This window comes from Vibrio sp. T11.5 (assembly GCF_027587155.1).
GTDB lineage: Bacteria > Pseudomonadota > Gammaproteobacteria > Enterobacterales > Vibrionaceae > Vibrio > Vibrio neptunius.
In genome coordinates, this window is sequence record NZ_JAPPTP010000022.1 from 1 (window position 1) to 57528 (window position 57528).

The following is a 57528-nucleotide window of genomic DNA, read 5'->3' on the forward strand; positions in this document are numbered from 1 at the left end:
TAAGAATTGTATCTATTACAATGTTGCAATTGCTCCTTTTAGTAAGATAGTTGTCCATTATTAAAATTTAACCAGTATGGGCGGTAATGAGTGAGTCCTGTCTCGTATTCCAGCAGATAGAAAAGAAGCGACTTCCTCCATACTCAATGTCAGTGAGTGAGCTATCAAAAAAAGGAGGCATGACCCTATATCATCACAGCAAGCTAGATTACGTGACGCTTTCAGAACGTCAAAATGGAAAAGATGAAGAGATCTTGAAGCGCGAGCAGAGGTATTGCTTGCCACAAAACTGTTAAACATAGAGTGCTGGCCTGGCGATAGCAGGAACTGCGAACCAGTTGGTGAAGTAAACTTAAATCTAGAAAGAGAAGCTGATGAATAAGTAAGCATATGACGGAATGCTTGGGTGAATGGCAGACACCGCGGACAATGTGCCGTGCAGATTGCCCGCTATTGAATAACCAAATTGTCATCACCTGAGAGAAAACAGCATCGAGTTAGACCATTACTGGGTTCCACAAACTTTGCGTTAAGCGATGAGTTTCACGCGTTAAATACTTGTATCAACAATAGTTATCTTGTAAGAATACTAAAGCATGCAAGTAGCAACATGTTTTAAAAATCATATATTTGCGAGGCCCATCAGTGAAGGCGAGATATAAAAATATTGTAGATAGATATGCGGATGCGATTAGATCTGGTCGGTTACATGCAGGTACAAAATTGCCAACGCATCGAAAACTCTCCGCAGAAGAGTCAATATCGTTAGCAACGGCTACAAGAGTCTATGCAGAGTTGGGGGCGATGGGGCTCGTCAGCGGAGAGACTGGAAGAGGCACATTTGTCAGAGACATTAGCTTACCGACAAGCCATGGCATGGACCAACAAATGATAGCCTCTGATGTAGTGGATTTGAACTTCAACTATCCAACCTTACCTGAGCAAGACGAACTGTTGAGGAATGCGCTACGCACTCTATCAGTGTCGGAAGGGGTCGATACTCATCTGCTTTACTCACCTCATGCGGGATCGAAGAGTGACCGCGAGACCTTCGCGCTCCATTTTTCAAAGCACGGAATGACCTTTAGTGCTGATGAGTTGCTCATTGTTAACGGTGCTCAGCACGGTTTAATGGTTGCAGTAATGGGGTTGCTACAGCCGGGAGATGTGGTTGCAGTAGATGCGCTTACTTACCCTGGCTTTAAAGCACTAGCTCAGCTCTATCATATTGAGTTGGTCCCTGTTTCGTTCGATTATGAGGGGCCTGACTTACGAGCACTTCGACATTTGTGCATTCAAAGAAAAATCAAAGCATTGTATACGATGCCAACCTTGCACAACCCGTTGGGCTGGGTCTTGAGCGATACACAACGCATGGAGATAGCAGAAATTGCTCGTCTCTATGATTTTCTAATTATTGAAGATACCGCTTACGGTTACTTGGTCGACAACCCTCCATTACCGATTTATCACCATGCACCTGAAAGAACGGTCTTCATTACTGGTTTTTCAAAAAATGTTGCGACAGGACTTCGTGTCGGTGTAGTCATAGCGCCCCAAACTCTAAGAGCAAATCTAGAAAGAGCAATCCGCGTGACAACATGGAATACACCATCGTTATTGACTACCATAGTTAGGAATTGGGTTGAAGATGGGGTGGTTAAACAGCTAGAGGAAAAGAAAAGAGCAGATGCTGGAATGCGCCAACGTTTGGTGAAGGAGATTTTAAGCCCGCTCGACTACATTAGTCATCCTGCATCTTATTTTATTTGGCTTCCTTTAAATGAGGGGGTTCGGTCAGACCATGTGACAACTTCGCTTATTAAACACAATATTTCGGTCTCTACAGCTGCTCCGTTTTGCGTTACTAAAGTCGTACCTCATGCACTCAGAATTGCGCTCGGTTCAGTTACACCCTCAACGTTGCGTACAGCATTACAGACTATCAAGGACTGTATTATTGATAACTATCGCTGAGATTTTCTGTGATGTCCTTGTCTAACCCTCATCCTTTACTCGACATATTCTTAACACCGCCTCTTAACATGAAATTTAATATCACAACCATCTTTCTGATATTGGTAACGATTGCTATTTTTTAGGTTTTCGTGCCGAAAGTCTTTGTTCATATATAGCCTTAAATACAGGGTTACATTGCGTATTTTGGTGTGTGTCCTGAATTTACTATGAATTTAAGTAAACTAAAATTACTTTACTCCAATGTGGTTATTTATGATAAATTATCTGTCAGTCAAGCAGATAGAAAAACGAGACTGCCTGTTATTAATATGATGTGTTTAGGATAAGATAGTGCCAGAAGAAGCAAGTAGTAAGAGTGCTCTACGAAAGAGAGCTGATGAAATAAAAGATTTTAGATGTAAAAATCTTATTGTTGTCTTAGAAAATCCTAAATCCCTAAAAAATATTGGCTCAGTTGTTCGCAATGTAAATGCACTTGGTGCAGAAAAAGTCTATATCGTAGACGAAAACCGAGATTTGCCAGAGGATTGGCAGGATATGCGCCACTGGAACCCCCTCGTAAAACCCTCTGTTTCTGCGGTTAAGTGGAGTTTCGTAAAAAGATTCGATTCGACACAGTCTTGTTTAGACCATTTAGCAGCGAATAAATTTTGTTCTGTTGCAACTTCTCCTCATATCAAAGGTAAAATCAACGTTGAGCTCAAAAACGGCGATTTTACACAAAAACGTTTGGCTATATGGTTTGGTAATGAATCCAAAGGCTTGAGTGAAAATGTAATAACATCCTCTGAGTTTTGTGTCAGCATTCCCATGTTTGGTATCATCGAGAGCCTAAATTTGGCCACTTCAAGTGGAATTGTGTTGTACGAAGTGACGAATCAACGTCGAGAATTTCAAAATCTAAAATATGGTCGTCGCTAATATCATACCTAGCAAGTTGCTCAAGATGTGCTAACAGCGTTTTACTGTTAATCAGTCTTAGTGTTTTGGTTTAGTATGATGGTTGGCGTCACTAGCCGCTTAGCAGGACGTTGGTATTCGATAGGAGAGAACATGTACATTTTGGTAGTCAGTTCGAGCTTGGACCCAAATAGTCGAAGTCGTCAAATCGCTAAGCTCTGTATTGATGAGCTACAGTCGTTGGGTAGACAGGTTAAATTTGTTGATTTGGCCGAATTTGATGTACCAAATTTTGACAACGACAAAATATATCAGACCGAACAATATAAAGCGTTACATAAACTGACGTCTGAGGCGAGTGGTATCGTGTTATGCAGCCCTATCTATAATTGGGGATGTTGTTCCGAATTAAAGAAGTACATTGAATATGTTGGGTCGACACCTCCTGACGGTAGCCTAACTGGTGCACTATTTGATAAAGTAGTGACGTTTGTCACCTCAGCGGGCCTACCTCATAGTTACATGGCCGATTCGGCGCTCTCGACGTCATTGAGTATTGACTTCAAGTGTATTATCAATCCGTACAACCTATATGTTCATAATCGTCATTGGGTCAATGATGTCCTTTCGGATGAGAGGAAGCCTAGGCTTGAAAAATCTATGAAAGTAATGGATGAACTCTGTAGTTTGCTGAGTGCTAGAACCTATAAATCTGGGTGGGAACTGTAATGCTAATAAGGTACTGGCGGATCTAACCTTCGAGTACGGTGTTTATAGTAAGTTTTAGCGAAATTCTTATATTACGCCATCACTTGGAATCGAGTTTAAGTTCACCAACACCTTTCTCATGCAGGCAGCGATCACGATTTTTTAGGTTTACGTGCGGCAAGCTCTTTTGGTGTGTGTCCTGAATTTATTGGAATTTACTGGATTTATGGTGTGATTTAGCTGTTAGATGAAAGGGAAAATTTCACCTTTTGGGAGTCTAAATGGTTTTTGTAGCGAAATTATTCATTGCCATAGTAGTGTTATTGACGCTAGCTGGGAGTTATATATTAAAGGAAAAGAAATGGCTGCTTTCCGCAATTATTTCGCCTTTGCCTGATGATGATAAAGCTAAAGTGTTGGACTTCTTTGATCAAAGCAAGAGTGAGCATTTTGATGAAAAGCTTTTGTCTACTCTTGGGGAAGTTGATGAGAGTAAATACTGGTTAATGTTCCGTATTGATTGGTGTGATACTGACGAGGTAGAGGCCCAAGCTAACGCAATGACGAAGACTTATAGCATAGAAGATAAATTTCATATTAATGTCTCAGTCGAAGGTGCGTCTGTATGGAGTTTATTAGTGGTTTATGATCGTTGGTTGCAAGAGAGAGGTTATCAAGTGGTGCTTTGGGATCAAGGCTCAGATGAATACTGTGGATTTATATGTAAGTCAGAAGTTCTTCGTCGATTTATAAGAGCAGGGAAATTATCTGGATTGAAGTTGATGAAGCTAGACCATGCAAATGAACAATAGGTTTGGTGAAGGTGTCCTCCAGCAAACCGCACAACAGAGATTCGTAACGCTTGGCACTTTTCATTCCATCGTTGGGTTTTATGGAGGAAGCGGTGATTTTAGGATTAAATCATATCACCATTGCAGTGAGTGATTTGGAGTCCTCTCTTAAGTTTTATAGAGAGACTTTAGGTTTCACTGCTCATGTAAAATGGGATAAGGGGGCTTACTTATCTGTAGGAGAGCTCTGGTTTTGTCTTTCTCTTGATGCGCCCTGCGCAAAAACTGACTATACCCATATCGCTTTCGATATTGCATCTGAACAATTTGAAACCTTTGCGAAGCGTGTCGTTTCATCGGGGGTGGAAGTATGGAAAGAGAATAAAAGTGAAGGACAGTCACTCTACATTTTGGACCCTGACGGTCACAAATTGGAGATACACTCAGGTTCGCTTGAAAGTAGGCTGAAATCCCTAACAACGAAACCATACACTGGGCTGGTTTGGCTTTAAATACAGGCGTTTCTACAAGCGGACTATTCACAGTTGGCATGATCTATTAAACCCAATCCATCAGGTATGTTTTTGGCGAAATTCATCCGTTTAGAATGGGTGATGTATATCTACTGGTTGTTTTATATGGAAATTATAAGAGGAGTCGTAATAATGCAGTGTCGTAAGTTGCGGGAGGCATTAGTGTGCTGAATATCATCCAATCAGCTCGTTATGTCATTGGACTGACGTGGATTTACCATGGATTGTTTCCAAAACTATTACAAATTGCACCATTAGAGCAAACAATGACGGGTAGCTTGGGTTTTTCCGATGAGCATACCTATATGTTGATTAAAGCCGCTGGGGTAGGCGAGGTCATCTTTGGGCTGGCTTTTATTCTGTTTTATCGGATTACATTCATTCAAGTACTCAATCTGGTTGGTTTGATCGGGCTGTTGGTTTTCGCGTCAGTTGTGGCCCCTTTCAGTCTAATGGCGGCCTTTAATCCGGTTACCACTAACGTTCCTCTGATTTTATTGGGGTGTGCTTTGTTGCAGCACACAGTAACCGTCAGTGAAAAAAAACGATAGTAAGCGCTATCAGTGGGCGCGTTGTCATTGTTTCTTCTTTAAAAAATAATAAATACAGTGAATTAAAAGATTTTAGGCCGTTTGGTAAACTCCTTTTATTCTAAGGTTAAATGTTTAAGTGGCAGAATAAGAAAGTAGGAGACTATGGAGAAATCATGGAAGTAGTGGCCATTGAAAAGCATGTATCAGAATACCCTAATCCGTTTTACTTGAAGCAAGGAGATAAAGTCTCTCTGGGTGCTATTGACGACGAGTTTCCTAATTGGATCTTTATCACGAGTGATAAAGGAGAGCAGGGCTGGGCGCCAGTTCAATATATCGAAAAGAGGCAAGGTAACTCTGAAGGCGTCTTGCTTCAAGATTATGATAACGTTGAGCTTAACACCGTCATTGGCGAAAGCTTGTCAGTGCTGTATGAACTCAATGAGTGGTATCGCGTTTCGAGGTCAACAGGAGAGATTGGTTGGGTACCCGTGCGTTCGGTACAACGCGCATAACAAATTTAAGAATGAATCGCACCGCGTGGTGTTTTTATAAATCGTAGCTCAACCTTAGCAGAGCGTTAAACGTCATTCAATATCGAGGTAACGATGCAAGATAAAAGCGCCAAAGATGTATATGGCTCTTATTTTCAATTTAATAATCAGCGAACTCTTTCCACAGATTTAGAAAGTGAGCTTTTTACGGCTGAGTCTCAAGGGTGTTCAGTTTTTGTAGACAAAACACGTAAGTATGACAACCAGATCATCATTCATGATGTTGTTTCTAAAGAAGGCTTAGAGAGTCATTTGAGTTTGTATCAGAATGGCTTTTCTCCAGAAATCTCTATCGAGCCACAGGCCAAAACCCATGAATTGCAGGCGTGGTTATCCAGCCACGAGTTCGTGCCAGCTTATGAGCATGAATTTCTCGAACTAAGAGCAGTAAACTACGTAGCGATTGCAGAAGCATCTGACGAGATAACCGTGGAACGATGGACACAAGATAATGCTGATGCGTTTCTAGCTTTACTCAAAACGTCAGGTCTAGAGTGCTCAGATGAAATTTGGCAGAAGAAACGTTCACTGTACTGCACAGATACCTTTCGTTGTTATGTTGCAAAAATAAATGGCGAGCCGTGTGCGTGGGCAACGAGCTTTATCGACAATGAATTTGCAATATTAGCCAATGCGTATACACAAGAGAACTCTCGTTCAAATGGTTGTCAAACAGCTTTGCTGAGAGCGAGAATCTCAGATGCCATCTCTCTGGGTGTAAAGGTGCTTTTAACGGATGTCATGCCAAACAGCACGAGTAGTAAGAATTGTAAAGCGGTTGGTTTTTCTCGTGTTGGTGTCCGAAGCGTGTGGTGTAAAGACTAGAGAACTACTATGAAATTTAGAGCAGCTTACAACGCTCGGCAGGGTACTCCTAACGTTAGCCAGTGTTTAAGCAGAGATGTTTACGTTTGTGGTATGCTGCTGGTCGACATCTTTAACGAAGGAATACGATGAAACAGAGCATTGTCCATGTCGCTTTAGTGGTGAAAGACTATGATGAGGCGATTGATTTTTACGTAAACAAGCTCAAATTTGAGCTTATTGAAGACACTTATCAGCCTGAACAAGACAAACGTTGGGTGGTTGTGGCACCACCAAACTCTCATGGTGTTACCTTGTTATTGGCTAAAGCCTCTAAACCAGAGCAACATGACTTCATTGGTAATCAAACCGGCGGTCGAGTCTTTCTGTTCCTCAATACTGATGATTTCTGGCGTGACTTTGAACGTATGAAAGCGATAGGTATTAAGTTCGTTCGAGAGCCAGCTGAACAGGACTATGGAACGGTCGCTGTATTCGAAGATTTGTATGGAAACCTATGGGATCTTCTTCAATTAAACCCCAATCACCCAATGGCGACAAGGTAGCATAACACAAGCAATCAATTCGCCTTTTCCAACATAATATGCAGCATATGGAGGATTGGTGTAAGGTTTCTACCGTGTTCACACTGTCACTTGGCGAAGAGAATCAACTTAACATCGCTATCTTCTTCGCTAAATTGTCGTTTGTTTTCGCGGTCGTTCACATTCTGCGACTAAAACAGACATCTACCACATGTTGCGACTAATACGAGGGTGGATGTCTAGGATTTGTTACTTAGTGACATTGAATAAAAGGTTTTCAAAAAGGAGTAAAGTTTGAATAAGGAAGTACGAGTAGGTGTCGCTGCGGTCATTCTGAGGGAAGGACGTGTTTTACTCGGGGAGCGTATTGGTTCTCACGGCGCTCATACATGGGCGACACCCGGCGGGCATCTTGAGCTGGGTGAAAGTATTGAAGAGTGCGCAAAGCGTGAAACACTCGAAGAAACAGGTTTATCTGTCGACTCGTTTACCAAATTAGGTTTCACCAATGATGTTTTCGAAAAAGAAGGTAAGCACTACGTAACATTGTTCGTGGTAGCTTCTTGTTCTAGTGGAGAGCCTGAGGTTATGGAACCGGATAAATGTAAGCAGTGGCAATGGTTTGAGCTGGACCAACTCCCTGAGCCGTTGTTTTTGCCTCTAACAAACTTAATGAAGGAATCGGTAAACTTCAGTCAATATGGCTAACAAATTCGTCAAGAGAAAAATGCAATGCATAGCATATTTCTTACCCATTCGTTTTAACGTTTAATATGGTGTGCGGCGGTATTGGTCTTGCGTTGCTCACCCTTCAATAGTGCGGTATGTTTATCGTCCAGTCAGCGAAACTAAGGAGAGTATATGTCAAAGGAACTGAAGTCTTCGTCAATGAAAGTACAAGAGTTTTTATCTCAAAACGGCCAAGATTTTGTCGTGCAGGAGATGCCTAATTCTACACGTACAGCATCGGATTCTGCTGAATCTATCGGGTGTACAGTTTCCCAAATAGCCAAGTCGTTGATCTTTAAGCATGGTGAAACAGGTGAGCCTGTGCTCGTTGTTGCCTCTGGCTCTAACATGGTTTGCGCTGACAAAGTCAAACATGCGACGGGGATAACTCTTACCAAAGCCGACGCTTCTTTTGTACGTGACAAAGTGGGTTACGCTATAGGCGGAGTACCGCCCGTCGCTCACAATTCATCAGTCCACACCATTTTAGACCAAGACCTAAATCAGTACTCCGAAATCTGGGCAGCAGCAGGAACACCCAATTCAGTATTTAAGCTGAATCCACAGAATTTAGGTCAACTTACTCAGGGACAGTGGATAGATTTAGCCAAATAAACAGCACACATATTTCAAGTCGGAATCGCAACCCGCGGCATTTTGATGATGCGTCAGCTTCGTATTGTGTTGGTCGCTCTTATTAGGAAATTGAGGGTACTTTGAAAATAAAAGGTGAAAAACACAATGCAATCAACTAATCAGTGTGTTCTCTTAGTGATACAAACGCGTATTTTTCACTGGTAAACCATATCGAAAAAAGGCGCGAGATCGCGCCTTAAATGTAGTTACATAGAATCAATTGGTTGAAAAGGTCCAAGCTTTACTGCTTTCATCATTGCAATTGATCACTACTGCGCGGTAAGAATTCCACTGGTTGGCTTGCATGGATTTGAGACACTTTCCGGTACTGCGATTTCGGATCTGGAACTTGTCGTTATTGTAAGGTCCCAAGAAATCCCAGGTGGCGTTGTCATTGGCTGTACTAACGGTAGCCATGGCAGCAAAGTCATACTCATTGGCTCCTTCGTCCGCTAAGTAAGTTCGATTACCAGTGTCCATAAGCAGATACCCATCGTTGTAGCTTTCCAACGACAAATGCTGTTTCGACAGGCGGCAGTTGCTCACGGCGTAGCCGTCGGGTGAACCAGCGACGTTGTATTTTTTCGCCAAACAACGACCATCGTCTTCAAGCGCGAGGTTTTGTCCTACTGGTGGGGTTTGGTATTCGAGAGCCCATACTTCAGCCGCTACATCATCGCCACACGCTTGGACGCTGGTACCCGACATCATGCATTGTCCTGTCGATTTATTACGCAGGGCAAAATAGCCATCCCCATTCGTATCAAGGATATACCACACGCTGTCTCCGTTGATGGAAATCGTGCCCCCAGCGCGTGGCGCATCATTATAATAGTAGGTTGTGCTGGAAAAGACTATCCCACTGCTTTGATGTTTGAGGTATGCGGCGTCCGTCCAGCGCTGGACCTCGTAGCCATCAGCCAGTTCGGTCAGCACAAATTCATACGCGTTGGCACTGCACGCTTCGCTGAGACAAGTCTGAGTTTGAACATTTTTGAATCGTACTAAGCGGTCATCGGTGGGTACATGGCTACCATCGATGTTCCAAACGTAGGTGTCCAAAGAACAATTGGTCGTCATTACCGCAGCACTATCATCAGCCTGCAAGCACAATTGGGTATGCTTGTTACGGATCTGATAAACACCAAGTGTATTTGGTCCATCTAAATACCACGTAGAATCGGTGCCGCGTACAGAGCGGATTACAAACCCCGTGTCTACTTCTCCTTTGTCTTTGAGGTAACGCGCGTCTTCGCCCCGCATAATAGAGTAACCATCGCTGTAAGGTTCAAAAATAAAGTGGTTGGCGTTGGTTTTGCAGTAAGCCGATAATTGTCCGGCGGCGTTCATACAGCGATTGTGCTCGGTGTGTCTTAGGCGTAATGCGTTATGAAAGTCAATGGATCCGGTTGAGTTAAGGTGTTCATTACGTGTTTTGATGAGATTGGTTAGATCCCACGCATCAATCACATGGGCCAAGTCGTAGAGTGTCGCTTTGACGTCTGTGATCTTGGAGTTTGGATCCACCAGGGATTCGTTGTACACCTGAGCCACGCGACTTTCTCTCCAAGTAGTACACAGCGAGCTCGGATAACTGGTGTAACCGCTGTACTCATCGGTGTAGGTTTCTCCGTTACACTGACCAATGAACGAGGCTCGGTAGTCCATCAGTTTAGAGTTGTTCAGATCGACGTTAATTGAGATCAGATTGGCATTTCGGCCATTGACGACTACCTTTAGGCCGATTTGCTGAAGAGTCTCGCTCCACAGTCCTTGTTTGACATTCATGAAATCAAAAAAGGTTCCGTAGCCAAGACTGCAGTTGTAATCGTAGGTCTTTGCTGAGATTGGACGAGTCAGAACCGATTCGATATCGATGTTGTAGTCATAAACATCGAATAGAGTTGCATACGACGGTAGCGCATCGTTGTCCAACCCACTCCAATAAGGTGGTTCTGAGAGGTTTTGACAATAGTGGTCGAACTCTGCACGATGCAAAAACGCCATTTGCATGGCCGCAACAAACCCAGGGATGGTAGTGTTGGCCAGCGTATCAAATACAGCGATAGAGCCTTGCCCGTTCTCCATATCGGCAAAGCGATCTTGGATCTTGTACGCCAATTCATTGGCTAAATCCGCGTAGCGCTCTGCGGCCTCAAACTGGTAGTAGTCCAACCCAGATGAGACATTGCGCTGTACGTCATGGATAATGGTTTCTAAAGCGTACATGTCGTCGGTCAATTGGTCGACTTCCAAACTCGATAAGCGTGATTCAAACTGGGCGAGACACGCGACCAACTCGGGGTCAGCGCCAGTTACATTTTTTTCGGCGATGCCGCTGGTAATGGTGAAATACAAGATGGGATACAAGGTGGCAAGAGCCGACAGATCAGATGAACTACCAAGTGCAAGGCCTACTAAGCTACGAACCAAAGTGGTCGAAGCGGCTTGGTAGTCAACGGACGTGGAAGTACTGCTAGTTTTGGAGGCGTAGTCATAGCATGCGCCATGAAGGCCAGAAGCTTGCACCGAGGACGTTGTGATGGCGGCGCCTAGCCCAAGCGAAACGGCTAACGCCAGAGTAGGTTTTTTCATAGTCTCTCTCTTATTATTAATTTGTGAGATAAATAGGGAGTACCAAATGTCATTGGTCTAGCCCGCAAGGGGAGTTCCGTCTCTGTATATCCAATAAATGAATACAAGTAAGAAAATTATTACAAAATAAAAATTACCATTTACAAAGTTGTAACATTTGGAGGGCGCGATTATAGGGGGGCAATGGTGGATAATGCAACCGTTCCCACGATAGTGGGAGGGTTTGGGAGTTTAATCTAATATACTGATAAATATATACTTTATATCTTAATAATAAGGCTCATCCGACCACGAGGTTTAAGCTCTTGCCTTACGCAAAGTTAGATCCTGATCTCTTTATCAACACACCTACTCCCTATCTCAATTGGACTCTCACGAAGCCCAAGGGCGCAATATTACCTGTTTGTGTATTGAGCCCGACTTAAGGAACAATATGTCATACGAATAGTGGGAATTTATTGTCTGCAAGGAAAGTCGGTTTCTCAGCATATTGTGAAAAAGTGTGGTGGGCTGCTAACCAATGTTAGTCCAAGTTATTGTATTCAAGATGGGGTAGAGCAAGATCTCATTATTTATCATCTACCTACCTAATTGGCTTTGCGACAGATGTTATTCTAGCGTAATTGGAGGAACAGCAAAGTATCAGTTAGTTAAAAATATAAAATAGAGCACGTAATTTAAACAAGTTGATTGGCCTCAAGTTAGATCCGTTAGACCATGATGACTGCCACCCAAAGCAGTTTGGGAACGGGAACTCAAAGCAGAACAACCTACAAAGGTTCCGAACCTATACGCTTGTATGCATTACTATAAAGCGGTCAATCCATCACCGATAGTCAACGTCAAAGGAAAAAGAATATGATTCGTTTTAACAAAGGGTTTGTACAGTATTGCAGGCTTTTGATTGCCTTGCTGATGAGTGTATTGTGGGCTCCGGTAGTGACGGGCGCTCCCCAACTGGCAAGCGGTACCTTTGTAGCCAACCAATCTTGCCCAGCCTACCAAAGTAAAAACAAACAGACTAACCCTGGTCAGTGGATGACCCAAGCCCAGCGTCATTATCAGATCAACGAGGTGATTGATTCTCCAGTTCTGTCTTGGGTACGGATCACGGTTCCAGGTGCTGAGCCTGAACTACGTTGGGTCAATGCCTCCTGCGGTGAGGCGACCTATCAAGCACGTAAGCCTCAGGAACAAGGTGCTCTTAGCACCTTTTGTCGCACTCCAGGGAAAGCGACTTCGTATGTGTTTGCAGTGTCTTGGCAGCCGGGTTTTTGCCAGACCGTCTCCAATTACGATCCTAAGCAGAAACCGGAATGCGAAGTGCGCGATGAAAGCGTTAATTTTGCTAGCAATTTTGTTATTCATGGCCTGTGGCCTAATCACCCAAAATGTAATGGGCAGAATAAACGCCCTTGGTATGGCTATTGTGGCGACGTTCAAGGTAAACCCGAGAAGAACCCGAATACGCCGACATTCTGTGATTACCCGCCTGTTGAGTTGTCAAAAGACGTTCGTCGCCGACTGGGTCAAGCGATGCCAAGCGCAAAATACGGTTCGTGTCTACAACGACATGAGTGGCACAACCATGGTACTTGTCAGACGGTTTGGGATGCTGATGGCTACTATAACCAGTCTATGGTGTTGCTTGAACAGGTGAATATGTCGTCGTTTGCCCGCTTCGTGCGAACTCACATTGGTGAAGAGGTGGCGGTCAAAGATCTTAGAGTCGCATGGCAAACGGCGTTTGGCCAAAACACCGATCAGCAGTTAAGGCTTCAGTGCCGCTCTCACGCCAAGCGTTCTTATTTAACAGAATTGCAAATCGCTCTGCCTCTGGAGGTTGAAAAGCAGACCGAACTGGCTGCGTTGCTTCATATGGCCGAGCCGGGGAAATTTAGGCAAGGAAAGTGCGGTGAAAAGGTGTACATCGATCCCATCGGGCGTTGAACTATGTTCTAAATCATGAGCGTTATTGAACAATCAGTGAGGCTAATGTCCCCGTGCTTGGCCTGAGAGTACGGGGACAGACATCCACGGTTCGATGCTCATCGAAGTAAAGTCTTGCTACATAGATATACTGAGCCGAAGATGACCAAACGGGCGGTACAAGTTGCCCCGTACAACCACGCTCGCATCGCTGGTGGCGACGCGGCGACAATCAGGATAAAGCCTTTGAAATCTCTCCCCTTACAAGACTATTTGAACACTCATTATCTTCGCCGCAGTGAGCTGGCGGAGAGGCTCAGTGTCCGCGCAGAAATGCTCACCCAGCTTATCGCATCCGGTATGATCCCATCATGGTCATATAAAGTAGAAAAGGGCTCAGTGTATACGCAAGTGTTTGGCCAACATTCAGCACACGGCTGCGTCAGCGATGAGTATTTTTCCCCGTGTGTCATTGACTGGTATCACCGCCATAGGCGGCAGTTCCCAGATTATGAAAATATTCCCAACCTTTCCGACCAACTTCGTGGTCAGTTTTTGGTGACGTTTGCAGAGACGGCGAGCGCAAATGTCGGTTTTAGGACAGTCTTTGCAGAGGCGATGAACGGTTCGGACACCTTGCAGGCAATGGCAGCCTCCACTTGGCAGCATCACCTGCAAGGAACTTTTGGGGTTTGCGTGCGTCAACCATCTAGTGTGGTTAAACTGATTGAAAAACAAGTCGCCGTGGCGGCGCTGACTCGTATAACGAACAATGGTCAAAAAAACACATACACTGAACAAGAGCGATGCGATTGGCTTCAGTGGGTCTCGATATACGATCAAGTTGCCATGCCATTTTCGCCTGTTGACTATCCGCAATCGAGCCGAAAACGCTTGGTCGATGACGTGTTGCGATTCTTAAATCCTAACAAATGGCAATAGCCGCTCACATTAGCGTAAATCTAGGCTGAGCGGATGGGCCAAGCTGTGATGGTGGTGTGCTTTCTGTTACAAGACAGATGACGGCGTGCCGCGTTTGGCGCTATGGTCGAGATAATGCCTCCACACTAAAGCGAAAGCAATTGATAGGTGGTAACTGGTGTGACGAGGTAAAACGTCCTACAGGACCACTGACACTCATTGAGGTCGCACAACGTTTAGCAACGGGGCCAATACCAAGAGGAATGTATGGAAGATATCATTAATCAGGCGATTAAGTTGCGCCGAGACGAAAATTACTGTGAGTCCAGATCCTTGTTGGGTTCATTATTGACTAATGAAGATTATGCTGCCAAAGCGCATCTGCAGATCGCGTGGTCCTATGACAATGAGGGCAAAGAGCAAGAAGCTATTAAGCATTACTTAGCGTCGCTGGCGGGGCAGTTGTCCAGTAGTGAGCGTCTAGATGCATTATTTGGCTTGGCCAGTACTTATCGAAGTCTAGGGGAGTACGCCAGCGCTTTGAACTATTTTGAACAAACGCTGAGTGAGTACCCAGATGCCATTGAGGTGCGTCCTTTCTACGCGATGTGCCTGTACAATGTCGGCCGCTCTAAACAAGCCGTTGAGCTATTGCTAGAGCTACTTGTATCGACCACTAACAGCGATGCGATTAGCGCCTATCAGCGTGCGATTCTACTCTACAGTGAAGACTTGGATAGAACGTGGTAGGGCCGAATATGAGGGTGGTGGCTCAAAATTCGGTGGATGTTTGCCATGTGTATGTCGTCTAATATAGGGGATATTTGACCTAAATGATGAGAGGGTGCGTATAGAGTAAAAAAATACACCAAAGAAGGTCACAATGTTTTCATTTCTTAAAAGTAATCCGATGAAAAAGCTCAAGAAACGTCATTCCATGTTGCTTGAACAAGCGATGCAAGCCCAACGACGTGGAGATATTCGCACCTACTCGCGCCTAACCGCAGAAGCGGACGAGCTTTACGGTCAAATCAAGGCTTTGCGCTCTGAACACTAAGACACTAGTCGATACGAATCGCAGCAGGCTCGGATTCATGCTCACGCTAAGTGTGTCCTCAAACAAAATTACTTAACGCATGGATAAGCCGAGTTTATCTCCGTGCTATGTCTGACATTTTGAGCTGTTGCAGGTTTGCGTGTTCCGCTCTGACTCCTCAGTTTTGTATGTGGGTAACTAACTCTTGAGCACACTAGGCGGCTTGTTTGAGGTAGAGGCCCATTCGGATCAGCAGTTCAATCGTATTGTTTTCACAGATGTAGGCCATAAACATTTTTTTGTTGCTGACGTTGAGCAACTCGAAGGCGCGCTTGAGGTGGGTTTGCACCGAACTGTCTTTGATGTGCAACGTCGACGCTACTTCTTTGACTGACAAACTCAGAGTCGAGAGCGACAGGCACTCGACTTGACGGCGAGTTAAGAATGGAGAAAGCAATTGCGGGATGATCGAATACAATTCATCTGACACCTTGTTTGACTTTATCGATGCTGAGCTCGGTGCATAGCCATCGATTAGCTGATTTAGCAGGCCTTTTGTATCGACAACGGACGCGTAGTGACTGACTTTATTATTGACGAACGTCAATTGGGAGCGGCCCTGATAAACCAGTCCTTTGCCTGTCGCGGACACGCCTAGAAATTCACCTAAATGTGTGCCTTTGGCGCTCCATTCGATAACGATGTTGTTGTCGAAGGTGGTTACTCGGTCTTCCTTGTATTCGAGCGTCGGAAAGGCGCGTTGCCACACTTTCAATGTCTCACAAAAAGAGCTGGAACCGACCGACAGTTGAAGCGGGCTTTCAATCACAGTGTTAGAGGTCATAACGTCGGTAACGGCCTCTGTCACTTTGTCATTCCAAATGCGATCCATAAGCTGACGTGCGGTCTGAACGCACGGTTGACGATGAGTGAAAATACGCACCTTCCTTTGTTGTACGTGTCGGTCTACGCTTTTCTCAGACGTTGAGCGAGCGTGGTGAACTTGGTGGCAGGGAGACTGCCAATCAATAGCCCTAGAGCAATCAGGCTACAGCTTACCACTTTTTGGGTAGTAATTACCTCATCAAACCAAACACTTGAACCAAATAAGGCAAACAGGGGCACAAGAAGTGTAAATGGAGCAACATGTGATAGGTGATAAGACATCACCAATTTATTCCAAATCCAGTAGCCAAATAAGGTGGTGAAGTACGCCTGATACACAATGGAAAAGGCCCCAGACAATGTCATATGGTCAATTAATGTAGTTAGCCCTTGCGTGCCCACCTGAAGATAAGACAGGAAACACAGCGGTATAGGGGCAAAAAGCATCGACCACACACTGAAGGCGAACACCTGTTTCGTTTGGGAGCGCTTGAGTATAACCCCTGATAACGACCAACATAAGGCTGCGATCAAAATCAGCCCCACACCTGCTGAAGTGACAGAGCCGTCAGTCACCGTCAAACTGAGCGTAAGACCGCACAAGGCGATCACTGCTCCTATTGAACGTTGAGGACTGACTGACTCTTTGAGTAACCACCAGCCTAGCCCCAAACCGAACACTACGTTGGTTTGGATCAGTAAAGCGGCCATACCTGGAGATAAGCCCTCACCGATTGCCCAAGTAGATAGCCCCCAAACCCCAACTGAAAATGTCAGACCATAGGCCGCGAGGTATCCCCAGTGGACGTCAGGTTTCTTAACAAAAAAGACCGCTGGGATCGCTGCTAAAGTAAAGCGCAATGCGGTCAACAACATGGGGTCTAGAGCTTCCAACCCCAGTTTGACGACAGAAAAATTTAGCCCCCAAATTGCCATGATGAGCACACATAGGGTGTAATCTTTTAAGCTCATGCCTTACTCCGTTATTGGCATCGTACTTAGTGCTGCTTGCTGCCACAACGCGAACTGCTTGGCAAAGTAAGTGACAATGAGATCAGCGCCAGCTCGTTTAAAACCGGTTAGGGTTTCCAACACCGCTTCCTGCTCGTTGATGATGCCCATTTGTGCTGAGCATTTAATGGCCGCGTATTCTCCGCTGACCTGATAGGCAGCCAGAGGAAGCCGTGTTTGAGAGCGCAACTGAGCTAAGACGTCTAGGTATGGGGTGCCGGGTTTCACCATCAAGATGTCAGCACCTTCTTGCTCATCCAGAATGGCTTCACTGAGAGCTTGACGTCCGTTGGCATAGTCGAGTTGATAGGTACGTCGGTCACCCTGAAGTTCACACTCCACTGCTTGACGAAATGGGCCATAAAACGCCGACGCAAACTTCGCACTGTGCGCGAGGATCGCCACTTTATTAAACCCGGCGGCATCTAAACCTCGACGGATCGCCCCGACCTGACCATCCATCATTGACGATGGAGCGAGCATATCGGCTCCAGCCTCTGCGGCATTAACACATTGCTTGACTAGGTTCGCCACTGTTTGGTCATTGTCCACGTCCTGATCGGTGATGGCACCACAATGTCCGTGCGTCGTATACTCACAGAAACAAATATCGGGAATCACCATCATGTCTGGGCATGCTGACTTAATTGTACGAATCATACGGCTGAGCAGGCCGTCTCGCTGCCAAGTGTCGCTGCCGATGTCATCTTTGTGATGACTGACTCCAAATGGCATGACGCAGCGGATCCCCAACGCATCCAGTGTCCTGATCTCATCGGCCAGCTTGGATTCAGGGAGTCTTGTTAACCCTGGCAGGCCAGTGATGGGCACTGGAGAAGAGAGGTTTTCTTCAATAAAGAGTGGATAAACTAAATCGCACAGTTGTACATCATGTTCACGAACCATGGTGCGCATGATCGGGGTGGTGCGTAAACGGCGAAGACGTTGGGTGATCCCTAGTTGAGGGGTAGAGCTGGAGGACGATTCCACAGAGGTGACTCCTTAATGTGGGTATTGAGAAAGGCGACGAAAGGCTCCAAGGCCATGACGTCGCCCGAATAAGAGCAAAAATCAGATGCGCTCGATGATCATGGCCATGCCTTGGCCGACGCCGATACACAGACTACATAGTGCATATCTTCCCTTTTGCGAGGCCAACTGATTCATCGCCGTTCCAATCACCCGAGCCCCGCTCATGCCTAGAGGATGGCCGAGTGCGATCGCGCCACCATTGGGGTTGAGGCGTGGATCATCAGGACTAATGCCTAAATGTTTGACCACGGAGATCACTTGAGATGCAAAGGCTTCGTTGAGCTCAATCACATCCATTTGGTCAAGAGATAGTTGAGTCAGTTCCAACACCTTTTTTATCGCCGGTGCTGGACCAAAGCCCATTATGCTGGGTTCTACGCCCGCGCAGGCCGTGGCGACGATGCGTGCCTTGGGCGTCAATTGGTGTTCGCTCAGTGCTGACTCTGAGGCAATTAAGAGTGCTGCGGCTCCATCGTTAATGCCAGATGCGTTGCCCGCCGTAACAGTGCCATGTGCCTGCACGACGGGTTTAAGTTTGGCTAAAGTCTCGAGAGTAGATAGCCTAGGATGTTCATCAGTATCGACCACTAACGGATCTTGACGCCGACGCTGTACCTCGGTTGGCACGATTTCGTTGCAGAAGAAGCCGCGTTCTTGCGCCGCCGCGTATTTGGTCTGACTTGAGCGAGCAAATAGATCCTGCTCGTGTCGGCTGATGCCAAATTTAATGGCAAGGTTTTCTGCCGTTTCTGGCATTGTGCATGCGCCATACTGCGCTTCTAGCTTAGCGTTGATAAAACGCCAACCCATGGTGGTGTCATAGAGTTCAGCGTTGCGTGCGAACGGAGCATCGGTTTTTCCCATTACGTAAGGAGCGCGTGACATTGATTCGACTCCTCCGGCAATGATAAGGTTGGCTTCGCCCGATTTAATGGCCCTCGCGGCCGTGGATACTGCTTCCATCCCAGAGGCACATAGTCGGTTGACGGTAGAACCCGGTACTTCAGTGTCCAGTCCGGCAAGCAGTAAACTCATCCGTGCCACATTACGGTTATCTTCGCCTGCTTGATTCGCACAGCCTAAAATAACATCGTCGACACGGCGCCAATCGACCGTGGTATGACGCTCAGTGAGTGCTTTTAAGGGAATCGCTGCGAGATCATCAGCTCGGATCGAGGATAAGGCGCCGGCATATCGACCGATCGGGGTTCTGACGAAGTCACACAGGTAAGCATTAGACATGGGCAACCTCCTCATCTGCTGGCGCATAGCACGCGGTGATCAAGCCTCTGGCAAGTTCGATTTCCGCTTGACTGACGTGATGCGCGCGTTCGCTCGCGATCTCAAGATGAACCTGTGCACCGAGTTGGTCAAAGTAGGTGGCCGTTTGCGTCACGCGTTCGGCGGGGACCCAAGTATCAGTGTGACTACCTGATAGCAACATAGGCATGCCTTCAAATACTGGCTTCGGAGCGGAGGCCACAGGACACTCTGGACCAAACAGGCCACCAGTGAACACAATGGCACCGCCCAATGGTTGCAACGCGCGTCGAACGAACTCGGCGGCCATGCATGCACCTTGAGAAAAGCCTATGATCCAGATCCGCTGCCTTTTGACCCCTTGTGAGAGTATGGCTTGAAGGATCTGATCGATGACCTCTAATCCTTGATCCAATTGAGGCTGGTTGTCGTTGAGCTCGCGAGTGAATCCACGTGGATACCAAGTAGTCTCTGGCGCACTAGGTAGATAGTACGTCGCTTCCGTCAGAGCTAATTTATCAATCAGAGTCGCCATATCGTCTTCGGTTTGTCGGCGACCATGCAAAAGGATCACGACAGGGTTATCGTCACTCAACGGTGCTCCTGCTGTGCTCAGTGTATACGGGTGAATGTCAGTTTGAAGGGGTAACACAATCGTCATTCCTTGTCTTTGGGTTAAAGTGTCATTGCTGCGATAGGGGCGGTTTGGGTGTTACTGAGGCCTAATAGGGCTTTGGCGTCATCCACGGTGGCAACATCTCTGCCCAGTTCGTGAGATAGCCGGACAATACGGTCGACTAGCTGGGCGTTGCTGGTGGCGAGTTCACCTTTGCGATAGTAGATGTTGTCCTCGAGCCCCGTACGCACATGGCCGCCGAGTAAAATCGAATAAGTGTTGAGCGGCAGCTGTGCTTGACCGATGCCGATGGCTGACCAAAGACTGTTGGCTGGCAGGCTATCCACCAGATGAAGCAAATCTTTGCAGGTTGGGCGTACCCCGCCGTGAATTCCCATCGCAAAGGCAAACATTAATTTCTCGCCAAGGTAACCTTGTTGCTGGAGCGTGACAGCTTCGTGGATGACACCAGAATGGTAGATTTCAATCTCCGGTGTGACCTGATGGGCTTTGAGTGCCAGCGCGAGTTTTTTTGCCAATGCGGGACTATTAATGAAAGGTTTATCACCATGATTGACCGAGCCACAGTTGAAAGAGGCGATTTCTGGACGATACTCGAGGTGGTTCCAAGCATCTTCTTCCGGTCTATCTTGGGGTAGGTTTAAGCCCGATGTACTGAGGTTGAGAAGGATGTCAGAACGCTCGCGGATGCGTTCTATGATTTCGCGCCACACCGATTGGTCGTAGCTGGGCCGGCCGGCGTCATCCCGAGCGTGAATGTGTGCCACACTTGCCCCCGCTTGGCTGCATTGCACGACAGCGTCAGCAATCTCCTTCGGGGTGTGTGGAATAGCGGGTTGCTTACTTCTTGGGGTTATACCGCCGTTAACTGCGGCGGTGATAATTAATTTGTCCATGTGTTTCAATTATTTATATTATTAAATCACCTTCATAATAAATGTATAAAATTAAAGTAATGTCCCCAAAAAATGGTGACGAAAGGGATTTTTTCAGTACAAGCGTGCAGTTCATGGCGACGCAAGGTACCTAAGAGCTTGCAATTTGGCCGAGGCTTAGCAACGTCTTCCCGATGACGCACGGAATGAAAATAACCAACTCGACCGTGTTACCTATGCATATAGCGAATAAACCATCGTTTCTTCGGACAATACTTGGATAACAAGGATAGGCTGATCACAGCGGTGATTGATTCAGCAAATAGAACGCTAGCCCATATACCGTCGTGAGGAAATACCACGGGCAGCAGGAAAACGCCGAGCAGCACAAATATGAAGCCTCGGCTTACCGAGATCAGTGTTGCCTGTTTAGGCCTTGCGGTGGCTTGGAACAGATTGGCGATGACCATATTCAGTCCCATGAGTGGGACGCCGAAGAAGTAGAATGTAAGGGCTGTAGTTGCAAGAGGAAGTAAGTCGTTTGTGCTGCCTAAATAAAACGATGCAATCACAGGAGCGAACAGCCAGATACCTAACAAAAATAGAGTACCACTTCCGATAGCAGTTTTGCCTCCTAATAGCAAAATGTCATGAAGGCGATCAGGACGATTTGCACCGTGATTAAAGCTAATTATAGGCTGACAAGCTTGAGCAATCCCCACCATCGTAAACAGAGCGAACACGCCGATATTGGTCGTTAAGCCGTAGGCGATGATATGACGTTCGCTAAATCGGGTGAGCAGGACGTAGTTAAACAACACTATGGTCATGGCGGTAGTAACTTCTATAAAGAATGTCGGAGTACCAAGACTGATAATCGCTTTTGCTCTACTGATTCCTATGCCTTGCAGGTTAAGCTTTAGCGTTCCTTGTTGTCGCACGAAGTGACTAAGAAGAATGAAGACGATCAGAGTTTGAGCAATGGCGGTGCCATAAGCGGCGCCTTTCATACCCATATTCATTGGGATGATAAACAGGTAATCGAGAATCAAATTGACGATGGCTCCAAGCGACAAAGCGTAGGTCGCCAACTTGGGGTTAGTATCATTGCGGACAAAACTCGATAACACCCAAGCCAGTGAGTAGACCACAAAAAACGGTAGCATGGCGGACATATATTCATGGGCCAAGTACGCGATATGACCCGATGCACCAGTGAGAGCAATCAGTTCGTCTAGCCAGATCATGGCGCCAATCACAGCAATGCCAGAGAGCCAGATAACGAGCAATAGGGATTGGTTAAACCAGATTTGCTGGGATTGTGTCTTACCTGCGCCTTGTTCGATCGACATGTTGGCTGCGCCACCGATGCCAACCATCATTGCAATGGCGGTAAACAGTGCGAAAGGAGGGGTTATGAGAGCGATCGCGCCCAATCCATCCGCTCCGACCCCTATACCGATCACGAGTGCATCGCCCATGATGAACAGAGACTTTATTAACATGCCAGCGAGAGCTGGCCAGAGGTACTGATAGAAAGATGTGGAAACTGGGTTCGTTTTTAGATCAATGGTCATAATGTACAAAGTGCCCGAGAATGTTGGATACGTGGACGGGTATTATCAGTACATCTTCTTATTCAGGTAAGGGACGATACGCCTTTTATGTTGTATTATTTGAACATCTTAGTCTAAATTTGGCCGGTGACTCCTTCCTCTGTTTACGATAGAAGCGGCTAAAATACGCTGGATCTTCAAAACCCAATTCGAGGCCGATGGTTTTGATGGTCTTGGTTGAATGTGCCAAGTCTCGGTTAGCTTCAAGGATAAGTCGCTCATGAATCAATTGTGTCAAAGTTTTGCCTCGCTCAGCTTTGAGGAGCTCGTTGAGACGTTTACTAGTAAGAGCCATTTTATCGGCATAAAATGCGCACTTTTTCTCCGTTCGATAGTGTTGTTCGATGAGAGCGAATAATTGATTAATCCTCGGATCGCGAAGTTTTCCTTGCTCGTTTTTGAAACTGGCGTAGCGCAGTAAATAGCGTAAAAAACCTTCGATAAGGGCACTGATCAACCCCAGATCAATTAACTCTTGGTCGCGTTTACACTCTTCTTTCAACATATGGAACAACGGCGACAAATAGATAAGGGCTTCTTCGTGGCAATCAATATAAGGAGGCTGGCCACTATGAGGTCTAAACACTTGGTCGATCAAGTGAGTGCCGCGCGATTGGTTGTCGATTAAACCCGATGCAAACACGAGCAAACGGACGTTGTTGCCCATAGATTCAGAGAAGTGTACCTGTCCCGGTGCTATGGTGAAGAAACGGTGGCGACGATTATCATACTCAATGAAATCGATACTCTGTGTGCCTTGGTTTTCTTGGCACCACACTAGTTCCCAGTAGTCGTGGCGATGAGGCTCAAGAAATGGGCCTTCTTGCTGACCGGAAATCTCAATGGCTTGACAAGGTTGTTCAAGCTTGAGTTGAACATTAGGGATCACGGTTCTGGTGTTCATGGCAAGTTAGTGCTGTCCGCGTGATGACGAAAGCATAGGGTACCATTGCACCTGTTAGATTGGTACATGTCGTCAGCTTGACTGCGTCATTTGACTCGTGAGTAACAGTGAAACTCGAAACTGGCCAGTTGTCATATCACCAACAAAGGCTTCCGTTTGTTGGTAAACGGAAGCCCAGTTGTGGATCAGTTCTGCTCGGTGACGGTGATCACTTTGGTGTCGCTATCGAATGAAATCCGGTAGGAGGTGTGATCGCTGACAAGGTAATCAGTGCTAGGGTATGCGTCTGTCCAACTACCGTTATCAATTTTAAAACGGGCCGGACTCTCCTCTCCACTGAATGACTGGGTCGTGACATACTTCTGGGTGGCGGCATCGTAGCTTAATTGAGTGAGGCCCCATTGGTTGGGAGTGCCACGAAAATACCACACATCATTGCCAGCTTGGCTACACTGACTGAGCGGTACCCAGTTGCCGGAGGCATAGCAAAATGCTCCTTGAGATGCTGTCAGATCGTCCGTTTGTTGCGCCCCCTGATCACTAAAGATAACCTGAGCACGACTGATGGGTTGACCGAAGTCGTGGCAATACACGCCGTTTTTACGCTGCATCACTACTCCTGGCCATGTTGCGTTGTCGATAGTCGAGTCTGCGCTGACATTCCAATAGTAAAGCGTTGGCGAAGCAAAGTGTTGGGCGTTATCAAAACAGATCTCCTGTTCAGTGACGGGATCGGGGTCTGTGTCCGGATCACAGTCTGTACAGGTATTTCCTACCACTGCGCCTACATGAAGAGCGGCAGCGTGATCGCCAGCAACTGAGAAGTCTGCATAGCCACCGCTGACGGTTATCGTTGTTGGCCCTTTCGCATCTGGTGCACCTAAACATTGTCCAGTCTGTTGGTTGTAGTCTGCATCAATGATGTTGCAGTAGACATTGTCAGGGAGGCCAGTGTACAAACGTTGAGACAGAGGGCTATCATGGCGTTTGTTGATCACCACGTAGCCAAGGCCTCCACGCCCAAAGGCAATCTGGTCGTTGCCGTTTTGCCACCAATCGGTCACTTTCCATTCTGCCGCTGTGTGGTTTCGAAATGCGACCATGTTGGCGATACCTCGCCATTGGTGTTCACAGACCCAACTTCCGCCGTTGAAACCACAAGCATCACCGGTATGAACCCCCTGACTTGGTGGGCCTGCATCAAAATCTCCTCCAAAGAAGTAGCCCGACATCACTTTAGGATAACCATAAGGGTAAGCCAGTGTGAAGATATTGGCTAAGTAATACCCATTGCCTGATACGCCATGCCAGATTGGACCATTAGGGTTGTGTCTTTCTTCATCATGGTTGGTCACGAAGGTGACGGCAGTATCACTTGATAGCTCGAGCTGTTGTCCGATATGACGGAGGCTCGCGATGTTGCTATTTCTAAATGCTGGCCCAACGCGTCGTGCGAAATCAAATTCGGTCACCTGACCAATGTGCGCGTACTCGGATGGTTTAACTGGCTCTGAGGCGGCTCCAATAACTTCTTGAAATAAATAGGGATTGCCGTTGAGCTTGTTCTTTATTGCCTCAATATCGCTGGCAGGGATATGTTTGGCCGCATCAATACGAAAACCCGTGACTCCCATGCTAATAGCGTCATTCATGTAGTCGGCTATCTTTTGGCGGACATACTCCGACTCCGTTTTCAAATCATTGAGACCGACCAGGTCACAGTTTTGCACTTGCCAGCGGTTGCTATAGTCGATATCGCTACTGGTACAAGTATGGAAGTCGTTACTGCTGTAGGGTACATCCGGAAACGAGCGGTTCCAAGCCGCCATATGGTTAATCACGGCATCCAGATAGATATCGACCCCAGCCGCTTTGCAACGCTGAACCATGCTTTGAAACTGGGCACGATCGCCGCTTCGGCTGTTGAACGCATAACTGACTGGCTGATAACGTGTCCACCATTGGTTGCCTGATAGCGTTGTGTTTGGTGGTGACACTTGCACCGCCGCGAACCCTTTTGGCCCAAGAAAGGTTTCACATTCTTTGGCGATGTCTTCCCAGCCCCATTCGAACAGGTGAACAAAAGCAGTTTTTGGGGTGGCAGCATGGGTCACTGTGCTGAGAGCAAGACCTGAGCTCACAGCCAGTGCAATAAAGGTTGTTTTTTTCATAGTTCTCTCATTCATAAAGTTATTGGATATAGGCTGTCGAACACGCTGCATATTATCCTCAGGCCACTTCGCCGAAACGCGCTGGCACAGGGTTTGTTATGGTTGCAGAGGTTATGAACTTAAGAGACAGGGGGCGTGTCTTTGTGTTCAACATGTTTCCTATTTTGCATGATTAATAATCAATTCGTATGTTTTGTGTTCATAATTTAAGCGTTAATCACGAAAGGCGAGAGGGGCCCCCAATGTGCCCTGATCGGGTTCACTTTATGTGAGAGAGATGGGCGCGCGCGATCAATAACTGCGCAGAAGAGAAGTATCCCCGATCTCACTAAAATCGCCAGATTGGTCACAGTTTGGTGTCGTCACGATTAGCTGGATATGTCTCAAAATACTGTGGTGATAGAAGTCTTGTTTTTGCTCAGTAACGTATTGGCTTACTACCGGTTTTAAGCACCAAACCCACAATAGCGGGCAAATCAGATGGTTAAACCAATCCCATCACTTTTTGCTGGCGCCTCACTGAGACGTTTATACTCTCAGCGCAATATGGTCAGCGGCTGAGCGCCCCTCCGAGTTGCGTAAAATAGGCTTGTAATCCCTGATAGATAGTCTGCCGATGTCTGAAGTCAGGATACACGGGCAGCACATCCTTGTTGGTGGTTCCAGCCACAAGGTAGGCATTGTTAATTTCAGCACACGATTCAATCGCCGACTCAAACGCACGGGCCATCATCTCAGTAGGCGCAGAAAAATACCGCTGGGCTAATGCGCGATCAGCGTGAACACTTCGTGTGACATAGTCGTGTTTGTCGAGGGTGTCTTCACTCAGCATGGTGACGGAGAACAGAGCCATCAGTCTGTCATTGAGGGGGTGTGCGATCGGAGGTTGGTCTTCGAGCCAACAGTCACTGGCAAACTTCGGGTGCGACTTTGATGTATCAATGTCAAAAGCCTTGTCCGCAATATAATGGTCGAAGGCGTGCCAAAATTCATGCGCTAACGCGCCCGCGCCGGCATTCTTGGCTAAGGCAAGCTCACGTCGGTAAGGATCGTAGTGGGCTTGTACGCCCTGACGTCCGCCAGTGCCAAAGGCGAAGTTCAACGTACCGCGCAGGCCAATGGCATGTGGTGGAAGGGCGAGTAGATAGGCCAAGTCCGCCAGAGAGTCGTAGATAAGATTGGCCGCAAGCGCTTTTTCTTCTTGTGTCACCCAACGGCCAACCCGTAGGTTGCCCATCTCAAAGGTGTGTTGGATGTCCTGAAACGTTGCAGGTTCGCCATGTCGGTAGTCCGGTCCACGGCGGATTTGATGTTTGAAATGAGTTAACTTCACTGTCGAGGTACCCGGTCGGTATATAACGAACCAGTTGTCGGTCGCCTATTGTTCTGACACGCTAGTATAACCTAATCAGCCTGTGCAAAACTAACTGAGGAAATGTCGAACATCAGCCTTTATTGCTGACGTCGCGTAAAACCGGAATAGACCAGCCCTTTGTTCCGATTTTAGCTCGCTAAATATGGTTTATTCTCGGCTCATCGTTTATTCAAGGACACAGCAGAATGACTCTTCATGACTACTTGGCACATTTTATCCAATCGACCTATAAAGAAGAAAAAACCACTGGATTGTGGGCTAGGCTCTTTTATCTGACGCCCGCCCAGAGAGTTCATCGACTTAATGAACTTTTTCAAACTGACCAGTTTTGGCAGAATGTCGAGCCGAACTCCATGGCGACTCCGCTTGCCGGGGGAAACTCTAACTGCACCAAAGGTCATTGATGAACAAACGCAAACTTGAACGTTACGAATACCTGTTTCAAAAGATGGGACCTGGGCAGACGAAGACGACCATCGAATACATAGCCGAAGCGTTTAAATGTAGTGATCGTCATGCCCGTACTCTCCTCAAACAAATGACAGATTGCCAGTGGCTAACTTGGTCCCCGATTCGGGGGCGAGGGCATAAAGGGGAGCTACATTGTTTGTTAGAGCCGATGGAAGCTTGCTATCAACAAGTCGAGCAGGCGATACAGGAGGAGCGGTATCAACAGGCTCATCAATTATTGGGGTTTAATAGGCGTGACGTGGCAAGCGAACTCAAACGCTATTTGGAGTGCACTTCCCGACAAAACGAGGCCGCTGTGTATGCGCCATTTCACCGAAAAATAGAGTGGCTTCATCCGCATCATGCCACCGAGCGAACGGAGCGCCACCTGATCCATGAAGTGTTTCAAACTTTGGTCAACGTTGAAGGCGAAAAAGTGGTGGGCAATCTGGCCCACGCGTGGAAGAGTGAGCAAGATGCCACAAGATGGACTTTTTACCTTTGTTCCTCTGCGACCTTTCACGATCACACTCACGTAACTGCTCATGATGTGGCGGATAGCTTGCAAGGGTTGGTATGTTTACCTTATTGGCGAAGGTTGTATGATCATGTCGTGCAGGTAACGCCGACATCCCAATATAGTGTAGTCATTATTTTAGACTCACCCGATCCTCATTTACCGTTTTTGCTGAGTCGTTCAGAAGCGTCCATTTTGTCCCGACAACAGTTGTCACAGCCCAAAGAGCAGTTTCAAGCTATTGGTTCGGGCCCATTTAAAGTAAGTGTCCACTCCGACAAGCTTCTGCGTTTGGTGAGGCACCCGATCTATAGTGGAACTTGTGCTCGTGTGGAAAAGATCGAAATGTGGATCCACCCAGAGTGGGGCGCGAATAAAAAGTGTGCAGAGAACTTTTTCTTTCTTGATGGTGAAGAAGACACGTATACCGTCTCGACCAATGAGATTGGTGACTTCTTCATGTTGTTCAACCACGCTGAGTTGCAAAGTAGGTCGCTAAAAGAGGCGCTTTCTGCATTATTTCAACACGATACTCCACCAAACCTTATGTGGCCTTTTCCCGTGTTGTTCACTTATGAGAACAACAATGAGAATCGATCGTTTGCCCGCAGGATGATTGGAGTCGGGCCTCAAATGGGTCATGTGCCTCACGGGCGAGAAGTGGCGTATGGACACACACAGCCCAAGCAGGATATGACCATTGGAGGTATACGAAGAGAAGGTGATCGTATCACAAGCTTACTGGCTTTTTTTAAACTCTATCCTTACTGGCAATCGACACTGTCGTTGTCTCAATATGCCGACTTATCTTCAACATTATCTCAAGTGCGACGTTCGTCATCTCGGGCCGACCAAGCTAGGCAATTGGACCACTTGCTTCAGCGTTTGAATGAGCAGAACGTCTTGATTATTTTCCAATCAGAAGATCTTACACTGACGGTACCTTCTCGGGTACAAGGGGTCGAAATTAACTCGATAGGTTGGTGTGATTTCTCCAAACTTTGGGTCCAGCCAGACTGATTTTGGCCAGATGGCCTTCCATCGTGATGCTCTAGAAACTCTCTAGCTTTGAGGGTCAACAAACCAGGCAAAGTGTCGATAACCGCTTCTGCGGCTTAGTTATGGGTGAGCTGACAAAAGCGGGTTTCTTCGCGCAGTAAGGACTGTGTTTGCTGTTTAAGACGCCGTTTGCCGTGCGTATCCAGCCACTTGCTCCGAATGAGAAAGCACTTGAGTGACAGGGTCAGATTGTCAAGGCGTGCGCCTTCTTCTTGTCCGGTGGGCGTTTAATATTCCTCTATGGCATGGAGCCCCTATTTCAGTGACATAGGGTCACTCTGTGTCAAAAAGCATAAGGAGGGGAGGCGGCTTGCGCTTCGTTCATCGTCACTGCAATTATCTTACCGGGCAGGTGGTGTAATGAACTTGTCTTAAATTGCCACAAACAAAGCAATTCCCTCACTTTAAATTTCTGAATTAAAAGAGTTTGTGTTTTTTATGAAGCTGGGAGTGCTGTGAGCTCCTCCAGCGATATGACATAGAAAGCCAGTATTTGTGTGTACGTTTGGATCCTAAAATGTGCATTAGGGCCGTGAATACGCGCCAAACCATCGTCCTCAAGTGTCAACAATAAGAAGCGATAAAGCTTGTCTGTCAGAGGCAGGTAATGACGAGCATCGGTCAAATAGAGGACTGCAAACATCTGATTGTCTACGAAGACGGATTTGATTGCGCATTCGAACGCAAATACTCGCGAGTGTTGTCTGGATAAGGTTACGTTGATCCCACTCTACCTATCTTTCAGGGGAGTGACTAGGGTGCTGAAATGGTGTGTCAAAAAAGAAACTAAATGCAACAAAATGAAACAAAATGTAAATTTTGTAAATTTATATAATGATCTTCACAGATCTAAATGACTGATAAATAAATTGTTGTTTTCATTTAACCGGATCAATAAGCTTGCCCACCTGTTAATGATGTTGCATATCAACAGTGTGTATATGTGGAGAATTATTTTCTTCATCAACCCAATAAAAACTAAGAAGCCATTATGAAAAAACTCACGGAAGTAACCCTGGTCAAGCGCGACGATATTCCTTCGATTCGTACCATTGAAGTAGACGGCATCGAGCATTGGTTAGGACATGTCAAAGATTTTATGAAGCAACCCCATTTGCTCGATTTCTTGCCGGATGACAACCGAGTCTCCATGGCTTGGGTACGCCTAGAAGCGGGCGAAGAGCTTGAACCCCACATTCATCCGGTCGAATCGATGATCTTGATGTGTGAAGGCGGTGCGAGAACAACTGGCGATGTTGAAGCTGACATGGCGGCTGGCGATGCCTTACTGGTGCCACCGGGACGCTTGCACGGATTTAAAGGAGCTGAGCCGAATGGGTTCTGGGGTTTATCCTTACAGTTTGATAGCCGCGGTTTGTATGAAGATTACTCCGACCCTTGGGCGACATTTTTGCCTGAGCAAGTCGAAAAATTTTTGTCTGGGACTGTTGGCGCACAGTTGATTACACGCAACGAAGCTTACATGGAACGTTTTGACAAGCATAAGCTGTTTGCGCTGGTCAATCGAGGGCTGCTTGATCACCCTCAAACCAAAGCTAAGTTCCTTGACTGCTTTCAAGTTTGGTCTGATCACTTTCAGCGAATGGTTCTGGCCCGTGCTTCGACGATGACGGAAAAAACCTTTGAGCACATGACGATGTCACATTTGGAAGATGAACTGGGTCACAATCGCCAATTGAAAGCTAACCGTGACGACTTTGCCGAAGTCTTTGATCCAGTGTTGGAAGCCGCCAGTAACTGGTTTGTCAGTCAGATGCATACCGCGAGTGAACTGGAAAAAGTGGTCTTGGTTCACTTGGTAGTTGAGGCATCGGCTGTGTTCTTTTATCAACATGTTAAGCCCGCTCTCGCTGATTCGTCGACCCACGCTCATTTCGATCTGCACAGCGTATTGGATGATGAACATGTTCGTATGGGGTATGAGTTCATCGAAACAGTCGACGTCGATGATGGACAAGCTCTGTTTGACATCCAGAACAAAGGCTGGGCAATGCTAATGACAGTGATGTCACGCATCGCCGATTTGACGGTTTACGCCAATAACGCGCGCCAAGAAGCCCAGCCGTCTCAGGAGCGTCACAATGAAACCTTGGCCTAAGGAAGGCACCCGACGGGTGCCCTCTTACGTCTATACTAGCGCCGAGCAATATCAACAAGAACAAAGGTGCCTATTCCAAGGTGACACGTGGAACTATGTCGGACTGGAAGCTGAGTTACCCAATGTTGGGGACTATCGGCAAACTTTTGTTGGTGATACGCCGGTGATAGTGGTTCGCGATCGCGAGGACACTATCCAGGTTTTGATTAATCGATGTCCTCATCGCGGGGCTAAGATGTGTCATAACGCTCACGGCAATACCAAGGTGTTCGTATGTCCATATCACGAGTGGGCCTTCAATCTCAAGGGAGAGCTAAGAGGCATACCTTTTAAGAATGGTATCAATGGTCGAGGTGGGATGGCCGACACCTTTGATCCTCATGAGCATGGTATGACTCGGCTCAATGTGACGGTGCGCCATGGCGTGATCTTCGCCAGTCATTCGTTTTCATTGCCCGATTTCGAACGCTACTTGGACCCAAATATGCTGGCTTATTTTGACCGAGTGTGTAGTGGCCGCCCTCTCAAAGTACTGGGCAAAATGCGTCATCGAGTTAACTGTAACTGGAAACTACAGGTAGAGAATGTAAAGGACCCGTTTCATGCGGCATTATTGCACTCTTTTTTTAAGAATTTCGGTATTTGGCGATCCGATCAGGAAACCCATGTCGAAGTTTGTGAGAGTGGTGCCCATAGTGTGCTGGTTAGTACGGCATCTTTCAAAGCTCAAGAACAGTCAAAGGCCGCTCCGAGTGTTCGATTGAAGGCTCCGGAACTTATTGACCACGAACGAGAGTTTGAGCATGGTACGGGGGCGATCATGACAATTTTCCCTAACCTTATTTTACTCCAGCAACTCAATTGTTTGGCGATGCGTCATGTGATCCCAGACGGCCCTGATGCATGTATCAAAGAGTGGACCTTCTTCGGTTATGCTGACGAGCCTCAGGCCTTGACCGAGCGGCGATTACGTCAAGCCAATCTGCTGGGGCCTGCCGGATTAGTGACTATTGACGACAATGAGATCTTGGCGGTCACGCAAGCTGGAGCTCATGCTAGTCCAGATTCAAATATCGTTTTGGAGGCGAGTCAGGGAGAGTCCAGTGAGCCGCATATGATGACCGAGTCGGCGATCCGTGCCTTCTATCGGTATTACCAAAAAGGGATAGCGTGTGGATCTTAAATCTATTGAACCGATAGTACAGCAACGTGTGAACGCGTTTTATGCCCAGTACCACCGGGCCTTAGAGCAGCAGCATTTAATGGAGTGGGTCGACATGCTTGACCCTAACGTTTCTTATCGCATCACGTCACGGGAAAATCTTCAGCGGGGTTGGCCCCTGTGTTTTGTTCGTTGCGACAATCAGGGCATGGCTCATGACCGTGCTTGTGCTCTACTGAGCTCAATTTATTTTCGTCAACGCCGCCAACAGCACGCTCTGTCCTACATTCACATCACGGACATCCGACGTGAAGGTGGTGTAATGTGGGTCTCGGTTGACACTAGCTTATCCGTGCATGAGAGCCTCAATCACGATGAAGCACGCCTGTTGGTCACGGTAACGACACATGACAAGCTGCGTTTGGACGATCAAGACGCTAGGTTCACGGAGCGGTTGGTGATTTGCGAACCAGATGTCATCACCGATTCGTTGGTCTACCCCTTATAGAGGATTGGAAAAGGATACGTATTATGAACGCATTACCAATGGCTGATCTGACGGTCATTGATCTCACGCGCCATCGCGCTGGCCCTGTTACTTCGCGTCTGCTTGCTGACTGGGGTGCTACAGTGATCAAAATCGAAGAACCGACCGACCTAGGTGACAGCATGGGGGGGCCGAGAGAGGGCTTCGACTATCAAAACTTACACCGTAACAAGCGGAGCCTATCGGTCGACCTTAAATCTTCCGATGGTCAGGCGATCCTCAAGCGTTTGGTCGCCAAGGCGGATATTGTTTTGGAAAACTTCCGTCCTGAAGTGAAGTTTCGTCTTGGAGTGGACTATGCCTCGCTTAAGGCTCTGAACCCAACCATCATCTGTGGCAGTATCAGTGGCTTCGGCCAGCAAGGACCTCTGGCGACACGCCCAGCCGTTGACCAAATCATTCAAGGTATGTCAGGGCTGATGTCAGTGACGGGAACTGATACGTCAGGGCCGCTACGAACTGGGGTTGCGATGGCGGACGTCAGTGCCGGTATGAATTTGGCGATCGTCGTCTTGATGGCCTTGTATGAGCGGCAACGCACTCAACAGGGTCAGTGGGTCACGACGTCACTACTTGAATCCACCTTGGCTATGATGGATTTTCAGGTTGCGCGTTGGCTCCATGATGGACAGGAACCTGAACGTGTGGGCAACGACCACCCAACATTGATGCCGACGGGCGTAGTACATACTCAGGATGGAACGATCACCCTAGCGGCCGCAGAAGACGATAAGTTCCATGTGTTGTGTGAGGTGTTGTCATTGGGACCACTGGATCAGCAACCCGAGTATCGGGATGTGAGAGCCCGTCACCAATATCGTCATGGGCTGATGGCGGTCATCAATGCGGCGACACGTCAGTGGGAAAGTGCTTCGCTTATTGAAAAACTCAACGCCCGTGGGATCCCATCTGGCCCCGTACTCAGCGTAGAGGAAGCCATGAATCAACCACAAATGCGTGAACTCAACATGGTCCACCCTATGACACATCCTCAGTGGGGATCCTATGTCTTACTGGGCCAACCAATGCAAATGAGTGCCCATCCGGATGGCGCAGCCGTGCGAGCTGTTGCGCCCGGTCATGGTGAGCACACTTATGATTTGCTCACCCAAACGTTAGGATTCACGGAAGAGCAAGTGGCACAGTTTGTTGAGCGCGAAGCGATCGCCATCGCGCCCCGTTCTTCAGAAGGAGTGTCTCATGAGCCCGTCGCATAGTGGCCCGATTTCCCAGTGGGGTAGGGGTTGGTTAGGTCTATTCTTGCTCTGGTTGGCCGGAGCAGGTACCCGATTGACGATCTTAGCTACACCACCCGTGATCTCGGACATCCATGCGACGTTAGGGTTAAGTGAAACTCAGGTTGGCATGATTTCAGGGATCCCGCCAGTGCTATTCGCCGCGGCTGCAATGCTCGGTGCTCTGCTGATCACCAAAACGGGCGCTGTCAAAACAGTGGTGGTTGGATTGCTCATCACTGGACTAGGTTCTGCCCTCCGAGGGGAAGCAGACAGCGCAACCTTCTTGTATCTGGCCACCGCTCTGACTGGTCTCGGCGTTGCCTTGATGCAACCTGCGCTGCCAACTATTGTAGCCCATTGGTATCCCAAACATGTTGTGTTTGCTACGGCTATCTACGTCAATGGACTGCTGTTGGGTGGGGAAGTGTTCCCGGTCGCGCTAACTAACACTGTTTTGGTACCTTGGCTTGGCAGTTGGCGAGAGGCCTATATGGCTTGGGGCGCTGTCGCATGGATGATTGCGTTTGTTTTTTACTTGGGTGCACCAGATGGAAGCCAAGCTGCACAACGTAATGGAAAACGAAACATTTGGTGGCCGGATTTCCGACGAGGCGAGGTATGGAAGTTAGGTCTCATGATGGGCTGTGTCTGTGCAATCTATTTCGCTACCAATTTCTTCTTACCAAGGTATTTGGACGAAATTGGCTTGGCGTCGCAAATCGCTAGCGCCTTAATCGCATTGAATCTGGGTCAAATACCAGCTTCTTTACTGCTTTTGTTGGCCAAACCTTCAGTGGCACGTGCTCGCTGGCCCTATTTAGTCTCTGCACTTGGGCTGTTGGCGGCGCTACTGTTGTTGGTGATCATGCCATTGAGTGCGGTGATTGCTGCATCAGCCGTGATAGGCTTTTTCTCCGCGATAGTGCTGATCCTGATGCTCGGCCTGCCTAGTGCAGTGAGTCCAAAAGAAGAAGTGCATCGCGTGTCTTCATTGATGCTGACCGTTGGTTACACCTGCGCGGTCATCACGCCTGTGGTCAGTGGTGTCTGGTGGGACGCAACGCAACGGCCTGCCAGCGCGTTTTTACCCATGATGATGTGTTGCGTGTTGTTATTCGTCTGCGCCACACGTCGCGTTACTTCGTCCTCGTCTTACCCATCGCCTGAGATGGCCAAAGGAGTCTAACATGAGCAGTACCCCTAATTTCTCGTTGACTAAACTCAGCCCATTTTTTGGCGCTCAGATCAGCGGTATTTCTATGCATGAACCGTTATCAACGGATGTGATCCAACAACTGGAAGACGCGCTTGCCGAGCACCAAGTTTTGGTATTCCCCAATCAGACGTTGTCTTCCGAAGATATTCTTCGGGTAGGACGCTATTTTGGTCAATTGACAGTGCATCCTTTTGCTGAAAACAGTGAACAGCACCCAGAGCTGATTGTGTTTGATTATAAAGATGGTAACCCGCCTGTCTTGACCGATCGCTGGCACTCGGATGAGTCTTACAAAGCTGCCCCACCCAAAGCGACCATGCTCTATGCTCGCGTGGTGCCCGAGATAGGAGGCGACACTTGCTTCAGTAGTATGACCACCGCCTACGATTTTTTGTCGACCAAGATGCAGACGTATGTTCAGGGATTATCAGCGATCCACGATTTTTCGCCGTATAAGTTCCTGTTCCCCAATACGCCTTCGGGCCAAGCAATGCTGCGCCAAAAAGAAGCTGAATACCCACCGATTGCGCACCCTATTGTCACTGTCCATCCGACGACAGGTAAACGCGCGTTGTTCATCAATCAAAGCTACACTCGAGCAATCCAAGGCATGAGTCAACGAGATAGTGATGTTCTACTGGCACAACTGTTTCAAGTTACGTCAGTACTGGAGTATCAGTATCGCCATCGTTGGCAGCCGAACATGTTAGTCCTTTGGGACAACCGATCAGTGCAGCACGCAGCGGTGCATGATTATTACCCAAATCATCGTCATATGGAGCGTGTCACGATAGCTGGCTGCCAGCCAATTGCCGCGTTTAAGCCTATTGACAGTAGTGAATTGCAAACGTTTAAGGTGCCGCCTTACGACCATGACGATTCCCGTCGTGCCCGTCGTCAATTTGAACTGGACGTCCAGTGATAAATAGGGGTGACCTCATCACCCCGCTTAACTTAGGATCATGAGTGTTGTTATGAGCGAAACCGCTTCAACTCAAATTTTTCACGCGGTTAGAACCGCGAAGTGGAATGCTTTCCACGCCTCTGTGTTATTTTTGTGTTTAGCCATACTGATTTTGGATGGTTTTGATACGGCCTTGATGGGGTATGTGGCCCCTCAGATCCTCCAAGAGTGGGGGATTGAAAAATCGGACCTGGGGCTGGCCATGAGCGCTGCGTTAGTTGGGCTTGCACTGGGAGCCTTAGCGTCTGGACCTTTGTCTGATCGTCTTGGCCGGAAGCCAATCATTCTGGTCTCGGTGCTAATTTTTGGTTTGTGTTGTTTAGCAACCACTCAAGCAACTTCTGTTGCTGAGCTTGCTTGGTGGCGATTTGGTACTGGACTGGGGATAGGTGCAGCCATGTCGAACGCCTTGACTATAGTGTCTGAGTTTGCTCCTGAGCGACACAAGGCTTTCATGGTCAATGCGGTCTTTTGTGGCTTCCCGTTTGGTGCTGCAATGAGCGGGGTACTGGCCTCTTGGATGGTGCCTCACTGGGGCTGGGAGAGCGTATTTCTGTTGGGTGGAGCGCTGCCACTGTTGCTGTTTATTCCTCTTTGTCGCTGGCTACCAGAGAGCGTATTGTTTTTGCTACAAAAGCCGGAAGCTCATCAGGCCATCACGAAAACGCTAAAGCGATTACTAGGTCATGCTTGGCCGCATCGCATTGCGAATACTGCTCCTCGTCAGTCAGTCGGAAATCCTGTTGGAGTCATCGTGGCGCGTTCTCGACTGGGGGCGACACTTCTGCTCTGGCTTGCCTACTTCATGGGGTTGCTGATTTTTTATGTCGTCACCAGTTGGATGCCAATCCTTATCGGAGAGGCAGGCTATGATCTACGCCAAGCGGCGCTACTCACTGCCTTATTCCCTCTGGGTGGTGCTGCCGGTACGCTTGTGTCTGGTTGGGTAATGGATCGCCTCACGCCGCATTATATCGTTGCGTTCAATTACTTCATGACTGGTGTATTTTTATTCTCTATTGCTTACCTGTCAGATATCTATTGGCTGGGACTGGCTATTTTGCTGGCTGGTACTGTGATGAATGGTGCTCAAGCGTCGATGGGGTCCATTGCTGCGCTCCATTACCCAACGTCAGCGCGAGCAACTGGGGTATCTTGGATGCTAGGCATGGGAAGAGCAGGGGGAATCGCTGGCGCCATGATGGGAGCGAGTTTACTTCAGTGGGGCCTAGGTTATCAGGACATTTTTCAAGTGTTGCTCGTGCCTAGTGTGTTGGCCGCACTGGCCTTGCTTGGGCTAAAGCAACATGCTCGACGACGTACCAAGTCTATGGCTGATCTTGTTCCGAAGGAGGCGAACTGATGGGGGGATTGTATGCGCTATCGACTTCCCAAACTTCGACACTACCACTTCTATACGGTCAAGTCAGAGAAGATGTGTCGGTGGACCTCCAAGCCTTGGCTCTAAGTCCTCATGACAGAGTACTGACAATCACTTCAGGAGGCTGTTCGGCATTGCGGTTTTTGGCCGAGGCACCTCAGCAGGTGACCGCCATAGATATCAATGCTAGTCAGTCAGCCTTATTGGCACTAAAGTGTGCGGCTATCACCCAGTGGGATCGGCAAGCCTGCCGCGAATTTTTGGGCGATTTACCTGCGTCAAGCAGTGACCGTCTGGATGGATGGTCAACCCTGAAATCCAATCTCAGCCCAGATGTTGAGGATTATTGGAATAAACATCTCAATTTGGTGGCCAAAGGGGTCAATCAAGCCGGTCGCACTGATCGACTCAGCGTTTGGACGGGACGAATCCTGCACTATGTGACTCATTGGCCCAATCTGTTTGACGCATTGATGGCAATAGAGACCCTTGAGGAACAGCGAGAGTTTTATCGCCAACACTTCGACACTCAGCGTTGGCGCACATTTTTAGCTCTATGTGTCAACAACATAACGCTGCGTCGGGTGTATGGTGAAGGGTTTTCTCGAGCGCTGGAAAAACATGAGTCGCCTGCGGTACATCTTAGACGCAAAATTGCTCGCGCGTTTGACACCACCTTGCTCAAACACAATCCGCTAATGACGCAACTCCTATTTGGTCGCAACCCACCTGATCTTGCTGGAGCTGCCTACCTAAAAGAAGGCGTGTACGACAAGGTGAAGGCCAATTTAGACCGACTAAACATCGTCACGGAAGATCTGACCAAATGGGTGGTTCGGCCGGAGCAGCAAGGTCAATTCAACAAGTTGGCTTTGTCAAACGCAATGGAGTGCGTGCCCAGACAGGCCGTTGGCCCTTTTTTGCAGCGATTGGTGCACAGCTTACCGCGAGGTGCTGTGATAGTGAACCGCTCTATGATGGGGCAGGGGGCCACTACTTGGCCCGCAGATTTGTGCTTAGATCATTCCCTCAGTGCGAAACTGAGCGAAGCGGAACGTGCTTACATGTATTCGGCTGTATCAGTGTTTCGTAAACGTTCTTCAATTATGCACGAGGTGGAACAATGAGTCCGGACAAGATGCGGCGTGCGATTTCTTATGCCTCTGAACGTTCTTTTTACCGAAAGCACTGGGGGCAACAAACCTCAACGGGCTTGGAGGAGACACATTTGTCGGACTTGCCAGTGGTACGTAAAACGCATTTGCGTGATCATTGGACAGAGATTATGAACCGTGATGATGCTGTCGATTACGTTAGCTCATCAGGGACGACTGGACGCCCCGTTGATGTGCCCGTCCATCGGTTGCAAGAAATGGTCTGGGTCGACTCTATCAGTCGGGTGCTACGTGAACTGGGTTTACAATCGGGAGACCGTCTGCTTCAGACATTAAGTAACAACGATATGTTTACGTTGGGGCCACTCATTAACCAAGCTGCTAAGCAACTTGGGATCAGTGTTTTTCGTTGTTCTCCTCAGCGTGTGCAGAGGGTGGTCGATATTCTCAACTACCATCGCCCTGACGCTATCGTAGGCAACCCCTTGTTTCTTGAGGAGATGGCTGCCGAACTCGGCCCCGATTTCCCTAAGCGTGTTCCCCTGCCTCGTAAAGCTTATTTTGCGGCATGCCCAACGTTTGATGCGTTGTTTCAACCTACCGCGACGGTGAATAAAGTACAAACCTGGTGGCAGTTTGAGACCTACATCAACGAGTACGGCTGTAGCGAAATTGGGTCAATCGGCTTCGAATGTCAGCAGCATCAAGGTTTCCACATCCACGATGAGTATTTGTACGTCGAACTACTTGACCCTCAGACAGGGTTACCAGTTCCTGAAGGCGAGCCTGGCGAGGTGGTAGTCACGACACTGACCCAACCTCGCGGTTTCGCGGCTGTGCGGTATGCGACAGGTGATATTGCTAGTGGTCTTTACCGAGCCCCCTGTCTTTGTGGACGAACATCACCGAGGCTTGGGGCGATCGTTGGTCGTATTGACCAACAGTTTAAAATTAGGGGGCAAAACCTTTACCCAGAGTTTGTTTTGAATACGCTGGAGGGGCTGACTTTCCTCCAGAACGCGCTGCTGGTGCGTTATCAATCAACCTCTGGAGAAAATGTGATTGAACTTTGGTTGGAGAGCGCCCCAGATACACACGAGTCACTGCCTGCTAGGTGTAATGCGGTTACGCGTGCACTAGAGGTTCAAGTCGCGCAGAGTCCGCCGTTTTTCTTCCTTCAGCACGGTCACTTGCAAGGCTTTATCCGCGAGCATCTGCGTACGACTAACGGTGTCAAGATACCACGCCTGATCGATTTGAGTGATGACCAGTTTGAGCACGGCATTGAGCACTTCAAAGCGGTGAGTGGGGAGTCTACTGCAGTGTGATCTCGCGGGCTTGTCCATAAGCAATCAAACCATGCCAGTGAGGGGATTCTTCCTCTTGTCAATGAGTTCTTAAATGGAACAACAACGGCGGTTTTCAAGACAGATTGATGTTTCAAAACGTGCATTTTGATATGTGATCTTATGCATAATGATCGCCCTGTTTATTGACTAGACTTCTGACGTTAGGCCCTGGGTCCCAGGGTCAGGCTCGATAGAGCTCGTCCAAGAAAGGAGTCTCATCATGTGTACCATAGGGGCCGTTTTTGACGGCAATCAACTGGTTACCTTTAAACAGTGCGATCTCATTCCAGTGACGCACTTTCACCAACCAAAAGTGCGATCTGGTCAAAACGGAGTGGAATCTTATATCGCCATGACACGCGATGGCAGTGAAGGGATTTGGGCTGGATCAAACGATGCAGGCGTTAGCTTTGTGGCCGCAGATTCTTACACTACCACTGCGGCTAACTATTCCACCAATCAAGGAGAAGTACAGGCACTTTTTGAAGCCTACGAAGCCACAATACGCGACTACACCAATGCCACCGAGGCTGCAATGCATCTGACGCAGTTTTATTTATCCATGGGGAGGGCCACGCCGTTTCCTGCGCCGGATATTGCACTGATCACTGGCTGGGCCGACGATACTCACACGCGAAAAGTAGCAATTTTCATTGAATACATGCCCAACCCCTTCAACCAGCGGCCTGTGCGTACCATTTGTCGTGACGAAGGTTTTTTCGTGTCAACCAACCACTTTCGATTGCAACCTGACTCCGTCCATTATCCAGCCAATCACAGCACCTATTTACGTCTGAATCGAGCTGAATCGATGCTTCAGCTCTCGCCTAATCAGACGGGAGTCGAGCAGTTGTTGTCTGACCAATACTATGGTCAAACCGAACTCTCTATCTGTCGAGAAACTGAGTTCATTGGCAGCGAATTTTTCACTCAAGCCACTGCCGTGTTCTCCCTTGACCGGGGGCGACCTAAGTGTCTATATCAGGTCAATGGAAATCCTCGAATTCAGCCATTGCAGCCCTTTCAGGAGGCGCCACTATGACCAAATTAGACATTATCGTTGAACCCAGTGCATGCGTGGTCAATAAGGAGCAAGTATGAATATTGGTATCATTAACACTGGCGGCACCATCAGTTGTGTCGGTGAACCACTTGCACCAATGAGCGCGTCGGCCTTTGCTCAAGCCTGCAATGTATGGATCGATCCTGTCATTCGGGCCGAATTTCCAGAGATCCAACTCCACTATTTGGTCGATGTCGCGTTTCCAGGTTCATCGACTCACACGCTAGACAGCACTAACCTGCAGCCGAGCGATTGGTGCATTATGGCTGAAGCCATTTTGGCACATTATGAGGAAATGGATGGGTTTGTGGTCTTGCATGGAACAGACAGTATGGACTTTTCCGGCGCGGCGCTGAGCTTTTTACTTAATGGCCTGAACGAACGAGGTGTCGGGGTGGCGGTATTGAGCAAGCCTGTGATCGTCACTGGTTCACAAGTGCCGCTGTTTCATCAAACTGATGGCATGCCTTGCCAGCTTAATTTCAACACCGACGCATATCAGAACTTGTGCGGTGCGATTGCAGCAGCGCGGACGGGAATTGCAGAAGTGGGGGTTTATTTTCAAAATCGGCTGTATCGTGGTAACCGAGTACTCAAAACAAACGCCAGTGAGTTTAATGCCTTTGAATCGCCCAATTATCCGTACTTGGCAGAAGCGGGGGTGGCCTTTACCATTGAGAATCAACGGTGTTTGCCAGGCCCTGTCAATCACGCTGTAAGTCTTGACAACCCTTCGGTTCGCGATAGCCTACGTGCGCAAATTAATGATCTAAGTGTGCAGATGAACACCAGCTTAGTGAGCCAGCTTAATGCGTTCCCCGCGCCTTATCGAATCGCTCCACCTCAAGCTTTTTTGGCTCAAATTGTTGACGCGTTAGTCTCGGCGGGATCGAAAGGAATCATTCTCGAATCCTATGGTGAAGGGAACTTTCCCTCAGGTTGTCCAGATGAACCATCCAAAGGGGCGATATATCAGGCCTTAGCTGATGCGCATCAACAAGGTGTAATACTCGTCGACGCCAGTCAGGTGATTGCTGGAACTGTCAATAACAGTGCTTATGCAGCCGGAGCTTGGTTGCCTCAGGTCGGGGTTGTTTCATCTGCAGATATGACGCCGATGGCTGGCTTGGTCAAGTTAACCGTGCTGTTGGCGTTGGAGAAACTGCATGGCTGGCCTGAAGGGACTGTCAATCGTCTGTTTCAGACCAATTGGGCGGGAGAAATGCAAAACACAAACCGCCTCGACAGCCGAGTTAATCCGAGTCTGCTACCCGGGGAACACCTGATGACGTTTGATGGCATGGCTAGTTTGTACAATGATCCTAATCATGGACCTCGCCTGGTTCGCAACAGTGACAACGAACTCCTGTGGCAATTACCAGAACCTCTACCGACAGAAGCGTTGCCTGGTACTTTGACGATGCAAAATGACGGCAACCTGGTGTTTTACAGTCGAGATCAGGTCCCCTTGTGGGCCAGCCAGACTGGCCATTCCAGCGGCGCAGCCTCTTGGTTAGAGCTGAGCAACTCCTCGTCCACTCAGCAACTGACAGAAATCAAACTGACCGTTTATAACTATGCGGACCAACAGGTGTCCGTGCAACTTTATCCTTCTGAAAGGAGTCACCCATGACACGAATCAAGTACAGCGGACGCATCACACCCAATTGTCCTTACCACGGTTCTTTGCTGCTGACACAAGGGCGCATTGTTGCACCGACTACCATTATGCCGCCTAACCCAGAGTGGGGGCCTGTTGCTCAATATGGCCCGACAGTATTTGGCCGTTCTACTGCGTACGATCCTGCGCGTAATTGTGATGGCAATTTCATGTCGTATAAGAACCAACCCAATAACAATTGCTATGCCTACGGAACCAACATTGCCTCGAATTCATTTCCACAACCGGGGCGCGCTAGTGCAGGTTCGACGCCATGGTCCACGGCGATGACGGCAGATATTGTTACGCGCAACGCGGAACTTGATGGTTTAGTAGCTTTGCCACATCAAACTCTTGACGATTTATTCGACGACCCTAAGTATCGACAAGGAGTGGATGGGCATTTTGTCGCGTTAGTATTTTCGCCACCGGAGTCTGGATTCCAGGGTGATCCTCAAGCACAGTGGGGTGGGGATTATCACTGGGTCCGTGCTGATTTGGTGGACTATGAGCGTCGCGTTATCCACTGGTCACAGAAAGATGGAGGGGATCAGGTCACCAACTTTGATTTTGCTGGCCAACCCATTACTGATCCGACTCATGCGTGCTGGACGGTCAACCTTGGACCCGTATCGGGACTCGACGCTAGTCGACCTGATGATCTACACGATGTGATCGTGACGTATGAGTTTCATACTTTTATGTGGGTTCCCGCACATGGCGTGACGATTTTGTGAGTTAACTTGCGGCGTCCTATTAAGGGCGCCTATTTCGTTGATTCTCTTCCACTTAACCTTTTCTTTGATCATTTCTGAAACGCCCCTTTGGTATCTTGTACAGACTAAAGCTGTTTGTGAACCGTAGACTGACTTTGTAAATGTTTAATAAATATGGGTATTTTCTTCGCGAGATGCTTTCGTGAGGCATAAAAGGCGTATAGCACCAAATCCGCTGGAGGGTACTCCATGTCTATTTTAACCAAAGTACCTGCGTTTAATTCCTGCTGGCAGAACTCGATGGGTAGTAAGGAAGCTCCCAGTCCTGCAAGAGCGCCTGTTTTGGCGAGGTGGCCGCTATTGACCTTGAACGTCGAGTGCACTTTCTGCGTGATTAATTCACCGGTGGCATTATCAAATACCCAAGGGCTACCATTTAACGCAGTATAGGTCGTGATGCAGGGTACGCGGCTTAAGTCGGTGGTATGAAACGGCGCTGGGTATCGTTCAAGCCATGCCGGAGAAGCCACCACGACACTTTTCCACCGGATGATTTCTTTTGCCACCCAGTTGCAGTCTGTCAGCTTTCCGCGTTGAAAACTGATGACAATATCGAAGCCATCCAGAGGGTCATCTTTGGGGCTTATGCTGGTGTCGCAGCACAAAGAAATGGAGGGGTGTTGATGGCAGAATGAGACAACGGCCTCAGACAATGCGGGCGAATCGGGCATGAGCACTTTTAGTTGCCCTTGCACTTGCTGAGAATATTGAGTCACTTCTTCAAGTGCGTCATTGAGTTTGTTCAAAAGAGGCTGGGTTCGCATATAAAGGTGTTCCCCTGCGTCTGTTGGACTGACACGCCGTGTTGTTCTATGAAACAACCGAGTGTCTAAGCACTCTTCCAGTAAAGCGATGTGGCGACTGATGTTGGAAGAAGGCAACCCTAGCAATTCAGCCGCCCGTTTGAAACTGTTGTTTTCGTAAACGCAGTGAAAGCTGTTGAGCCATTGTTGGTCGATTTTATCTAGCACTATTAATCCCATAATGTTGGATTATTAAACCAATAAAGCCCACTTTATTATCAATAATTGGCTTATACAATGGTTGATTTATGAGTTATTGGAAAAAGGTTCCCATGGGTTGGTTAGAAAACCTCTTTGATAGAAAAAACAAAATTAGTACTCGTCGAACATTAATTCCAGAGGGCGTCTGGACTAAATGCTCCTCTTGTGACCAAATTCTCTACCGACCAGCGTTGCAAGAAAATTTGAGTGTGTGTCCTAAGTGTGATCATCACATGAGAATCAAAGCGCGGTGTCGCTTGGACAGCTTTTTAGACAAAGAACCTCGAGTGGAGCTCGCGCAAGACTTGGAACCGCAAGACTTTTTGAACTTCAAGGACTTGAGACACTACAAAGATCGTATCGCTCAGGCACAGAAAACTACGGGTGAAACGGATGCCCTAGTGGTCATCAAAGGTGCATTGTTTGGGATGCCTGTGGTTGCGTGCGCTTTTGAGTTTTCATTTATGGCAGGGTCTATGGGGGCAGTGGTTGGTGCTCGATTTGTCAAAGCAGTAGAAGCCGCAATTGATGCCAATTGCGGCTTAGTGTGTTTTTCGGCATGTGGCGGCGCGCGGATGCAAGAATCATTGATGTCGCTAATGCAGATGTCTAAGACCAGCGCAGCGCTTAACCGACTGTCGAGCCATGGGTTACCCTATGTTTCGGTGCTCACTGATCAAACATTTGGTGGTGTCTCTGCCAGCATAGCGATGCTTGGGGATATCAATATTGGTGAGCCTAAAGCTATCATTGGTTTTGCTGGTCGTCGGGTCATCGAGCAGACCGTGCGTGAACAACTACCCGAAAACTTCCAATGCAGTGAGTTTTTGTTAGAGCATGGGGCGATCGATATGATTGTTGATCGTCGTCAGATGCGTCAGCGAGTCAGTGGATTGATCGCGAAAATGACTAACACTACTTTGCCTGTCGAACCGCCAACCGCGGCATAAAACGATGAAAGAGTTTTCGTGGGTTGAATCGTCACCCACGAACGCTCTCCCCGCTCGCGTTATGTGTGAACAGCAAAGTCGAAGAGTTCTTGTTAAGCAACTAAAAGGGATTCTCTGCTCATCGTTGATATTGGCTGGTTGATGGGAGCAAATCGCCTTTGCTGATTGGAATGGTCAACACTGATTGTGCGAGTAGTGGTATTGGCGTTGCCCATTAGTCCGTGACAAGAGAGTGAGTTGAATATTTTTTGCTGGTTTAATGAGCCTCGCTGATGGCTTGGTTTAATCCCACCTTGGATAAGGTCATGGGAATAAAGCGCGGTAAAGCTTCGACCCGTTTAAGCCAAGTGCTAAGCCTTGGGTAGCCTGTTAGGTCTAGGCCAGCTTCAGGTGCGAGCTTGGTATAACTGTAAATCGCCAGATCGGCCAGAGTGGGGGTTGGGCCTACCAACCACTGTCGGTCAGATAAGTAGTTATCCAGCTGCGTCAGCAAGTTAATCCCCTCTTGTTTGAGCGTATCACCCTCGATTGGGCGGTGAAACATATTGGCGGCGCGCAGCTTGGCTAAGGAGCCTGCTAGCCTATGGGCTGCGAGGGACAGAAACTGCTCAACGTGGGCGCGCTCGACTGGCGAGGGTGGCAGCCATTGCTGTTTGACATCGTATACGCTGGCCAAATAGACCAATATCGCGTTGGAATCCGCAATGACCGTCTTGCCATCAACCAGTACCGGTACTTGACCAAAGGGATTTAGAGCTAAAAATTCTGGTTGCCGATGTTCGCCAGCAGGCAGATCAACCTTAACGAGTTTAAAGTCTAAATCGAGTAGACCCAGAAGCAGGTGAGCGCGGTGGGCGTGACCGGAAAGAGGGTGCCAATAAAGTGTGATCATATCGAATGTCCTAATCATAAAGTTTGCTCTATTTAAGAACACCTTGCGCCCTAGAAAAACCGTATTATCATAGAATGATATTTTCCAATATGTTGATAATTAATGGATACTATTGATGGTATGAGAACAGTTGTGGCGGTAATTGAAACGGGTTCTTTTACTGCTGCCGCCGAGCGCTTGGGTTTATCTAAATCCTTAACGTCTAAGTATGTTAATCAAGTTGAAGCGCAGCTTGGAGTGACTTTGTTCCATCGCACTACTCGTAAACTGTCTGTTAGCTCTCCGGGCATGCAATACTATCACCAAGCACGGCAACTATTGTCCCAATTTGATCAGCTATACAGCCAGATCCATTCCCATAAAAAAAGCGCGTCTGGGTTACTTCGTGTGACAGCGTCACAAGGATTTGCTGAAGAGCTGCTTAGCCCTCTCATTCCGGACTTTCACGCACAGTTTCCCGAGATTCAGATTGACATCTTGGTGACAAATAAAAAAGTGGATTTGGTTGAGCAGGCCATTGACATTGCCTTTCGCGCAAGTGACCTTGAAGATTCTGGTTGGCATTACCGCCCGATCATGTCTCTACAAAGCACCGTGTACGTGGCACCGGAACTCGCTCATTTATATGCTGACAGGCCAGAAGCCCTACCGTGTCTGATCGATAGTAATCTGCACCCGACTGCGCGATGGCCCATTGCGGACACATCGGAAACCACCCAGCGCAGTCGGATGGTCAATGCTGTGTTCAAAAGCAACAGCCCTAGGCTTATCCGTCAATTAACCTTATCGGCAATGGGGGCCAGCTACTTGCCTGATATCCTAGCTGAACCTTATGTCCAGCGAGGAGAATTGCAAAAACTGGAGGGAGACTTTGCTGCGATGACGTTTCCATTGATAGCCCTGTACCGAGGCGGTCAGTACCAACCTGAACGAGTTAAGGTCTTTTTGGACTTTGTCGCCAAGCAATTTGAGCCTTCCCCTTCGGTTTGAGTGCGCAAAGATAGAGGAGTGTGTTCCTCAACCCGCCTGTTGGAGCCCAAGAAGTCATGTGATTTTAATGATTTGGCACTGATCACTAGCAACGTCATTGGATATAGATTCAGCGATGCACACCTAGAGTTAGGGTGTATCTGAGCTTCTAGACCAGTAATAAGCCAGTATCGATCCTGACAGGTTATGCCATATTGAGAAGATAGCAGCGGGTAGTGCAGAGAGTGGAGAAAAAAACTTCAGTGCTAATGCTGTCGCCAGACCCGAGTTTTGCAAACCTACTTCGATCGCAATGGTTTTACAGGTCGTGTGATCAAACTTAAGTAATTTGCAGACTGAGTAACCCAACAAAAGTCCCAGTCCGTTGTGCAGCACCACTGCTAGTGCCACCCATGTGCCGATATCAGCAATGTGCTTGTGGTTGAGCGCCACAATGATAGAAATAGCCATCACAATCGCAAACATAGAAATTAAGGGAAGAACGGGCGTAATTTTGGCTATCTTGTTGCGGAAAAAATGATTCAGAAAAATGCCCGCACTGACGGGGACAATGACGATTTTTATCAAGCTAAGGATCATCTGCGAGACAGGAACGTCAACATTAACCCCCAGTGTTGCATCGACTAAAAATGGTGTCATAACGACCCCAAGTAGGGTGGAAAGAGCGGTCATTGTTATCGATAAAGCTACATTGCCTTTGGCAAGATAACAAATGACATTTGAAGCAGTGCCGCCCGCAACACTGCCCACCAGCACCATACCAATGGTGAGTGCTGTACTCATATTAAACGCACTGGCAATTAATAGGGCGCTCAGCGGCATCACTGAAAACTGGAGAAGGAGACCGACAGCAACGGCCTTAGCACTCGAGGTTAGGCGTTTAAAATCATCTAGGGATAGTGTTAGTCCCATCGATAGCATAATGAGCATCAGCAGAGGAACGATTTGACTTTTCAATGGCGTAAAAATTGTCGGGTGCATATACGCGGCAACTGAACCGAGGAGAGCGAAGATCGGAAAACCATTAATCAAGATTCTTAGCATAAGTGATTAAATTCATTGAGTTAAGATTTCTCGATGGTCTATTAAATGAATGGGTGTGTCTATAATTTTATCTGTTGCTCAGCAAAGCAGTCGAAATGGTTGGCGATTAAATCAATAAAGTGGACAGTACTCTGCTACAATCCCTGGCCCTTTATCTTAGAGTAGGCACTATTGCCAATGAGCCAAGAACAACCAAATAATCCATTGCATGGTTTAACCCTTGAAAAAATCCTCGTTCGTTTGCAGGAGCATTATGGTTGGCAAGGCCTTGATGCAGAAATTCCTATCAATTGTTTTTATAACAATCCTTCTATTAAATCTTCATTGAAATTCCTTCGACGCACTCAGTGGGCAAGAGACAAAGTAGAAACGCTGTATATAGAGACGTTCTGCCAATAAACGTAAACCTTAAAGCGCGATTAAAATATGTTGAAGGCAAACCAACTTACCGTATGTTAAGTAGTGAATCAGTGCTTCATTTATCTTCGTTTGGCGATTTTTTATTACCAGCCCATTATGCTGGTGGTTGATTATATTTTTGTTGAACAAATAACTGTTTATTTGTACAGTGTTGGTGTATTCTCTCGCGAAACAATGAAGAGGAAAAGCTCGCCATGGATATTATATTTGAACACAAAACTCCGAGCCCTGAAGAATATTGCCAGATGCGTATCCTTGCTGGCCTTTCAGCAAAGTCGCTTCAAGCGGCTGAGCTTGGTTTGCCTAATACTCTTTACGGTGTGTCAGTTCGTGATGGTGAAAAGCTGATCGGTATGGGACGTGTAGTTGGTGACGGTGCATGTAATTTTGAAGTAGTGGATGTTGCGGTTGATCCCAGTTATCAAGGCATGGGTGTAGGCAGAAAAATCATGGAACATATTGACATATACCTTTCCTCTGTTGCTCTAGAGGGGTCATATGTATCAATGATCGCGGATGAACCAGAATTCTATGAGAAGCTGGGTTATCGCTTAGTTTCTCCTTCAAGCCAAGGTATGACAAAAAAGTTTAACCGTAACTGATTGTGTTTGAAAAAGGTTGATAGCTTGGTGCTGACTTGCTTGAAGTGCTCGCGTAGTCCACACCGACGAAGTATCATAACGAAAAATTATTTTAGAGAAATCGTTGAGTATGTCGTTTCCTCCATGCCCGAATTGCCAGTCCGAATATGTTTATCAAGACCAGAGTCATCTTATTTGCCCAGAATGCGCGTACGAATGGAACCCTGATGAGGTGCTTGAAACTGAAACTCCCAAGGTCAAAGACGCTAACGGCACACAGCTCGCAGAAGGGGATAAAGTCACTTTAGCAAAAGACCTTAAGGTTAAAGGAAGCTCTCTTATCCTCAAAATAGGCACTAAAGCTGTGATCAGGCGAATTGTAGACGGTAAAGATCATCAATTGGATTGCAAAGTGGATGGTGCTGGCGAAATGATGGTAACAGCACAATTTGTTAAGAAAGCTTAAAGATACCACTTAATTTAAGTGTTATTTCAAGGGCCCGCTGAAAAAGCGGGCCCTTGTTCGTTTATGTTTGAGCTATAGGTTTGTTGCGCTCGATGACGCTGATTGAAATCGCCAAAAACAGGATATCTTTCACTAAGAAGAAATTAGTCACAACAATACCATCGGATACTTTCCATGTATTTGGAGTGGTAACGAGAAAACTGAGTGTCGCTATGAAAATGAAAGCGGCCGCTATTCCAGATATATACGCGATGTTGGCATTTCTAATCCCGACGATCAGGCCAATGGCCACGATGATTTCAATCGTGCCGATTAAGTTTGAAACCGCTTGAACGGAAATGATGTCATAAAGCCAGCTCATCGCAGGGTGATTTACCACCAAAGGTTCGATTAACTTCGCTTCTGTTGGGGTAAACTTGTAAATACCAATCCAAGTTAAGACTAGCGCAACGCCAAAAACACCTAAATAGTAACCAATATTACCTTGTTTTAATTGTTTGTTTTTCACATGCATGATAGGACTCCAAAATAACAATGCGTGAATATGACCGACCATCTGTTGATAAAATTTCGCAGAGCTAGCGTTCACTCTGTATCATGTTGAACAATAAGCTTTTCAACAATCCGTTACGATATTGTAATTTTCACTTGGCCATCTGTGTTTTAAGCTTCTTTTGAGCGTGAAGCATTCTTGGAGGTACAACGTGAAAAAAATGCTAACCGTAATAATGGTACTTGGTGCTCTGGTTGGATGTGATGAGGCTAGTAAAGCTATCGAACAGGCGCAGGACATTGCAAATAAAGCCGTAGGCGATATTCAGCAGCAAGTTGAGTCTTTCGACTTAGAGCAGTTGAATCCGGAACACCTTGGTGGTGCTGCACAAGCTGCACAGGTAATGGCGGCGTCTGTCGAACAAGCCTTGACCGTTGATTTCAGCAACCCTGAGGCATTGACTGATGTTGAAGAGCGTATTGCGAATGCGTATAGCTGTTTAGTGGCGTCTTCATCTGAGTCGACCGCGTCTGACTTAATGGATAAATTGATATCGTCAGTGACTAGTAATGATGCAGTATCCTTGATTGAAAGAGGCATTGAGCAAGCAACAACAGCTCAGACATGTGTCATGTAAAAGCGCTATATGATATAAGTTCAATCGAGAGATTATGTCTGTTTTATGTGCATAGCCGATAGGAGGGAACATTTGCCATATTCTATCTCAATTGAACCCTATCAGGACGCGTTTCGTCCCGCACTTCGCAAACTCTATCTTGAATCACGACAAGCCAGTTATATTTGGTTAGAAACCAGTGATTATGAATTGTCAGACTTCGACAACGATGTTGAAGGTGAGCAAATTTGGGTCGCGATCATAGAGGAAAATATCGCGGGTTTCATTTCCCTATGGGAACCAGAAAACTTTATTCACCACCTCTACGTTTCACCAGCGTACATCCGAAAAGGTGTTGGTGGCCATCTAATACAACTGGCTAAAAGCCGTTACCCGACACTCAGCTTAAAATGTATGTCACTTAATAAATCAGCGTTAGACTTTTATTATTCTCAAGGGTTTACTTGTCATTCAAAAGCCAAAGACGCCTCAGGGGAGTACTACCTTCTGACATTGGACTAATTGTTGAGCCCCTCTAGGTACCCTTTTAAAGTTAAGTCTCTTCTCAATTACGTGTTGACCTTTCGGTTAGACAGATAATTTGAAACTAGGTCCAATAAATCAACATAACTATTTGTGGCAAAACGTTTATTTTCATATAAGTACCTCTTGCTAGGACTAACCACTTTTGGCTGTTTTTGCACAAAATGCCCAGGAGTGAAGTCATGTTGGTGTTGATGTTTATTTACGGAGCAAAGATGAAGTTCGCTAGATATTGGGCAAAAAAAGAAGTCGAAAATGAGACGGGCATATTTTGGCAAAAGAAGCTGAGTGTTTGGGGCTCATCAAATGAGAGTCCAGAACAAGCGGCGATTAACGCTGAAAATCGGCGGCATTTAATGACAGATTTTTTTTCAGGTCATCACGAGAGAGGGAATGACTACGAATATTGGACGGGGGTGATTAAGGAAGAGATTTTACTAGAGCGCCAGAACAAGGATGGTGAGCCCCTAGCGATCATCAGCCGTAACGGCTACGGGGCCGCTGTACTCAATACCAGCAACGTTGTCTTCGGAGATATTGATGTGTTTGCTCCAAGTTTTGTTGACCGGTTTTTGCAGCTGTTTGGCCGTGAGAAAAAGGACAAAAGTTACTATTTAGCGTTGATAGAGGCGTACCAAAAACACCATCCAGATCTTGCTTTCAGAGTCTACGAAACCCATTCCGGTCTTCGATTTATTCTGACAAACAAACTTTATGCACCGACGGATAAGTTTGTCGACACTCTGTTTAGTGACTTGAATGTAGACCCCTTGTACGTGCATTTGTGCAAAAAACAAGAGTGCTTTAGAGCAAGGCTGACGCCAAAGCCATGGAGAATTGGTATGCCTAGGCCAGCAAGCCGTTTTCCGCGCTCAGAGCAATCGAGTATCAACGAATTTCAACAATGGCTTGGGAAATACAATGCCGCTTCTGTGAAGGCAACCTCTGCGAAGTACATTGCCTCGTACGGGGAGCATAGGTCACATCAAGATGTACAAACTGTCATTGAAATACATGACCAGCATATTGCGCGAACAGACGTTGAACTGGCTTGATACCTTTAGATGCATTTTTATTTGCTTATGTAAGCAAAGGCTTTATGAGTTAAAAGTCGCGTATGGCGTTAGGGCCTGTAATCAATGTTGCTTGTATCGCATACCTTCATTGGAACAGCGCTTGTAGACACATCGAATTGGAGAAGCGAATTATGGAAGTCAGTTGTCATTGTGGAAATGTGAAGTTAGCTGCTCAGACAAAACCATCACAATTGGGGGAGTGCAATTGTTCAATCTGTCGTCGCTATGCTGCATTGTGGGCATACTACTCCCCTTCTGAGGTAGACATAATCTGTGTTGAAAACCCTACGGTTTTTTATATTTGGGGAGACAAATGTGTCGAGTTTCATCGTTGCGAACATTGTGGATGCCTGACCCACTATGTGACAACGCCTAAGTGTGATGAGCAGATTATGGCGATCAATATGCGTATGGCAGAAGGTGTTATACTCAAAGACATCCCAATAACTAAAATAGATGGTGCATCTTATTAAAGTCGTAGACAAAGGAAGTGAAATGGAATTTTCGATTCAACGGCTGCCCACATCTGTAGGGACTTTTCGATTAAAAGGCAAGCTCATTAACGTTAAGAGTATTCAGGAAATAAGCTATGTGGAAGCTGAATTTATGGGTACTGACGGTTGGGTTGAGATAAATACACAATCTGAAGGCGGGTTGGCCATTTTAAATCAAATAAAATCCGCAGTTATTGAACATCTGATTGAGTGAAAGGTTGACGAAAAAATACAAAATATGATGACAACAGGATGTATTTATCACAAAGGTTAGTAACATGTTATGTTATCTTGTGTTTTATAACTGAATGAGTCGCGTCATTGAAAACTAATCAATACATCAAACACCCACATTTCTGTCAACAATGCCAATCACTTACCCCTCATATCCAACTCACGCAAATGAACAGGGTCGATTCTAAGCTCGAGCAAACACAGTCATTAATTGGACACTGTATAGAGTTCCTGATGGGACTGTTGAGTAAAGGCGATGAGCACACCAACCGCTTTTTTATCGATGAAGAAGATCAGTTTCAGTGTGAGAAATGCGGAGCCCAATCTTGGCATTAAAGTCGATTTGAATAACGACGGAGGTTGTGCGCTCTTACTGGGATAAGGATAGGCCTGTTTTCATTGAACTTGTGACAGTTAAACTCAGTATATAATTTGGTTTGTTTGCAGAGTTGGTTCATACGTTTTGGTTAGAGTGGAGGTAGTATGAAGAAAACGGTTTTTGTATTTGCGGTGTTGCTTATCAGCGGTTGTCTAGGAATGCCCAGCGAGGTGAAACCCGTACAGAACTTTGACATCAATAGGTACATGGGGAATTGGTATGAGATTGCGAGGCTCGACCATTCGTTTGAGCGAGGGCTGAGTAAGGTAACCGCACAATATAGTCTGAAGGATGATGGGGGCGTTAAAGTCATCAACCGAGGCTTTAACGCACAACTCAATGAGTGGAAAGAAGCGCAAGGTAAAGCCTATTTCGTTCGAGATTCGGATCAAGGCTATCTGAAAGTGTCATTTTTCGGTCCGTTTTATGGTTCATATGTTGTTTTCGTACTTGAAAAAGATAACTACGATTATGCATTTGTGTCTGGGCCAGATAATGAATACTTGTGGCTGTTGGCACGTTCAAGCACGGTAGAGCAAGCGGTTATCGATAAATTTATTTCTATGTCCAATGCGAGAGGGTTTGATACGAGCCGTCTTATTTTTGTAGAGCACTAGCGATGGCTGGACAGAGAAATAAAGGCGTTGAAATAGGGCAGGCTAGTTGGAGCCCAACTTGTGTTTTGATTCATGTACCTGACGTCGAACTAGGTTTGAACTGGTATCAGCGAGCCTTTCCTATGTCTAAAGTGATACATTTGCCAGAGTTTGATTTCACAGTGCTTGATATCAACGGCTTTTCTCTGGAGGTGGTACAAGCGGATGAGAAGGTGTCTGCTGGTAAGTCAGGAACCGTTTTATACTGGGCAGTGGAAGACTTACACTGGGCACTTGTTCACTTCCAGTCACTTGGCGCGAAGCTCTATCGAGGCCCAATGGAGATAGATCAAGGGCTTTCCATGTGCCAAGTAGAAGACCCTTTTGGTAACTTAATCGGACTACGTGGAAAATTAGATCGAACGTCATCAGTGAAAGATCAGTAAATGCGCACGATTAATTAGCTTTTAGCATTGTGTGGTGATGCCTATCAATGCTTGTTTCTTATATTCAATCGTTTTAATGTGTCTTATCTCTAGCCTATTCCCTGAAAGCGTGGCCGCTCGACAGGTATTCATCCTTGATATTAATATGCTTCAATCTTCCTGCGGTATGTCTGTACCGTATTTTACGTACGAAAGGGACAGAGAAGATTTGGCAAAATGGTGCCAAAATCAGGGAACTTAGGGGATTGAAAAGTATTGGCTGAAGAATAACCAAAAGGGCATCGATGGTTTTTGAGTCGGAGAGCGCCAGTCGCTCAGGTTTGAGTGCAGTCTCTGATGAGCCTTTTTAGTTTGACCAATTTTGTTATATCTAATGGCAAGACAAAAAAGAGGAATAATATGAAATACCCAGAGCCTCTACAGAAAGGGGATAAGATCGCCGTCACCGCTTTTTCTTCGGGCGTTCCTTCAGAGTGTCACCAACGTTTAGACCTCGTCTTGGATCACCTTCGAAGTCGCGGATATAGGGTTATCGAGGGTCATTGTCTAAGAGAAAACGAAAAGCATGTGAGTGCTACTCCATCCATGAGAGCAGAAGAGTTGATGAAGTTCTTGTGCGATGACTCCATTTCGGCTGTTGTTCCTCCTTGGGGTGGTGAATTTGCGATGGACATTCTGCCTCTTCTCGATTTTGAAAAACTGAAGCAGGTTAAGCCAAAATGGGTATTTGGATTTTCTGATGTGAGTACTATCAGTTCTGTGCTTACCACGCAATTGGGTTGGTCGACGTTACATAGCTCCAATTTAATGGAGCTAAACCCACTTGAGACTGATGAGCTTACCGTAAACACCTTAAATGTTATGACAACCAAATTCGGGGCTGAAATCACGCAGTTCTCTTCTGATCTCTATCAGGTTTCTGGTGAGTCTTTCGAAACTCATCCGAACTGCTGCATAAATAAAACAGAGAGAACTCAGTGGAAAGCGGTAGGTGAGGTGGAAGAGTTGAACTTCAGTGGGCGTCTGATAGGAGGCTGCTTTGATACTATGGTCCACCTGATTGGGACAGAGTATCTCGATCTTGAGTGTTTTAAGCACTGCTATCCAAATGATGGTTTGATTCTGTATTTAGAAAATGCAGAGATGCCACCGACAGTGTTAAAGCGCGCTTTACAAGGGTTAAAATACCAAGGTGTATTTGAACAGGTTAGTGGACTGTTATTTGGAAGGAATGCGGTTTTAGATAATTGTGGAAAAGCAATAACGTCAAGTGAAGCTTTCCTTTCTGTTGCCAATGACTTAAAGGTCCCTGTTCTCTATGACGTGGATATAGGCCATCTACCGCCTAACTTGGCGCTCTTGAACGGTGCGCATGCAGAAGTTCATTTTAAGGACGGCAAAGGAAAAGTAGTACAAACTCTGCGATAGATAGATCGCAGAATGCTAGTCAAAAAGCCACTCGGTTGCCGAGTGGCGTTTTCTTTACCACATTAGGTCGTCTGGGACTACATAGTCTGCATATGGATCGTCTTCAGCTGGCACTTCTGATTCTGGCTCTTTGAGCTCAATGATGATCTGGTCATCACGCTGTGCAATTTTGTTTGCAACAACTCCGGGGATCACCGCATAGCCATCTTCATGACGGGCAATAGCAAGAATACCTTTGATCAGTTGTTCGCGAATAATCGATTCAACGTAAAGGGATTTGACGAGTGTTCCATCGGTGAAGTTGTATTTAATATCTCCCTCTTTCTGATCGATTTTGTTCATCTCGATCAACTGTTTGATTTGCGACTGAATTTCTTTGTTCAGACGCTGCTCATTTTGTTGGTCGCTTAGTTCTTTATCACGCTCTTGCTGTTGACGTTTTTGCTCTTCGACCGCGGCTTTGACTTCACGAGCTTGTACGCGTGACTTTTTTGAACCTTTTTTGGCTTTCTTTAGTTTTTTTTCATTCACTAAACCAGCTTTGAGCATTTGTTCTTGAAGAGTGAGTTTTGCCATGGTGTATCCGTGTTGATAAATGTTTTATGCATTTTATAGGGACAGAGCCTGCAAATAAAGATATGTGAAGAATGTACATTAAGTTTTCTTTATTCATTGACGTGTTTCATATGGCAGTCTGGAGTGATATCTTCAAGCTACGGAAATATATGCAATGAGAGGTACTAGTCGGATGGAAATCCTGATTGAACAAGAAGTCTTGCTTCAACAATATGAAATTCGCCAAAATGAATCTGAGGTGGTGCGTTTACTTCACCCTGATTTCGTTGAAGTGGGGCGCTCAGGTAAAAGCTTTGATCTGAAATCAATCCTAGAGATGATGAAAGGCGAGACACCATCAATAGGCAAGATACACTCACAATCGTTTGAGTGTGTTGCGATTGAACCATCTGTCCAACTGCTTATGTATAAATCTGTCTGGATCGATGCCAATGGAAATGCAAGTTTGTTTACTAAACGTGCTTCAATATGGGTTTTTACTGGTGAAAAATGGCAGTTAAAGTACCATCAAGGCACCCCTTGTGAGCCGTTTAGGATTGAAGAGGTCCACACGAGTTAATGAGCATACGCTATGTACCCATCACAAACTGTTGCCAACTTGCACAAATGGATATGATGTAGAGTACTAGAATCAAATCTTATCAGGACTTAAGGAATATGTTGTACACGGAACGCTTGATATTGAAACCTGTAGAAGAGATGGATGTTGATGTTTACAGGCGAG

62 protein-coding genes and 1 pseudogene (1 of these 63 only partly in view) are annotated in these 57528 nt (G+C 46.9%); 46 read left to right on the top strand and 17 right to left on the bottom strand.

Annotated elements, in window-relative coordinates; genetic code table 11:
* The first annotated feature begins 86 nt into the window (after positions 1-86).
* The 13 genes from OH455_RS18215 (at position 87) to OH455_RS18275 (ending at position 8692) form a co-directional block, all read left to right on the top strand.
* A complete protein-coding gene (locus OH455_RS18215) occupies positions 87-296 on the top strand; it encodes a hypothetical protein (RefSeq protein ID WP_269982321.1) in 210 nt (69 codons plus the stop codon).
* Between the two features lie 349 nt (positions 297-645).
* Entirely contained in the window at positions 646-1977 is a 1332-nt protein-coding gene (locus OH455_RS18220) for an aminotransferase-like domain-containing protein (RefSeq protein WP_269982322.1), read from the top strand.
* A gap of 333 nt (positions 1978-2310) precedes the next feature.
* Positions 2311-2901, top strand: a complete 591-nt coding sequence (locus OH455_RS18225) for a TrmH family RNA methyltransferase (protein WP_269982323.1) — start codon at positions 2311-2313, stop codon at positions 2899-2901.
* A gap of 132 nt (positions 2902-3033) precedes the next feature.
* The gene (locus OH455_RS18230; protein WP_269982324.1) at positions 3034-3609 is read left to right on the top strand and encodes an NADPH-dependent FMN reductase; all 576 of its coding nucleotides are present in this window, start codon (positions 3034-3036) and stop codon (positions 3607-3609) included.
* 260 nt (positions 3610-3869) lie between these two features.
* A complete protein-coding gene (locus OH455_RS18235; protein WP_269982325.1) occupies positions 3870-4400 on the top strand; it encodes a DUF6630 family protein in 531 nt (176 codons plus the stop codon).
* 92 nt (positions 4401-4492) lie between these two features.
* The gene (gene fos, locus OH455_RS18240; protein ID WP_045975198.1) at positions 4493-4891 is read left to right on the top strand and encodes a FosG/FosC2-related fosfomycin resistance glutathione transferase; all 399 of its coding nucleotides are present in this window, start codon (positions 4493-4495) and stop codon (positions 4889-4891) included.
* Between the two features lie 185 nt (positions 4892-5076).
* Positions 5077-5463 carry a DoxX-like family protein gene (locus tag OH455_RS18245; RefSeq protein WP_240478156.1) on the top strand — a complete coding sequence of 129 codons (387 nt, stop codon included), beginning with the start codon at positions 5077-5079 and terminating at the stop codon, positions 5461-5463.
* A gap of 155 nt (positions 5464-5618) precedes the next feature.
* Positions 5619-5960, top strand: a complete 342-nt coding sequence (locus tag OH455_RS18250) for an SH3 domain-containing protein (protein ID WP_269982326.1) — start codon at positions 5619-5621, stop codon at positions 5958-5960.
* 93 nt (positions 5961-6053) lie between these two features.
* Positions 6054-6824 carry a GNAT family N-acetyltransferase gene (locus OH455_RS18255; protein WP_269982327.1) on the top strand — a complete coding sequence of 257 codons (771 nt, stop codon included), beginning with the start codon at positions 6054-6056 and terminating at the stop codon, positions 6822-6824.
* Positions 6825-6833: 9 nt separating this feature from the next.
* On the top strand, positions 6834-6956 hold the full coding sequence (locus OH455_RS18260; RefSeq protein ID WP_269982328.1) for a hypothetical protein: 123 nt from the start codon (positions 6834-6836) through the stop codon (positions 6954-6956).
* Positions 6953-7369 (top strand): VOC family protein, encoded by a 417-nt coding sequence (locus OH455_RS18265; RefSeq protein ID WP_269982329.1) that lies wholly within the window; start codon positions 6953-6955, stop codon positions 7367-7369. Before OH455_RS18260 ends, OH455_RS18265 begins: the two co-directional genes overlap by 4 nt.
* A 273-nt stretch (positions 7370-7642) precedes the next feature.
* Complete coding sequence (locus OH455_RS18270; protein ID WP_269982330.1) at positions 7643-8056, top strand: nucleotide triphosphate diphosphatase NUDT15; 414 nt, start codon at positions 7643-7645, stop codon at positions 8054-8056.
* 153 nt (positions 8057-8209) lie between these two features.
* Positions 8210-8692, top strand: a complete 483-nt coding sequence (locus tag OH455_RS18275) for a YbaK/EbsC family protein (RefSeq protein ID WP_269982331.1) — start codon at positions 8210-8212, stop codon at positions 8690-8692.
* Between the two features lie 237 nt (positions 8693-8929).
* Here OH455_RS18275 and OH455_RS18280 read toward each other — a convergent pair whose 3' ends face one another.
* Positions 8930-11308: an RICIN domain-containing protein gene (locus OH455_RS18280; protein WP_269982332.1), complete on the bottom strand. Its 2379-nt coding sequence runs from the start codon at positions 11306-11308 to the stop codon at positions 8930-8932.
* Between the two features lie 858 nt (positions 11309-12166).
* Here OH455_RS18280 and OH455_RS18285 point away from each other — a divergent pair.
* The 4 genes from OH455_RS18285 to OH455_RS18300 all read left to right on the top strand — a co-directional run bounded on the left by OH455_RS18285 (position 12167) and on the right by OH455_RS18300 (position 15215).
* Positions 12167-13258: a ribonuclease T2 family protein gene (locus OH455_RS18285; RefSeq protein WP_269982333.1), complete on the top strand. Its 1092-nt coding sequence runs from the start codon at positions 12167-12169 to the stop codon at positions 13256-13258.
* A gap of 141 nt (positions 13259-13399) precedes the next feature.
* Positions 13400-14179 (top strand): DUF6058 family natural product biosynthesis protein, encoded by a 780-nt coding sequence (locus tag OH455_RS18290; RefSeq protein ID WP_269982334.1) that lies wholly within the window; start codon positions 13400-13402, stop codon positions 14177-14179.
* A 246-nt stretch (positions 14180-14425) separates the two neighbouring features.
* On the top strand, positions 14426-14908 hold the full coding sequence (locus OH455_RS18295) for a tetratricopeptide repeat protein (protein WP_045975190.1): 483 nt from the start codon (positions 14426-14428) through the stop codon (positions 14906-14908).
* A gap of 133 nt (positions 14909-15041) precedes the next feature.
* On the top strand, positions 15042-15215 hold the full coding sequence (locus OH455_RS18300) for a DUF6435 family protein (protein ID WP_157634018.1): 174 nt from the start codon (positions 15042-15044) through the stop codon (positions 15213-15215).
* A 193-nt stretch (positions 15216-15408) separates the two neighbouring features.
* Here the strand turns inward: OH455_RS18300 and OH455_RS18305 are convergent, their stop codons facing one another.
* From OH455_RS18305 to OH455_RS18350, 10 genes are all read right to left on the bottom strand, one after another.
* Positions 15409-16137 (bottom strand): ester cyclase, encoded by a 729-nt coding sequence (locus OH455_RS18305; RefSeq protein WP_269982335.1) that lies wholly within the window; start codon positions 16135-16137, stop codon positions 15409-15411.
* 23 nt (positions 16138-16160) lie between these two features.
* Complete coding sequence (locus OH455_RS18310; protein WP_269982336.1) at positions 16161-17051, bottom strand: EamA family transporter; 891 nt, start codon at positions 17049-17051, stop codon at positions 16161-16163.
* Between the two features lie 3 nt (positions 17052-17054).
* Positions 17055-18080 carry a porphobilinogen synthase gene (gene hemB / locus OH455_RS18315; protein WP_443088608.1) on the bottom strand — a complete coding sequence of 342 codons (1026 nt, stop codon included), beginning with the start codon at positions 18078-18080 and terminating at the stop codon, positions 17055-17057.
* Between the two features lie 81 nt (positions 18081-18161).
* The gene (pcaF, locus tag OH455_RS18320) at positions 18162-19364 is read right to left on the bottom strand and encodes a 3-oxoadipyl-CoA thiolase (protein WP_269982337.1); all 1203 of its coding nucleotides are present in this window, start codon (positions 19362-19364) and stop codon (positions 18162-18164) included.
* Complete coding sequence (locus tag OH455_RS18325) at positions 19357-20043, bottom strand: alpha/beta hydrolase (protein WP_269982338.1); 687 nt, start codon at positions 20041-20043, stop codon at positions 19357-19359. Before OH455_RS18325 ends, pcaF begins: the two co-directional genes overlap by 8 nt.
* Positions 20044-20057: 14 nt before the next feature.
* Positions 20058-20915, bottom strand: coding sequence for a 3-keto-5-aminohexanoate cleavage protein (locus OH455_RS18330; RefSeq protein WP_269982339.1), 858 nt, complete (start codon positions 20913-20915; stop codon positions 20058-20060).
* Between the two features lie 209 nt (positions 20916-21124).
* The gene (locus OH455_RS18335; protein WP_269982340.1) at positions 21125-22471 is read right to left on the bottom strand and encodes an MATE family efflux transporter; all 1347 of its coding nucleotides are present in this window, start codon (positions 22469-22471) and stop codon (positions 21125-21127) included.
* An 85-nt stretch (positions 22472-22556) separates the two neighbouring features.
* Complete coding sequence (locus OH455_RS18340; protein ID WP_206375387.1) at positions 22557-23414, bottom strand: helix-turn-helix domain-containing protein; 858 nt, start codon at positions 23412-23414, stop codon at positions 22557-22559.
* 185 nt (positions 23415-23599) lie between these two features.
* On the bottom strand, positions 23600-25585 hold the full coding sequence (locus OH455_RS18345) for a starch-binding protein (protein ID WP_269982341.1): 1986 nt from the start codon (positions 25583-25585) through the stop codon (positions 23600-23602).
* Positions 25586-26135: 550 nt separating this feature from the next.
* Positions 26136-26918, bottom strand: coding sequence for a CLCA_X family protein (locus OH455_RS18350; protein WP_269982342.1), 783 nt, complete (start codon positions 26916-26918; stop codon positions 26136-26138).
* 445 nt (positions 26919-27363) lie between these two features.
* Between OH455_RS18350 and OH455_RS18355 the strand changes: the two genes are divergently transcribed.
* Positions 27364-28947, top strand: coding sequence for an SgrR family transcriptional regulator (locus OH455_RS18355; protein ID WP_269982343.1), 1584 nt, complete (start codon positions 27364-27366; stop codon positions 28945-28947).
* Between the two features lie 475 nt (positions 28948-29422).
* Here OH455_RS18355 and OH455_RS18360 read toward each other — a convergent pair whose 3' ends face one another.
* Entirely contained in the window at positions 29423-29629 is a 207-nt protein-coding gene (locus OH455_RS18360; RefSeq protein ID WP_269982344.1) for a hypothetical protein, read from the bottom strand.
* Between the two features lie 348 nt (positions 29630-29977).
* On the opposite strand from OH455_RS18360, the gene OH455_RS18365 reads away from it, so the two are divergent.
* The 12 genes from OH455_RS18365 (at position 29978) to OH455_RS18420 (ending at position 43537) form a co-directional block, all read left to right on the top strand.
* Positions 29978-31105 carry a cupin domain-containing protein gene (locus tag OH455_RS18365; protein WP_269982345.1) on the top strand — a complete coding sequence of 376 codons (1128 nt, stop codon included), beginning with the start codon at positions 29978-29980 and terminating at the stop codon, positions 31103-31105.
* Positions 31089-32288, top strand: a complete 1200-nt coding sequence (locus OH455_RS18370) for an aromatic ring-hydroxylating oxygenase subunit alpha (protein WP_269982346.1) — start codon at positions 31089-31091, stop codon at positions 32286-32288. The genes OH455_RS18365 and OH455_RS18370 overlap by 17 nt, the downstream gene beginning before the upstream one ends.
* Complete coding sequence (locus OH455_RS18375) at positions 32278-32775, top strand: aromatic-ring-hydroxylating dioxygenase subunit beta (protein WP_206375392.1); 498 nt, start codon at positions 32278-32280, stop codon at positions 32773-32775. The genes OH455_RS18370 and OH455_RS18375 overlap by 11 nt, the downstream gene beginning before the upstream one ends.
* Positions 32776-32798: 23 nt before the next feature.
* Complete coding sequence (locus tag OH455_RS18380; protein WP_269982347.1) at positions 32799-34031, top strand: CaiB/BaiF CoA transferase family protein; 1233 nt, start codon at positions 32799-32801, stop codon at positions 34029-34031.
* Entirely contained in the window at positions 34015-35238 is a 1224-nt protein-coding gene (locus OH455_RS18385) for an MFS transporter (protein WP_269982348.1), read from the top strand. Before OH455_RS18380 ends, OH455_RS18385 begins: the two co-directional genes overlap by 17 nt.
* A 1-nt stretch (position 35239) precedes the next feature.
* Positions 35240-36190 (top strand): TauD/TfdA dioxygenase family protein, encoded by a 951-nt coding sequence (locus OH455_RS18390; RefSeq protein ID WP_269982349.1) that lies wholly within the window; start codon positions 35240-35242, stop codon positions 36188-36190.
* Positions 36191-36242: 52 nt separating this feature from the next.
* Positions 36243-37595 carry an MFS transporter gene (locus OH455_RS18395; protein WP_269982350.1) on the top strand — a complete coding sequence of 451 codons (1353 nt, stop codon included), beginning with the start codon at positions 36243-36245 and terminating at the stop codon, positions 37593-37595.
* Positions 37595-38740 carry a DUF3419 family protein gene (locus OH455_RS18400; protein WP_269982351.1) on the top strand — a complete coding sequence of 382 codons (1146 nt, stop codon included), beginning with the start codon at positions 37595-37597 and terminating at the stop codon, positions 38738-38740. Before OH455_RS18395 ends, OH455_RS18400 begins: the two co-directional genes overlap by 1 nt.
* Positions 38737-40056, top strand: a complete 1320-nt coding sequence (locus OH455_RS18405) for a phenylacetate--CoA ligase family protein (protein WP_269982352.1) — start codon at positions 38737-38739, stop codon at positions 40054-40056. The genes OH455_RS18400 and OH455_RS18405 overlap by 4 nt, the downstream gene beginning before the upstream one ends.
* Before the next feature lie 241 nt (positions 40057-40297).
* The gene (locus tag OH455_RS18410; protein ID WP_269982353.1) at positions 40298-41119 is read left to right on the top strand and encodes a hypothetical protein; all 822 of its coding nucleotides are present in this window, start codon (positions 40298-40300) and stop codon (positions 41117-41119) included.
* 55 nt (positions 41120-41174) lie between these two features.
* Positions 41175-42773 (top strand): asparaginase domain-containing protein, encoded by a 1599-nt coding sequence (locus tag OH455_RS18415; protein WP_269982354.1) that lies wholly within the window; start codon positions 41175-41177, stop codon positions 42771-42773.
* A complete protein-coding gene (locus tag OH455_RS18420; RefSeq protein WP_269982355.1) occupies positions 42770-43537 on the top strand; it encodes a hypothetical protein in 768 nt (255 codons plus the stop codon). The genes OH455_RS18415 and OH455_RS18420 overlap by 4 nt, the downstream gene beginning before the upstream one ends.
* A gap of 104 nt (positions 43538-43641) precedes the next feature.
* On the opposite strand, the gene OH455_RS18425 is transcribed toward OH455_RS18420, so the two are convergent.
* Positions 43642-44559, bottom strand: a complete 918-nt coding sequence (locus OH455_RS18425; RefSeq protein ID WP_269982356.1) for a LysR family transcriptional regulator — start codon at positions 44557-44559, stop codon at positions 43642-43644.
* Positions 44560-44651: 92 nt separating this feature from the next.
* On the opposite strand from OH455_RS18425, the gene accD reads away from it, so the two are divergent.
* Positions 44652-45530, top strand: a complete 879-nt coding sequence (gene accD, locus OH455_RS18430) for an acetyl-CoA carboxylase, carboxyltransferase subunit beta (protein ID WP_269982383.1) — start codon at positions 44652-44654, stop codon at positions 45528-45530.
* 256 nt (positions 45531-45786) lie between these two features.
* On the opposite strand, the gene OH455_RS18435 is transcribed toward accD, so the two are convergent.
* Positions 45787-46422, bottom strand: coding sequence for a glutathione S-transferase family protein (locus OH455_RS18435; RefSeq protein ID WP_269982357.1), 636 nt, complete (start codon positions 46420-46422; stop codon positions 45787-45789).
* Positions 46423-46524: 102 nt separating this feature from the next.
* On the opposite strand from OH455_RS18435, the gene OH455_RS18440 reads away from it, so the two are divergent.
* On the top strand, positions 46525-47412 hold the full coding sequence (locus OH455_RS18440; protein WP_269982358.1) for a LysR family transcriptional regulator: 888 nt from the start codon (positions 46525-46527) through the stop codon (positions 47410-47412).
* Between the two features lie 129 nt (positions 47413-47541).
* Here the strand turns inward: OH455_RS18440 and OH455_RS18445 are convergent, their stop codons facing one another.
* A complete protein-coding gene (locus OH455_RS18445; RefSeq protein ID WP_269982359.1) occupies positions 47542-48456 on the bottom strand; it encodes a bile acid:sodium symporter family protein in 915 nt (304 codons plus the stop codon).
* Between the two features lie 177 nt (positions 48457-48633).
* Between OH455_RS18445 and OH455_RS18450 the strand changes: the two genes are divergently transcribed.
* The 3 genes from OH455_RS18450 to OH455_RS18460 all read left to right on the top strand — a co-directional run bounded on the left by OH455_RS18450 (position 48634) and on the right by OH455_RS18460 (position 49923).
* Positions 48634-48855, top strand: coding sequence for a VF530 family DNA-binding protein (locus OH455_RS18450; RefSeq protein WP_045975162.1), 222 nt, complete (start codon positions 48634-48636; stop codon positions 48853-48855).
* 215 nt (positions 48856-49070) lie between these two features.
* Entirely contained in the window at positions 49071-49478 is a 408-nt protein-coding gene (locus tag OH455_RS18455) for a GNAT family N-acetyltransferase (protein WP_045975161.1), read from the top strand.
* A gap of 109 nt (positions 49479-49587) precedes the next feature.
* Positions 49588-49923: a zinc ribbon domain-containing protein YjdM gene (locus OH455_RS18460; RefSeq protein WP_045975160.1), complete on the top strand. Its 336-nt coding sequence runs from the start codon at positions 49588-49590 to the stop codon at positions 49921-49923.
* 61 nt (positions 49924-49984) lie between these two features.
* Here the strand turns inward: OH455_RS18460 and OH455_RS18465 are convergent, their stop codons facing one another.
* Positions 49985-50437, bottom strand: coding sequence for a DUF417 family protein (locus OH455_RS18465; protein ID WP_045975159.1), 453 nt, complete (start codon positions 50435-50437; stop codon positions 49985-49987).
* Positions 50438-50627: 190 nt separating this feature from the next.
* Here OH455_RS18465 and OH455_RS18470 point away from each other — a divergent pair, with 190 nt between their 5' ends.
* The 9 genes and pseudogenes from OH455_RS18470 (at position 50628) to OH455_RS18510 (ending at position 56228) form a co-directional block, all read left to right on the top strand.
* Positions 50628-51053 (top strand): hypothetical protein, encoded by a 426-nt coding sequence (locus OH455_RS18470; protein ID WP_269982360.1) that lies wholly within the window; start codon positions 50628-50630, stop codon positions 51051-51053.
* 72 nt (positions 51054-51125) lie between these two features.
* Positions 51126-51554: a GNAT family N-acetyltransferase gene (locus OH455_RS18475; RefSeq protein WP_269982361.1), complete on the top strand. Its 429-nt coding sequence runs from the start codon at positions 51126-51128 to the stop codon at positions 51552-51554.
* Positions 51555-51790: 236 nt separating this feature from the next.
* Positions 51791-52630: a hypothetical protein gene (locus OH455_RS18480; protein WP_269982362.1), complete on the top strand. Its 840-nt coding sequence runs from the start codon at positions 51791-51793 to the stop codon at positions 52628-52630.
* A gap of 152 nt (positions 52631-52782) precedes the next feature.
* A complete protein-coding gene (locus OH455_RS18485; protein WP_269982363.1) occupies positions 52783-53124 on the top strand; it encodes a GFA family protein in 342 nt (113 codons plus the stop codon).
* A 22-nt stretch (positions 53125-53146) separates the two neighbouring features.
* Positions 53147-53359 carry a hypothetical protein gene (locus OH455_RS18490; RefSeq protein WP_269982364.1) on the top strand — a complete coding sequence of 71 codons (213 nt, stop codon included), beginning with the start codon at positions 53147-53149 and terminating at the stop codon, positions 53357-53359.
* Positions 53360-53862: 503 nt separating this feature from the next.
* Complete coding sequence (locus OH455_RS18495; protein WP_269982365.1) at positions 53863-54375, top strand: lipocalin family protein; 513 nt, start codon at positions 53863-53865, stop codon at positions 54373-54375.
* A gap of 2 nt (positions 54376-54377) precedes the next feature.
* The gene (locus OH455_RS18500; RefSeq protein ID WP_269982366.1) at positions 54378-54800 is read left to right on the top strand and encodes a VOC family protein; all 423 of its coding nucleotides are present in this window, start codon (positions 54378-54380) and stop codon (positions 54798-54800) included.
* 91 nt (positions 54801-54891) lie between these two features.
* Positions 54892-55150, top strand: a pseudogene (locus OH455_RS18505) (pyridoxamine 5'-phosphate oxidase family protein); the annotation flags it as partial.
* A 49-nt stretch (positions 55151-55199) separates the two neighbouring features.
* Entirely contained in the window at positions 55200-56228 is a 1029-nt protein-coding gene (locus tag OH455_RS18510) for a S66 family peptidase (protein ID WP_269982367.1), read from the top strand.
* Positions 56229-56282: 54 nt separating this feature from the next.
* Here OH455_RS18510 and OH455_RS18515 read toward each other — a convergent pair whose 3' ends face one another.
* Positions 56283-56804, bottom strand: coding sequence for a DUF2058 domain-containing protein (locus OH455_RS18515; protein WP_045975152.1), 522 nt, complete (start codon positions 56802-56804; stop codon positions 56283-56285).
* A gap of 172 nt (positions 56805-56976) precedes the next feature.
* On the opposite strand from OH455_RS18515, the gene OH455_RS18520 reads away from it, so the two are divergent.
* The gene (locus OH455_RS18520; RefSeq protein ID WP_269982384.1) at positions 56977-57363 is read left to right on the top strand and encodes a nuclear transport factor 2 family protein; all 387 of its coding nucleotides are present in this window, start codon (positions 56977-56979) and stop codon (positions 57361-57363) included.
* Between the two features lie 98 nt (positions 57364-57461).
* Positions 57462-57528 carry the beginning of a GNAT family N-acetyltransferase gene (locus OH455_RS18525; protein ID WP_269982368.1) on the top strand. Its footprint extends 458 nt past the window's final position, so only the first 67 of its 525 coding nucleotides appear in the window; it begins with the start codon at positions 57462-57464; its stop codon lies off the right edge, out of view.

Coding starts and splice junctions, on each gene's coding strand:
- OH455_RS18405 (WP_269982352.1), top strand. CDS start 38,737: ATGAGTCCGGACAAGATGCGGCGTGCGATTTCTTATGCCTCTGAACGT.
- OH455_RS18300 (WP_157634018.1), top strand. CDS start 15,042: ATGTTTTCATTTCTTAAAAGTAATCCGATGAAAAAGCTCAAGAAACGT.
- OH455_RS18465 (WP_045975159.1), bottom strand. CDS start 50,437: ATGCATGTGAAAAACAAACAATTAAAACAAGGTAATATTGGTTACTAT.
- OH455_RS18385 (WP_269982348.1), top strand. CDS start 34,015: ATGAGCCCGTCGCATAGTGGCCCGATTTCCCAGTGGGGTAGGGGTTGG.
- OH455_RS18390 (WP_269982349.1), top strand. CDS start 35,240: ATGAGCAGTACCCCTAATTTCTCGTTGACTAAACTCAGCCCATTTTTT.
- OH455_RS18290 (WP_269982334.1), top strand. CDS start 13,400: ATGACCAAACGGGCGGTACAAGTTGCCCCGTACAACCACGCTCGCATC.
- OH455_RS18485 (WP_269982363.1), top strand. CDS start 52,783: ATGGAAGTCAGTTGTCATTGTGGAAATGTGAAGTTAGCTGCTCAGACA.
- OH455_RS18435 (WP_269982357.1), bottom strand. CDS start 46,422: ATGATCACACTTTATTGGCACCCTCTTTCCGGTCACGCCCACCGCGCT.
- OH455_RS18260 (WP_269982328.1), top strand. CDS start 6,834: ATGAAATTTAGAGCAGCTTACAACGCTCGGCAGGGTACTCCTAACGTT.
- OH455_RS18330 (WP_269982339.1), bottom strand. CDS start 20,915: ATGGACAAATTAATTATCACCGCCGCAGTTAACGGCGGTATAACCCCA.
- OH455_RS18450 (WP_045975162.1), top strand. CDS start 48,634: ATGAGCCAAGAACAACCAAATAATCCATTGCATGGTTTAACCCTTGAA.
- OH455_RS18520 (WP_269982384.1), top strand. CDS start 56,977: ATGGAAATCCTGATTGAACAAGAAGTCTTGCTTCAACAATATGAAATT.
- OH455_RS18365 (WP_269982345.1), top strand. CDS start 29,978: ATGAAAAAACTCACGGAAGTAACCCTGGTCAAGCGCGACGATATTCCT.
- OH455_RS18510 (WP_269982367.1), top strand. CDS start 55,200: ATGAAATACCCAGAGCCTCTACAGAAAGGGGATAAGATCGCCGTCACC.
- OH455_RS18335 (WP_269982340.1), bottom strand. CDS start 22,471: ATGACCATTGATCTAAAAACGAACCCAGTTTCCACATCTTTCTATCAG.
- accD (WP_269982383.1), top strand. CDS start 44,652: ATGGGTTGGTTAGAAAACCTCTTTGATAGAAAAAACAAAATTAGTACT.
- OH455_RS18400 (WP_269982351.1), top strand. CDS start 37,595: ATGGGGGGATTGTATGCGCTATCGACTTCCCAAACTTCGACACTACCA.
- OH455_RS18280 (WP_269982332.1), bottom strand. CDS start 11,308: ATGAAAAAACCTACTCTGGCGTTAGCCGTTTCGCTTGGGCTAGGCGCC.
- OH455_RS18215 (WP_269982321.1), top strand. CDS start 87: ATGAGTGAGTCCTGTCTCGTATTCCAGCAGATAGAAAAGAAGCGACTT.
- OH455_RS18265 (WP_269982329.1), top strand. CDS start 6,953: ATGAAACAGAGCATTGTCCATGTCGCTTTAGTGGTGAAAGACTATGAT.
- OH455_RS18275 (WP_269982331.1), top strand. CDS start 8,210: ATGTCAAAGGAACTGAAGTCTTCGTCAATGAAAGTACAAGAGTTTTTA.
- OH455_RS18380 (WP_269982347.1), top strand. CDS start 32,799: ATGAACGCATTACCAATGGCTGATCTGACGGTCATTGATCTCACGCGC.
- OH455_RS18345 (WP_269982341.1), bottom strand. CDS start 25,585: ATGAAAAAAACAACCTTTATTGCACTGGCTGTGAGCTCAGGTCTTGCT.
- OH455_RS18250 (WP_269982326.1), top strand. CDS start 5,619: ATGGAAGTAGTGGCCATTGAAAAGCATGTATCAGAATACCCTAATCCG.
- OH455_RS18340 (WP_206375387.1), bottom strand. CDS start 23,414: ATGAACACCAGAACCGTGATCCCTAATGTTCAACTCAAGCTTGAACAA.
- pcaF (WP_269982337.1), bottom strand. CDS start 19,364: ATGTCTAATGCTTACCTGTGTGACTTCGTCAGAACCCCGATCGGTCGA.
- OH455_RS18230 (WP_269982324.1), top strand. CDS start 3,034: ATGTACATTTTGGTAGTCAGTTCGAGCTTGGACCCAAATAGTCGAAGT.
- OH455_RS18495 (WP_269982365.1), top strand. CDS start 53,863: ATGAAGAAAACGGTTTTTGTATTTGCGGTGTTGCTTATCAGCGGTTGT.
- OH455_RS18295 (WP_045975190.1), top strand. CDS start 14,426: ATGGAAGATATCATTAATCAGGCGATTAAGTTGCGCCGAGACGAAAAT.
- OH455_RS18420 (WP_269982355.1), top strand. CDS start 42,770: ATGACACGAATCAAGTACAGCGGACGCATCACACCCAATTGTCCTTAC.
- OH455_RS18500 (WP_269982366.1), top strand. CDS start 54,378: ATGGCTGGACAGAGAAATAAAGGCGTTGAAATAGGGCAGGCTAGTTGG.
- OH455_RS18415 (WP_269982354.1), top strand. CDS start 41,175: ATGAATATTGGTATCATTAACACTGGCGGCACCATCAGTTGTGTCGGT.
- OH455_RS18310 (WP_269982336.1), bottom strand. CDS start 17,051: ATGAGCTTAAAAGATTACACCCTATGTGTGCTCATCATGGCAATTTGG.
- OH455_RS18235 (WP_269982325.1), top strand. CDS start 3,870: ATGGTTTTTGTAGCGAAATTATTCATTGCCATAGTAGTGTTATTGACG.
- OH455_RS18325 (WP_269982338.1), bottom strand. CDS start 20,043: ATGACGATTGTGTTACCCCTTCAAACTGACATTCACCCGTATACACTG.
- OH455_RS18480 (WP_269982362.1), top strand. CDS start 51,791: ATGAAGTTCGCTAGATATTGGGCAAAAAAAGAAGTCGAAAATGAGACG.
- OH455_RS18395 (WP_269982350.1), top strand. CDS start 36,243: ATGAGCGAAACCGCTTCAACTCAAATTTTTCACGCGGTTAGAACCGCG.
- OH455_RS18410 (WP_269982353.1), top strand. CDS start 40,298: ATGTGTACCATAGGGGCCGTTTTTGACGGCAATCAACTGGTTACCTTT.
- OH455_RS18255 (WP_269982327.1), top strand. CDS start 6,054: ATGCAAGATAAAAGCGCCAAAGATGTATATGGCTCTTATTTTCAATTT.
- OH455_RS18455 (WP_045975161.1), top strand. CDS start 49,071: ATGGATATTATATTTGAACACAAAACTCCGAGCCCTGAAGAATATTGC.
- OH455_RS18370 (WP_269982346.1), top strand. CDS start 31,089: ATGAAACCTTGGCCTAAGGAAGGCACCCGACGGGTGCCCTCTTACGTC.
- OH455_RS18355 (WP_269982343.1), top strand. CDS start 27,364: ATGAACAAACGCAAACTTGAACGTTACGAATACCTGTTTCAAAAGATG.
- OH455_RS18490 (WP_269982364.1), top strand. CDS start 53,147: ATGGAATTTTCGATTCAACGGCTGCCCACATCTGTAGGGACTTTTCGA.
- OH455_RS18440 (WP_269982358.1), top strand. CDS start 46,525: ATGGATACTATTGATGGTATGAGAACAGTTGTGGCGGTAATTGAAACG.
- OH455_RS18445 (WP_269982359.1), bottom strand. CDS start 48,456: ATGCTAAGAATCTTGATTAATGGTTTTCCGATCTTCGCTCTCCTCGGT.
- OH455_RS18460 (WP_045975160.1), top strand. CDS start 49,588: ATGTCGTTTCCTCCATGCCCGAATTGCCAGTCCGAATATGTTTATCAA.
- OH455_RS18285 (WP_269982333.1), top strand. CDS start 12,167: ATGATTCGTTTTAACAAAGGGTTTGTACAGTATTGCAGGCTTTTGATT.
- OH455_RS18425 (WP_269982356.1), bottom strand. CDS start 44,559: ATGGGATTAATAGTGCTAGATAAAATCGACCAACAATGGCTCAACAGC.
- OH455_RS18515 (WP_045975152.1), bottom strand. CDS start 56,804: ATGGCAAAACTCACTCTTCAAGAACAAATGCTCAAAGCTGGTTTAGTG.
- OH455_RS18360 (WP_269982344.1), bottom strand. CDS start 29,629: ATGTTTGCAGTCCTCTATTTGACCGATGCTCGTCATTACCTGCCTCTG.